This window comes from Streptomyces sp. NPDC104309 (assembly GCF_055584025.1).
In genome coordinates, this window is record NZ_JBVJMV010000028.1 from 1 (window position 1) to 57,671 (window position 57,671).

Sequence of the window (57,671 nt, forward strand, 5' to 3'; positions counted from 1 at the left end):
TCGCTATGACAAGCGCGGCTATGTCTACCTGGGCACTGTCACCGCAACCGCCCTCGTCATCTGGCTCCGGACGTGATCGACCGGACAAGTCCTAGTTGCCGCCCCCGCGTCGAAGCCGTGCCGACAGGTGGTGCTGCAGCGGCTGACCGACCGCCGCGAGGTCGTGGACGAAGTCGAGCGTGCCCTCGTCCGTCAGCGTGTAGCGGCGACGCGTGGCGTCGACCTCCTTCGCGGTGGGAGCGAGAGCCACCTGATGGGAGGCGAGGTCGACCGAGCCGTCGCCCGCATGGCCGACCAGGATTTCCGCGACGCCGGTGGGCTGGGTGATCAGTGCTTCCACGCGCGCCTCGGGCTGCAGCCGCCACCAGCCGCTCTCCCGCGCCGACGGCCGCAGCGGGGCGCCGTCCGCGTCGAGCAGCCAGGCTCGCGCTTCGTAGCGAAGGAAGGGTCGCCCGTCATGACTGAAGGTGACCTCCTGCGCGTACGCGAATTCCTCGGCGAGCGTCGGGTACTCGCCTCGGCCGCGGCCGACCCAGGTGCCGAGGAACCCGATCAGCGGCGTGAGCAGTGCGTGCGGCGCAGGTGCTTCGTCCGGTCGAAGGGCGTCGGGGTACGGATGCTTCTGGACGGGGCCGAACATGGGTGCGCTCCTGGGTCGAGGCCGGTACCAGGTGGAAGCCTAGGCGTTCCGTCCACAGCGATCACCGACGGAACACACGGAGCACCGCCGAGCGAACCGCCCCGGGCGCTCGCGGTCGAGGACGCTCCGGCCCCTGTCGCAACGCCTGCCGGCCCCCCCTCGCGCCGTGCGAGCCGCATCGACGGATTCCTGAATGACGTGCGACACGAGCCTGTCCGACCGGAGGCCGGACGTAACTCCGCCATGGCCAGCTTCAGTTGCCCCAACCCCCTTGCCCCGTCTTAATGAAAACGATTATCGTTGCGGCGTCAACGCGCATCCAGACATCCAAGCTCAAGGGGGGCTTCCTTTGCGTACCTTCACGCGCACTCTCACCGTCGCCGGATCCGTGGCCGCTGCCATCGCCGTCGGCGGGCTCGCCTCGGCCCACGCGGCGGGGACCACGCTGTCCAAGGGGCATGTCGACGTCCTCGACGTCGAGTACGACGGTGTCGCGCTGGACCTGCACGTCCACGACGAGTCGGTGACGCCGGACGTCGAATACGCGCCTGCCGACGTGGTCCTCCAGGCGCTTCCCGCGTCGGCGTACACCGTCCCGACCGGCAACTGCTACACCCACCTGGGCACCGCGGCCTCCACCGTCTACCGCCTGCCGCAGGTCCAGAACGCGAATCTGCTGTGGCCGGGGCTTTCCGGTGAGCACCTCACCAGCGGCGTGTTCCAGAACGACAAGGTGCAGGTCAAGCTGGTCTCGGTGTCGGGTCCGGGGAAGATCACCGTCTACAAGGACGGCCTGTGCCCCAAGAGCAACCGCTACTACGACAGCGGTGACGCGACTCTCGCCAATGCCAAGGACATCGCGGCGGGCGAGCACGACCACGCCAACTGGGTCTTCACCAAGGCCGGTACGTACACCGCGACCTTCCAGGTCAGCGGCACGCTCACGAACGGCACCAAGGTGGGCCCGGCCTCCGCGACGTACACCTTCAAGGCCGGTTCCTGACCCTGCGGCCACAACGGCCCTCCGACTCCGTGCCGGGGGGTGGGTCCGCCGGCAGCCGACCCGCTCCCCGGCGCGGCCGTGGTCCACTGATCCCACGCTCGAAGGAGACGCCCCGCATGCGGGCCTCACTGTCGCGAAATACGTCGAGAGCCGCCGCTCTCACCGCCGTACTGTCCTTGCTCGCCGCCGCACCCGTCGCGCTCGCCGCCGACGCTCCACCCCGCGAGGCACCTCCCGGAGAACGAGCCGTTCTGAACGGCGGCCATCTGGACATGGCCGCCCGGCTCACGGACGGTGGGCTCGAATACCGGATCAAGGACGGTACGGTCGCGGGCGAGCCCGTCTGGCGTGAACCCTCCGATGTCCTGCTGCACTTCGATCACCGGCACGAACTCTTCATCCCCCCGCGTGAGGAGGTGCCGCAGTTCGAGGGTTTCGGCGAACCCGGCGAACGTCTCTGGGTCGACAAGGACTTCGAGGTGAAGGAAGGGCTGTTGTGGCCCGGCTGGAACACCATGGAGATCCTGCCCTCGGACGTCTCGGGGCCGGTGAAGATCACCTTCCCGAGGATCGAGGGGCCGGGCCGGCTGGTCCTCGGCCGCTTCGAGGACGACCCGGAATGGGGCATCCGTATCGGTGTCACCGTCGACAGTGCCCGCGCCGACCCGGGCTCGGTCGAGTTGCCCGCGTACTCCCATTCCCATCCGCTGTGGATCTTCAATGCCTCGGGCATCTACCGGATCACGATGGAGATGAGCGCCACCCTGCGGTCCGGGGCGAAGGTCACCGACCGGGAGACCCTGGCCGTGGCCGTGGGCGACGTGGACCCGTCGACGGTCGTGCCGGGTGACGGCAGCACGGGGCCCACGCCGACGCCCACGTCCGCCTCGCCGTCCCCCTCTCCGACCGGCACTCCACCGGTCGGTCCGACGACAACGGCGCCGACGACCCCCTCGGCACCGCCGACGCACACCGCCGGCATTCCCCCGTCCGCGACCACGAGCGCCCCGCCGTCGGGTCCCGAGGTGCCGGACCCGACTCCTCCATCGGCCGTTCTCGGTGGTCCGGGCGTCGGCTCCGGCGCCCTCCCCTCCCCTGGCGGGACGGCCGGCGCGGCCGGCCGTCTGGCCGCTACGGGCGCCGGAGTGGGGCTCCCCGCCTCGATCGCCGTGGGTGCCATGACGGCGGGCGCAGCGATCGTCGTGTTCACTCGCCGTCAGCGAGCCGCACGATGAGCCGGGCACGACGCATACGTACGGCCGCCGCCGGTGTGGTCGTCGCCACGCTGTGGGGAACCGGGTGCGGCCCGGGGACGGACGGCGGGTCCGGGAAGGCCGAAGTGACGGTCTCGACGACCACCGCGATCCTCGCCGATCTGGTGCGCAACGTCGGTGGCGACCGGGTCGACGTGGCGTCCGTGGTGCCGCACCGCGGCGATCCGCACTCGTACGAGCCGAGCCCCGGTGACGCGGCGAGGGTCGCGAAGTCGGACATCGTCTTCAGCAACGGGCTGCTCCTGGAGGAGCCCGGGATCATGAAGATGATCCATACCAACGCACGCGGGAGCGCACCGAGGGTTCCCCTCAGCGAGAAGCTGGAGCAGTACGGTGGGACGGTCATCAAGCTGAAGGAGGACCTGGGCCTCGATGTGCTGTGGCTGGGCTGGGCCGTCGAGGGTGAAGTAGGGGGAGATGGCTCCCAAGTCCGCACCACCGCGACCGAGTTGGAAGGGCCAGGCGATCTGCATGTCTATCTGACCGATACGCTCGGCAATCCGCAGAGCTATATCGACTCCACGGACGGCCTCGACGCCGAGGACTCCTTCACTCTGCCGCCCGAGGCACACACCCATGTCAACTGGGTGTTCAGCAGGCCGGGCACCTACCAGCTCACCGTGCGGGGGCGGACGGAGACGCTGGACGGCGACACCGCACCGATCGGCAGCGGCACCATCACCTTCGTCGTCGGTGACGTCAAGGCGCCGACCGGTACGACCGTGCTCGACGCCGGTCACGCGGACATCGCGCTCAACGCGCGGACCAGGTCCGTGTACCTGCGCTCCGACGACCCGGCGACCGGCAGGCGCACGAACCATCCGGTGGACTCGGTCGTGGTGTCGGTACCCGATCGCACGAAGGAGTCCGCACCCGAGGAGGGCGCCTTCCGGTTCCTCGGCAGGCCGGGCGCGGACATCTGGGTGCTGCCGCAGGCGGTCGTCGGCAAGCATGTGCACGGCGAGATGGACCCGCACGCCTGGGAGGACGTGGGCAACGCCGAGGCATACGTCCGGCGGATCGAGGCCGAGCTGATCAAGGCGGACCCGCAGGGCAGGGCGGAGTACGAGCGCAATGCCCGACGGTATCTGAGGCGGCTGGCACAGCTGGACGACGAGGTGGCCGCCACGCTGGCCACCGTGCCCGAGGAGAACCGCAAACTCATCACCACGCACGACGCCTTCGGCTATCTCGCGAAGGCGTACGGCATGGACGTCACCGGCTTCGTGGTTCCCGTGCCGAGCCGGGAGCCGAGCGCCGCGGAGGTCAAGAAGCTCCGCGCCACCATCCGGGAGAAGAACGTCCCGGCCGTCTTCCTCGAACCGAATCTCGCCGCGCGCGCCGACGTCCTGCGCCGGGTCGCCGAGGACGAGGGCGTCGGTATCTGCACGATCTACGGCGACTCGTTCGACGAAACGGTCCACGACTACGTCTCGATGATGCGCCACAACGCGAAGGAACTGGCCCGTTGTCTGGGCCGGGAGGGGAGTTGAGTCCGATGAGGCTCGTACGGAACAGCAGAATCGCCCTCGCGGCGGCCGGCGTCCTGGCCCTCGGCGGAACGGCCGTCGCCGTGCCGCCGGTGGACGGGCCCCCGATGCCCGTCGTCGCGCAGGTCACCCTGGACGACGACGTACTGGGTCTCGGGACAGGCGGGGTGCTCGACATCGACGACACGCACCGCGTGGCCGGGCCCGACGGCACGGTCGGCTGGGAACTGACATCCGGCTGGGACACCACCGAACTGCCGGCCGGGGCGGTCCACGGCGACAGCGTGCTCTGGTCTCTGACCGGTGTCGAGGGGCCGGGCGCACTGAGCGTCCACGAGCCGGGCGGCGCGGATGAGAAGCCGGCCGTCCGGTTCGACAGCACCGACGGGCTGCCCGACGGCTACGACCTGCCGGCAGGAAGGCGCGGCAAGACACGCTGGACCTTCGACACGGCCGGTTCGTACCAGCTGACATTCACCGCGCAGGCGGAGACCGAGGCGGGGCCGATCAGCGCCGAGACCCGCTACACCGTGCGGGTGGGTGACGCGGTCGGGATCGCTCCGGTTCCGGTCGCTCCCCCGGTGGCGCCGTCCGCCGGCGCCACGCACCCCTCCCCTGCCGCCCCCGTCGCCGGCGCACCGGCGGACGCGGGCGAGGGCCGGCGCCCGGCAACCGCCTCCCCGGCGGGCGCCGGCCCGGCCCTCGCGGTCCGAAGGGCGGCCGCGGCGGACGAGCCGGTGGAGAGCTCGAAGAAGGTGCTCGACCAAGGGCACATCGACATCGCCGCACGCCTGGTCGACGGAAAGTTGCAGATCCACATCAAGGACGGAACGGTCCCGGGAAGGACGACGTGGCGCGAGCCGTCGTCGGTCGTCCTGCACGTCAAGCCGGAGGCCAGGAAGGTCATTCCGGCGGCCAAGGCCTTCTCGTTCCTGGGGAAGGCGGGCGATCCCGTGTGGCTGCTCGACCAGGTGCAGCAGCCGGGACTGTTGTGGCCGGGCTGGTCCACGGAGAACACGGCGGCCGGCGCGACGGCCGGGGACGTGGAGTTCGCACTGGTCAGGGCGGACGGACCGGGTAACTTCGCGCTCTACAACTACGACGGCCTGTCGGGCGCGACGATCCGCTTCAACAGTGCGGACGGCGTACCGGATACGTTCGGTGTACCGCAGAACACCCACGCGCACGGCGGCTGGGCCTTCAGCAAGGAGGGCGTGTACCGGCTGACGTTCACGATGGCGGGGAAACTGGCCAACGGTACGAAGGTGAGCGACACCGAGACGCTCACCTTCGCGGTCGGCGCGACCGATCCGCACGCGGTCCCGGTGGGGAGCTCGGCGGGCGGCGGCAGCACCAGTGGCGCCTCCACCGGCGGCGCCTCCACCAGCGGCGCGGAACCGGGCGCCACCGGCGGCTCCGGTACCACCGGCAAGAACGTGTCGGGCGGCACCGCGGACGGTACGTCCGGCGGCTCCGCCAACCGTGGCACCATGGCCTCCACGGGCGCCGGCTCCGCACTCCTGCTGGGCGGTACGGCCGCCACGCTCGCCGCCGTGGGCGCCGGATTCCTCTACGTCACCCGCAGGCGCACCGCGTGACCGCCGGAGAGACCCTGCTCCGGGTCGCATCCCTCTCCGTCGCACTCGGTGGCCGCAAGGCCGTCCAGGACGCGTCCCTGACGGTGTCCGACGGTGAACTGGTCGGCCTGCTCGGGCCGAACGGGGCGGGGAAGACCACGCTGCTGCGCGCCGTCCTCGGCCTCGCCGCGTCGGCCGCGGGCAGCGTCACCGCCGTCGGCCCGGTCGGCTATGTGCCCCAACGCCATGAATTCGCCTGGGACTTCCCCATCGATGTGGCGGGAGTCGTGCTCAGCGGCCGAACCGGATCCGTCGGCTGGCTCCGGCGGCCGAGGGCACACGATCGGGCGGCGGCCGACGAAGCGCTGGAGCTGGCGGGCCTGACCGAGCTGCGTCGGCGCCCCATCGGCGAACTCTCGGGAGGGCAACGCCAGCGCGTGCTGGTGGCGCGAGCACTGGCCGGCGAGCCCCGGCTGCTGCTTCTGGACGAGCCGTTCACCGGGGTCGACGTGCCCACCCAGGAACTGCTCAACGAACTCTTCGGCCGGCTGGCCGCGAACGGCAGAGGGCTGCTGATGACCACCCACGACCTGGCCGCCGCGGCACGCACCTGTACACGGGTCGTGCTGCTGAACCGCACAGTGGTCGCGGAGGGCGGACCCGAGCTGCTGGCAGATCCCGAGCAGATGGTGCGGGCGTTCGGGCTCGACCGGGCGATCCGCACAGAACCGGGCGCCGCCGCATGACCGACCTCCTGGCCTTTCTCACCGATCCGTGGCAACTCCCCTTCATGCGACGCGCCTTCACCGTCGCCGCGATCGTCGGCCTCGTCTGCGGAGTGGTGGGCGTGTACGTCGTGCTGCGCGGCATGGCATTCATCGGGGACGCGGTGGCGCACTCCGCCTTCCCCGGAGTGGCGCTCGCCTACGCCTTCGAGGGCAACCTGCTGCTCGGCGGAGCGGCGGCCGGCGTGACGACAGCCGTGCTGATCGCCCTCGTCTCCCAGAACCGGAGACTCAAGGAGGACACCGTCATCGGCGTCTTCTTCGCCTTCGCCTTCGGGCTCGGCATCGTCCTCGTCTCGACGCGCGACAGCTGGACTACGGATCTGTCCTCCTTCCTGTTCGGCCAGGTCCTCGCGGTCGACGCGTCGGACGTCCGGCGGGTCGCGGGCATCGGTGCCGTGCTCGTCGCGCTCGTCCTGGCCCTGCGCAAGGAACTGGTCGCGGTGAGCCTCGACCGCGAAACGGCCCGCGCGGCCGGACTGCCGGTTCTCGGTCTCGACCTCACGCTCTACATCGTGGTGACGGTCACGATCGTGATGTCTCTCGAAGCGGTGGGCAACATCCTCGTCCTGGCCCTGCTCATCACCCCGGCGGCCACGGCCCGGCTGCTGACCGAACGCCTGTGGGCGATGACGCTGCTGGCCTCGTCCTTCGGCTGTCTGGGCAGCCTGACCGGACTGTACGTCAGCTACGCGCTCGATCTGGCGGCCGGCGGATCCGTCGTGGTGGTCCTGACCGGGTTCTTCGCCCTGGCGTGGGTGCTGGCACCTCGACACGGGCTGGTCGCCCGCCTGCGGAGGTCCATGACGGGCGGTCGGGGACGGACCATCGGCTCCGCCCCGGCCGGATCAGCCGCGCCGGCCGACAGCATCTGAACGGGACCACCACCGCGCGCCACCGCGCCGAGGTCTGCGTGCCGGCCTGAGGTCTCCGGGCCGGGCAGTGGCAGAGTCCCGTCGCTGCCCGGCCCGACAGGCATCTCACCGCCCCGACGGTACACCCCGCCACATCGAGACGGGTGGGACGGTCACCGTGAGTCATGGGCCGCCCCCGAGCACCGCGAGCGGATCCGAGGGGACCGCTCGCCACGCTCACGGAATCCTGTCGCCGACCTGACCGAAATTGACCGTAACATGCCAAGAATCATGACGGCGCACCTTGTTGCCCCAAGGGGGCTGTGCCTCAATGGGGCAATCAGTTCACTGACGATGCGTCAGGAAGCTGACACGTTCCGACGCGGCCCGGTAAATACGCGCGTCGGCAGTCCCCCCACACGAAGGGCAACCACCATGAGGCATGGCACAAGGCGACTCGGCGTCTGTTCCGCCCTCGCCGCAGGCACACTCGCGCTGGCACCCACGGCCGACGCGGTCAGCCCCACCACCGCCACCATCACCTTCGACTGCGGCGCCTACGGCTCGGGCAGCGCGACCCTCACCGCCACGCAGAACGGGGCGGCCGCGACCATCAACGTCTCGACATCCGCCATCACCGCACCGATCAGCGTCGGGGCGAACTCGGTGAAATCAACGCTCGCCCTCACCAACAAGGGTGCGGGGACGGTGACGTTCACCGGCAACTCCAACCCGGCCATCCCCGCCGGCAGCCCCGTGTCCACGGGCCCGCTCAACGGAACGGTCGCCTCCGGAGACAGCCTGGAGGCCAAGTCCCTCAAGGTCGTGGTCCTGGGTATCACAGCGACCTGCAACGCGACGTCCGCCCAGTCGCCCGGACCGTTCGTGTTCTGACCCGGCCCCCCACGCACGGAACGGGTGCCAGGTCGCGCCGCCGGCGCGGTCGGCCGGTTTCCCCTCCATGGGGGAAACCGGCCGGCCGCTCGTCCGGGACTCGGCGCGCCTCGGCTCTCGCAGCGGAAGAAGGTCACGAAAGCTGGTCGTTCCACCGGTAGGCGTCTGCCTGGATATGAACGCTCTGGGATGTCTCGCGCGTGCCCCAGCCCATGTCCGACGACTCGATCACCCACGCCATGGCCTGGTAGGCGCGGGGACGGTCGGCGCGCTGCGCGCAGGCCGCGAGCGGCGTGATGGCGACCTGTCCGGCCGGCACGGTCAAGCGGACGCCGTTGCCCCATGGTCGCGGGCAGGGCCTGATCCCCCGGCTGCGCACCCAGGACAGACGGGCACGCACGGTCAGAGCACGAGGCCCCGGATTGTTGATCTGCAGCGCGAACCGGACGGTGTTGCCGTCGTCGAGGACTTGTGTGCAGGCGCTCCAGTTCGCCCAGGCGACAGCACGCACCACCCCGCATCGGTAGTCACCGGTCAGAGGTCCCGGAGACGCGGTGGCCGTGACCGCGGCCGGGCCGGCCGGACCTTCGAGCGGCGCCCCGTGGCCACGCAAGGAGGGCCTCGACGGGTCGGAGACCGCCCAGCCCGCCGCCAGCGCTGCGGCGGTGATCGCGGCGATGGCCGTCGCACCGTGGAGCCGGAGACCACGGCGCGGGACGGGGACGCCGGTCGCCGGTGGTGCGGCCGGCCCCGAAGGCGTGCTCGCGCCCGGAGCCGGGCCCACGGGAGCAGGCGGGCGTTCCACGGGGGCGGGAGCGGCCGGACCGGGGGTGACCTGCGTCGATTCGAGGGTGCTCGGCGCAGGTGAGGAGGTGCGGCGGCCCCTGGCAGCCCTGCGCCTGCGTTCCTCCGCCCGGGCCAGATCCAGTAACCGCGTCCACTCCTTCGTTTCCGCTTCGTCGACGTGGAAGATCTGGGCCAAGGCGATCAGGACGGTCGGGTCGGGCAGCGCCGTCGCTGTCGGATCCTTGTAGCGGTTGAAGCTGGAATCGCTCAGGCCGCGCTTCTTCTGGCCGTCGAAACGGCGCTTGAGCCGGGCCTCGATCCGCTCCTGCGCCAGGCAGCCCGACCGGGTCCATGCCGCACCGATCCTGCGGGCCAGCTCCGCGCGGGTCTGTTCCCGCTCCGGGGTCTCGCACATGTTCGTCGTCATCCCTCCGCCATCCCGACCTCTGACATGTGTGCAGGTCAAAGAGACGGGACGAGCGCGGGACCAGAGTGAAACCACGGCGGGCGGGCGAGCCCGGCCAGGGTCCTGGTGACGCGGCTGCGTCCTGCGGATGCTGGATGAGCCGAGCCCGTGCAGGGCGCGGCAATCCCTCTACCTGACACAGGAGAAGAACGAACATGACTCGCGCCAAGACACGCGCCGCCGGCCTCGTCGCAGCGGCGACCGTTCTCTCACTCGCCGCCCCCGCCACCGCCTCCACGGCCGTCACGCCGTCCGGAGTTCCCGCGCACAGCGGGACCGCGTCCGCAGCCGGTGCGGCGGTGTACCTGGTGTTCGACAAGAACCCGAAGCACCCCACGTACTCCAAGCTCACCGCCTACAAGGGCCCACGCGAGATCGGGCACTGGCGGGCGGGATCGGGCACCGACACCCGTGAGTGCCACGTCGGCAACAACGGGAGGACCGGTGGCTGGCTGCCCAACGGGGCATACGCGATCAAGGGCCGCACCAAGAGCCACAACGGTCGGCAGATCAAGGGATACGCCATCCGGCTGGGCGACAAGCGCTGCGACAACGGCAAGGGGGCCTTGCGCAACGAACTCTTCATCCACAGCAGGATGAGCGTCAAGGGGGCTTCGCTGTGGCGGGGTGACCGGGACTACCGGTCCGTCGGCTGCATCAAGCTGCGCCCCGACCACATCAAGGCTCTCTTCGCCGCGCTGGACCGCAACGGCGAGCCGACCACCCTGAAGGTCATTCCCTGACGGCACCCGCGTGCCGGGGCGGGCGAGGAGTGTTCGGCGCCCCGCGGCCCCGGCACCGGTGGGCGTGCGGGCCGTGCGGGGTCCACGCGGCGGCGGTCCCGCCCCGCGGCGTCCGGGTGGCCGGGACTCCGCAGAGAACGCGGCCCGACGCGCCACGTCCCGGCAGGTCGGAGGGCGCCTGAATGTCGTCCGCGGTTCACGTGGCGCTGATGGACTGATCAGCGTTGGCACCCTGCACCGACCTGTTCAAGGAGACCTTCATGCGCGGACCGCGCCTGACACGCAACCACCTGATGGCCGCCAGTGCGGTATTCGTCGCCACCGCCGCCGCCGTGGCAGCCACCACCACGGTCGGCGCGTACGACACGGCGGAGCACGCCAAGGGCGCCGTCAAGGGCGGGAAGGCGAAGAACGTCATCCTGCTCATCGGCGACGGCATGGGCGACTCGGAGATCACCCTGGCCCGTGACTACACCGTGGGCGCGAGTGGCCGTCTGAACATGGACAAGTTCCCGCTGACCGGTGCCTACACGACGTACGCGGTACACGCGGACGGCACCCCGGACTACGTCACCGACTCCGCGGCCAGCGGCACCGGCTGGGCGACGGGCCAGAAGACGGTCAACGGACGGATCTCCAAGACGCCGGGCACGGACAAGGCCGTGCGGACCATTCTGGAGCTGGCGCAGAAGGGCGGTTACGCGACCGGTTCGGTGACCACCGCCGAGCTCACCGATGCCACCCCGGCCGTCCTGGCCTCGCATGCCACCGACCGCTCCTGCCAGGGCCCGGCTGACATGGCCAAGTGCCCCACCGACACGATCGCCAAGGGCGGACCGGGCTCCATCGCGGAGCAGAGCGTCAATCACAAGGTCGATGTCCTCCTCGGCGGCGGCAAGCAGCGCTTCGACCAGAAGGTGACCGACGGCACGTACAAGGGCCTGACCGTCACCGAGCAGGCGCGGAAGCTCGGGTACCAGGTCGTCGAGGACAACGCCTCCCTGCAGGCGGTCAAGGGCGGCAAGCCGGTGCTGGGGCTCTTCGCACCCGGCAACGTGCCGACCGAGTGGACGGGCAAGCCCGCCGCGGTCGGCGGGACCGACCCGCAGCGCTGCGTCACCTCCAATCCGAACCGGCCTTCGGGCACCCCGAACCTCGCCGACCAGACGACCAAGGCCATCCAGCTCCTGGAGGCGAAGCAGAAGCACGCCAAGAACGGCTTCTTCCTCCAGGTCGAGGGCGCGTCGATCGACAAGCAGGACCACGCGGGCGACCCGTGCGGCCAGATCGGCGAGACCGCGGCGTTCGACCGCGCGGTCAAGGTGGCACGCGCCTACGCCGCCAAGCACCCCGACACCCTGGTCGTCACCACGGCCGACCACGGCCACACCAGCCAGATCGTGCCTCTGGAGGCCCAGCCGCCCGGTCTGTCCTCCACGCTGGTCACCGACGAGGGCCAGCAGCTGAAGGTCAACTACTCGACGAATGCGCCCGGTCAGTCTCAGGAGCACACCGGCACCGAGGTCCGGATCGCGGCTCAGGGGCCGCTGGCGTACCGGGTCCTGGGCGTCACCGACCAGACCGACCTGTTCACGACGATCCGCGAGGCGCTGCGTCTGCGCTGATCACTCCTAAGGGCTGTCCCGTAATCCGTGGTGGATCAGCGCGCGGCGTCGGATGCGGTGCATCGCAAGGCGGAGGGACGTCCGCATACTGGATGTATGCGGACGTTCCGACAACGCGGCGAGGTGCCGTAGCTGGCGTCGCGCGCCCGCCAGGGATTACGGGACAGCCCTTAAACCGCCCATCGGCCCCGTCGGCGCGAGCAGCGCGTCGACGGGGCCGAATGCGTGTTCTTCGCTGTCCGGCCGCGGCCTGTCCGTACCGCCGGCCCGGACAAGCACACCGCGTCGGCGACGGGGCCCGTGGTGGCCGCCCCTGATGTACCCACGACGACGACCGGTTCGTACCACCGGGCCGCGCACCGGTGTCGGCCGATGGGCAGGACGAAGCGGGTCACCGCGGAACGGATGCCGGTGTCCCGTCCTTGGACGTGGTGCCGCTCGATGGCGACGTTCTGCGGCTGAATCGGCCGTCGGGGCAACCAGCGCCCGACCATTTTCCGGATTACGGAAAGGTGGCGGGCGGGCTTCTCGCAGGCCGAGCATTGCATCGGCAGGGCGCTCCATGGGACGGAACGAACCTCCGCGCCCCTGTTCCTCGCAGCTCTCGCCTGTACGGGTGGTGCATACCTGGGCGCGGTCGTACTGTCGATTCAGGAACCGCCGCCGGCAGAAGTGCACGGCCACCGGCGACTTCCCTTGCCGCGCGGGCTCCGCGTGCGGAGCGGTCGCGGTGTGAACGGATGAGCCGCGTGAGCTCGAAAAAGGGCAGCTGGGGAGCCGACATGCAACGAGACACATTCAAGAGCGCGGTCATGCTGTGCGCCGCCGTGGCCCTCGCGGCCGCGGTTGTACCGACCTCCGCCTCCGCGACGTCACCCTCGCACGCTCGTACAGTGGCCGTCGACTGTTTCTCGAATTCACAGGTACGCCCAGGTGATTTCCTGATCGCCTGCGGCGATGGCAACAACCGCCTGATCGCACTGCATTGGAGCGATTGGGGACCGACGTCCGCCGTGGGGCGCGGACTCGACGCGGTGAATGACTGTCAACCCTATTGTGCTGCGGGCACATTCCACTCCTATCCGGTCACCGTGACGCTCGACCGTCCGGAGAGCTGGCAGAGGCATCCCGACGTACAGCAATTCACCCGACTGCAGCTCGTGTACACCGGCGCCAAGCCGGCACAGACGCAGCAGGTCGTGACATACAAGCTCTGGGACTGACGGTTTCCGAGAACCAGGCCTCAAGTCCCGCTTCCTCACCCCGCGAGACCGGGGCTGACCGTGAGGCCGAGGCTGCCGCTGAGGCCGGAACCGGTCACATCCGTGCGGGCGCTCGACCTCGTGCCGGGCGCCGGTTCCGTGGGCGTGCGCTCCTAAGGGCTGTCCCGTAATCCGTGGTGGATCAGCGCGCGGCGTCGGATGCGGTGCATCGCAAGGCGGAGGGACGTCCGCATACTGGATGTATGCGGACGTTCCGGCAACGCGGCGAGGTGCCGTAGCCGGCGTCGCGCGCCCGCCAGGGATTACGGGACAGCCCTTAGGGTGGCTTGCGTGATCGTTCGCGAGGGCGCAGAGAGTGCGGGCGTCGGCCTGCGACCGGGCTATCTGTCGGCGGCAGTGGTATTCGCCATCGGAATGGCCGGGACCACGCTGCCCACGCCCTTGTACGGGCTCTACCAGCACCGGATCGGGTTCTCCGAGTTGATGGTGACCGTCATCTTCGCCGTGTACGCCATCGCGGTCATCGGCGTGCTCCTGGTGGCGGGAAACTACTCCGACGAGGCGGGTCGCAGACCTGTCCTCCTCTGCGCCATGGTCCTGTCGGCCGGCAGTGCGGGCTGCTTCCTCCTCCAGAGCGGGCTGCCGCTGCTCTTCGCGGGACGCCTGCTGTCCGGCTGCGCGGCCGGCCTGCTGAGCGGCGCGGCGACAGCGGCCGTCATCGAACTCGCCGGTCCCGGGCAAAAAGCGCGGGCCGGGTTCGCGGCCACCGCCGCGAACATGGGTGGTCTGGGCTGTGGGCCACTGCTCTCCGGCGTGCTCGCGCAGTACACCCCGTGGTCGCTGACGTTGCCGTTCTGGGTCCACCTCGGACTGGTGGCGGCCGCCATCGGGATCACCTGGTTCCTGCCGGAAACCGTGGTGGAGCCGAAGAGATGGCCGCCTCTGACGCCGCAGGGGGTCAGGGTTCCTCCGGAGGTGAAGGGGGTGTTCACACCCGCGTCGCTGGCCGCGTTCGCCGGCTTCGCGCTCCTCGGGCTGTTCACCGCGGTCGCGCCGAGCTTCGTCTCGCAGACACTGGGGGTGCACAACCTGGCCGTCTCGGGCGCCGTCGTGTTCTCCGTATTCCTCGCTTCGACCGTCGGGCAGTCCTTGACGCAACGCATCGGCGCGCGTCCCGCGCTCCCCGTGGGGTGCGGCATCCTCGTCGTGGGCCTGCTGCTGGTGGCGTCGTCACTGATCGCCGCATCCTTGCCCCTGCTCGTCCTGGGCGCCCTGTGCGGCGGCGCCGGCCAGGGGCTGGCCTTCCGCGCCGCACTCACTCTGATCAGCGGCGCCGCTCCGGCGCAGCACCGCGGCGGCACGATTTCGGCGTTCTTCGTGGTCGCCTACGCCGGGATCTCGGTACCCGTCGTCGGTGTCGGTGCCCTGGCCACATGGCTCGGCCTGCGCCAGGCCGGACTGCTCTTCACGGGCTGCGTGATGCTGCTGGCTGCGGGCGCGGGCACGTACGCCGCGCGCAGGCCACCGGCGGGGTCCCGGGCCGAGGACGAGCGCCGCACGGCTCCGTCCGAGTAGTCCGGCCAAGCAGGGACACCCACGCCCACTGTTCGGCGTGCCTCGAACGTCGTGGTGGCCATGTGCTGAGGATCCCCCGGCCCCCTACATGCGAGCCGATGCCCGCGGGCTTCCGCCGGACAAAGCGGCGGCCCCCTGCTCGCAGGAGGCCGCCGCTCGCGGTGAATCCGATCTCCCTCTGAGAGGAGCCGTTTCCATGGCCCATGCTACGGCGGAATGCCGTGAGCGCCCACTCCAAGGAGCCCCGCCGCAGACGGTGCGTTGCCGTTCGATGCCGCTCGTCGGCGGCCTCGCGCCGCGTCCGTGCGGACACCGCCTCCCCGCGCCGTGGAACGCGGTCGGTGCGGAGCGGACATCGGCGCAGGCCGTTCGTTCGTCGGCCGGAGAAGTCACGCCTGGTCAGCGGCAAGGTGACCGGCTGGAAGACGGCCGCGGTCGTGGGTTCCGTAGGCCCGTCAGCATGCCGTTCAAGGCCCCGCCCAAGCCCCTCGGCGGACCTGACGCAGAGTGACTCACCGCACCGCCTGCCCCCATCGGAACGGGCGCACCCTCTTGACTCCATCCGGGCACGCACCCGCTTCTGACCGGGCGGGCGAGCCCGGCTGCGCGGTCGGCTGGACACGGTGTCGACGGGCGGGAGATCGAGCGGATTTCTCCATGGGGGTAGGCCCGCACGGCACTCTTGCCATGCGTTCCGTCCAACAGCTTGCTAGACGTCGCGTCTCACAAGCGAGGGCGGCGTCCGGCTGCCGCCGGTCTCATCGAGCGGGCGCGAGATGGGGCCACGGCCGGCGTCGTTCCGTCGATTCAAGGAACCGCAGCATGGCAGCACCGTCCGGCCGGAGAACCAGGACCGGCTCCACGAGCACGACGTCTCCCGTCGCCTGCTCGACTCGTCCGCGAAGTGGTCCTACGACCCGGTCACGGAGGTGGGACTGGGGCACACCTCTCCTGCTGCAGCGACGCCACCTGTGTCGCCGTGTGCCCCGTCAACTGCATTCACCCGACACCGCAGGAGCGGGGCTTCGGCAGCACGGAGATGCTGTACGCCGACCGCTGGGTCGACTGCGGTACCTGCGCCGACGCCTGCCCGGTCGACGCGGTCATCTACGCCGTGGGCGCGTCCACCGGTCGCCGACTCGACATCTCCGGAAAAGAGTTAACGGGATGCATCTCGGCGACCGCGTTCGTGTCCTGGTACAACGCCCATCCCGAGGTCGCACCGGACGCCATCGGCCTGTCCGCCGAGCGCGTGGTCGTGGCCGGCAACGGCAATGTCGCTCTCGACGTCACCCGTGTCCTCGTCACGGATCCCTCGGAACTGGCCGGTACGGACATCGCCGACCACGCCCTCGCGGCCCTGCGCAGCTCAAAGGTGCGTGAGGTGGTCCTGCTCGGGCGGCGCGGCCCCGAGCACGCGGCGTACAACGCCTCCGAGTTGCTCGCCCTCACACACCTGCCCGGTGTGGAGCTGGTCGTCGATGACCACGATCCGCGGATCGGCGCGGCGATCGACGGCGCGCGGCCTCGTTACCCCCTCGGTCCTCCGGCCCCGGCCGAGAAGGTTGCCGACCGCCCACCGTGCCCGCTCGCGCTACCGTGTGCTACCAGCGTTGTTGCGACTTCTGCCCCGAGATACGACTCTCTCGGTTCAGGTCGCGTCAGCGCCTGCCCATGTCCATTGCCGAGCCCGCTGCACATCCCTCTCATCTCCGCACCGTGCGTGCGGACCGCGCGACCCATGGAGAACATGTTGAGGACGAAGTTCCGTTCTCGTATAACCGCCCGGCTTGGGCGCACCTATCTGTCCAGGATCCAGAAGTACGGAATTGGTTCCTCCACGATCCGGCTGCTGCCCGAAGACCTGCTGATGATGCTGCGCAGGGATGGGCTGGACCCGGTGGACAAGCTGGCCGGACTCCGGGCGGATGCGCCGATATCCAAGGTCTCGCTGCCGTTCGGCATGGACGTCTGGGTGGTCACCGGATACGAGGAGTCGAAGGCCGTGCTCGGGTCGGCCGACGGGTTCAGTACCGACTTCGCCCACCTCGCCACGAACGCCGGAGTGGCAGCGGAGCAGAGCCCGGGAGGGCTCGGGTTCAGCGACCCTCCCGTGCACACGCGGCTGCGCCGCATCCTCACCCCGGAGTTCACGATGCGCCGGCTGCGGCGCCTGGCTCCCCGGATCGACGCCATCGTCGAGGAGCGCCTCGACATGATGGAGGCCGAGCAGGGGCCGGTCGACCTGGTGAAGGAGTTCGCGCTGCCGATCCCTTCCCTCACCATCTGTGAGCTGCTCGGCGTGCCCTATGAGGACCGCGACGACTTCCAGCAGCTGGCCATGGACCGCTTCGACCTGTTCGGCGGAACGACCGCGCCCTTCGGGGCCATGTCGGCGTCGCTGGCGTACTTCAGGAATGTGGTCGAGGCGCAGCGGGAGAAACCGGGTGACGGTCTGCTCGGCATGATCGTGAAGGAGCACGGCGACAGCGTCGACGACGAGGAACTCGCGGGTCTCGCCGACGGCGTGCTGACCGGAGGATTCGAGACGACCGCCAGCACGATCGCCCTCGGCTCGCTCGTGTTGCTGCAGAACAAGGACGTCTTCGAGCGAATACGGACCGACGACGCGACGGCCGCGCCCTTCGTCGAGGAGGTGCTGCGCTACCTCTCCGCGGTGCAGATCGCCTTCCCTCGGTTCGCACGTGAGGACATCGAGATAGCGGGGGTGGTCATTCCGCAGGGCGACATGGTGCTCTGCTCGCTGAGCAGCGCCAACCGCGACGCGTCGTACGCCAAGGACGACGGGCGCTTCGACCCGCGCCGTCAGGCCTCGGGGCATCTCGCCTTCGGCTACGGAATACACCGGTGCATAGGCGCCGAACTCGCGCGCATGGAACTGCGCTCCGCCTACCCGGCCCTGGCCCGGCGCTTTCCCCGGATGCGCCTCGCCGTTCCGCCCCAGGAGCTGGCCTTCCGCAAACTGTCCATCGTGTACGGCGTCGAATCGCTGCCGGTGCACTTGCGCTGAGCGGGTGCTCACCCCCGGCGTATCCGCTGCTCTCCACCGGGGACGTCGTCGCTCCGGTCGCCGTGTGCGGGTCCCGCATCGCCCCTCCGGGGGTCCGTCGGTCCCGTCGGGTCCGGGGCTCCGCGGCCGGTTCGTTCGCGGTCGGACGCGGTGTGCTCCGGTCCCTCCCACGGACCGTGTGTCGTCCTCCTACCAGGTGACGGTGATCCGCTGAGGACTGCGGGAGGTGGTGCCGCGTCGCCACTCGATTTCTTCGGCGGGGCGTGCCAGCCGGAGGCCGGGGAAGCGGGCGGCGAGCCGGTGCAGGGACAGCTGGAGTTCGAGCCGCGCCAGCCAGGCGCCCAGGCAGTAGTGCGGACCGGCGCCGAAAGACAAGGTGGGGGCCTCCAAGGGGGCGAACAGGTCGTCGAGCTGCCGGGGCGGGAACACATCGGGATCGCGGTTGGCCATGCCGCAGTCGGCCAGGACCACCGATCCGGCGGGGATGGTCACGCCGCCGACCTCCGTATCGGCGGCGGCGTGACGCGCGGTCCCCCGGTCGTCGCCGAGCGGGACCAGGTGCAGCAACCGCTCGGCCAGCAGCTCGGCGGCCCGTTCGTCCTCCCCGAGACGGGTCCAGCTCTCCGGCCGTTCGCCGAGCAGATAGAGCAGGGCGTTGCCCAGCATCGTCATGGTGCTGTCGTGCCCGCCCACCACCAGTCCGCACACGAGGTCGACCAGCTGTCCCTCCGGGATGCCTCCCTCCTCGTCGGCCGCCCGTACCAGCACGCTGGTCAGATCGTCCCCCGGCGCATTCCTCCGCTCGGCCAGCAGCGCGGCTCCGAAGGCGGCGAACTCCGCCAGCGCCGCATCCATTTCCTCCTTGGGGTGGGAGCCGTCCGAAAAGGCGTACTGCGTCCAGTGGCGCAGCCGTTGCCTCGCCGGGGCGTCGAGACCCATGAGCCGGCTGATCACCTCGACCGGGAGCGGCAGGGTGAAGGCGGCCACCAGGTCCACCGGAGGGGCTTCGGCGGCGAGTTCGTCGAGGCGCTGTTCCACGATCGTGGCGATCCAGGGCCGCCATCGGGCGACGGCCCTCGGTGTGAACGCGCGCCGCAGGGTGCGGCGCAGGCGCAGATGGTCCTCGCCGTCCTGGTTGAACATCAGATCCAGGCTGCCGACGAGACCGGCGTCTGCCGTCAGGGGCGGGGCGTCCGCTGTGTGGAGCCCCGCGCGTCCGAACCGGGTGTCGGTCAGGACCCTGCGCACGTCCTCGTACCGGCTCACCAGCCATGCCCGCGTCCCGTCGGGCAGGTCGACCGGCCTGGGTGGTCCGGGTGAGTCGAAGCCCAGACGGTGCAGCGGGAGGGTCGGCAGGCCGGTCGTCGCGTCGGTGTCGTCGGAGCGGGGCATCGGACCTCCAGGCGTGCACGGTTACGGCGGGCTGCTGGGCAGGGGCATGCGGGCGGGAAGAAGGCGTCGGAGCAACGGGGTCAGAGCTCGACCAGCACCTTGCCCCGACTGGCTCCGGTGTCCTGGTAGAGGCTCCGGTAGGCGTCCGGGATGTTCTCGAAACCCTGGTGGAGGGTGTGCCCGCAGCGGATCTCGCCCCGCCGGACCCTGCCGCCGAGCTCGTCGTGGAGCGCGCGCCAGTTCTGTTCGGTGAACCACTCCAGCGAGAAGATGCCGCGCACCGAGGTACGGGGAAACATGATGTACGGCAGCAGCCTCGGCCCGAAGGCCTCCCGGCCCACCTGGGTGGCCCACTGCCAGCACACGGCCACCTGGCTGCCGACGTTGAGCATGGAGAACACGGCGTCGGTGACCGTGCCGCCCAGGTTGTCGAAGTACTTGTCCACCCCGTCCGGTGCGACCCAGGAGAGGGCTTCCCGCACCGCGTCGCTGCTGTCCTTGTGGCGATAGACGACGACCGCGTCGAATCCCAGCTCGTCGAGGTACTCCGCCTTGTCCGCCGTCGAGGTGGTACCCACGACCCGCGCCCCGGCGAGCTTGGCCAGCTGGCCGACCAGCGAACCGACGGAGCCGGAGGCGCCACTGATCACGACGGTGTCCCCCGGGCGGACGGACATGAACTTGGTCAGGGTGCCCCAGGCCGTCATCCCGGGACCGCCCATGACGCTCAACGCGGTGGGCAGCGGCAGCGCGTCGTCGTACCAGTTCGGATCCAGGCGGCGGAAGGCCGGGAAGACCATCGGGAACGTACCGGTCTGCCAGGGGGTCGCCGCGCCGTCGCTGATGAGATGGGTCCGCCAGCCGCCGAATCCCTGCACCAGATCGCCGGGGCGGTGGGCCGCCCGCGGACCCGCATCCAGCACCTCCATGATCGAGTCGGCCCCCATGTGGGCGCCGAGAGGGGTGTCCAGCGCGATGCCCTGGAGGTAGGGGTCCACCGATACGTAGCGCGTTCTCAACAGCATCTCGTCCGGGGCGAGGTCGACGTCGAGTTCCTCCTCGACCACCCCGTAGACCCGCTCGATGTCGGGGACGCCCTCGATGTGCTCACGTACCACCCATTTCCTGGTCCTCATCCTGTTCCCTTCCTGTCGACGAGGGACAACCGGTCGTCCGCCACAAACCGCGCCTCCGGTCGGGGGCCCACCGGAACGACGAGATGGGTCGGGGGCGGCCCGCTCTCGTCGACGGACGCGGTGAACGTCCTGCCGTCGTCCCGGCAGATGAACTGCATGACATGCCGGCCCGCCGCCGCCGCGCGGATCAGGCCGCCCGTCGTCGCCCACACGCCGGACTGGTAGAAGTTCCGCAGTCCCGGCAGGCCGGGGCCGTGTTTCTTGATGAGCGTCTCCAGCGTCTCCCCGCTCTCCACGAACGGCTGCCAGCCGAGCACCGTGCCGTCGTAGTTGCCCGTGTAGCGGACCTGTGTGAGCGGGCTGGACACATCGCGCACGGCGATCGCGTCGGTGATGCCGGGGTGGCGCCGTTCCAGGAACGCGACGAGTACGTCGCGGGCCCGCTTCTTGGCCGCGTAGTACCCGCGGCCGTGGCGTACCGGCAGCGTGTGGAGTCTCCGGCCGCCGCGCGTCCGGGTCGCCTGCTCCGGTCCTTCGTCCAGGGTCCGCCAGGGAGCGATGTCGCAGAAGTAGGTGACGTACGCGATGCTCGTCCCGCGCGGGGAGAGTTCCGGGTAGTGCCTGCTGCGGAACTGGACGTTGATGCTGGGGTGGCGGATTCCGGTCAGACCGGCGGCCTCCGCCTCGTCGAGCAGATAGGTCGTGCAGGGGTCGGCGTCCGGGAAGTCGCGGCGCAGGCCGAGAAAGAGGGTGAAGTACCCGGGGAACACCATGCCGGGCTGGTGGATGGTCCTGGTGTAGAGCCGGCGGTAGGCGTCGTTGAGGTAGCGGCCGCCGAGCAGGTCCATCATCGTGGTGCGGCCGTCGCAGGCCGAGACGACGATGTCGGCGCGCAGTTCGCTGCCGTCGCTCAGCCGTACGCCGACGGCACGGTCGTCCTCGACGAGCACCTCCTCGACCTTGGCGTTGTAGGTCACTTCGCCGCCGAGTCCGCGATAGCGCCGCTCGATGGACTCGGCCAGTCCGAGCGATCCGCCTTCGGGGACGCCGGCGGAGAGGTTCGCGTGCGAGGCGAGCTGGAAGTGGAAGGGCAGCACGGGGAACGCCGGATGCTTCTCGTACAGGATGAAGTTGAACGCCTCGCGCAGCAGGGGGTCCCGGAACCTGGCCGAGTAGTCGGCCATCAGGACGCTGATGGTTTTGCGTACGACGTTGAAGTACGGCACGAACGACGCCAGCATGCGCCAGCGCTCCGGCGTCGACATCAGTCCGACCGGCTTGAGGAACGGATAGACGGCGAGGCACTTGCGGAATGTGCGCAGTTGCTTGCAGAAGTCACGGATCAGAGCGGAGTCGGCGGGCGAGATGTCCGTCAGATGCGCTTGAAGCCGGTCGGGGTCGGAGTAGAAGTACACGGCCCGCCCGCACCGGCCGCGCACGACGTTGAACACATCGAAGTGCCGTACCTCCTTGCCCTGCAACGCGCCCAGCTCCAGCCAGATCTGGTGCATCTCGTTGCCGGGTCCACTGCCGAGGAGCCAGCTGACGCAGGGATCCAGCGTGAAATCGCCGCGGTCCCAGGCCGTGCAGCAGCCGCCCGGCAGCTCGTGCATCTCCAGGACGTGGGTGCGGTAGCCGTTCATCCGGGCGTAGCAGCCGGTGGACAGGCCGCCGAGCCCTGCGCCGATGATGATCATCGACTCGCGCCGGGAGCGCGACAGGAGCCTGCTCTTCCGTGTGTTCATGTGCGGGTGCCCCCGCTCGCGGACCATGGGTCGAGCTGGGGCAGGCGCCCCAGCTTCCCGGGGTGCCAGGGTTCCTCCCCACGGCTCTCGGACGCCGTGAATCCGCGTCCCAGCTCGTCGCAGAGGTACTGGACGACGAAGCGGCCGGTCGACGCGGCACGGATCAGGCCGCCCATGCCGACCCACTGTCCGGCCATGGAGAAGCCGCGCAGGCCCGGCAGGCGCATGCGGTCCTTGCCGACGAGCCCGGCCGCGATGTCGTCGGCCTCGGAGAAGGCCTTCCAGGCCAGGATGGAGCCGTCGTGGTTGCCGGTGTAGCGCCGGGTCGTCACCGGGGAGGCGACGTCGACCAGTTCGATGCGCTCGGCCGTGCCCGGCAGGCGGCGTTCCAGGAATCCTGCGACGAAGTCGGCCACTTGGCGCTTCTGTGCCCGGTACTCCCTGCGGTCGGCGCTGCGCAGCGCCCTCCAGTGAGCGAAGTCGCTGAAGTAGGTGCAGTGGACCACCGACCTTCCGGGCGGGGCGAATCCGTCCGAGTAGCGGGAGCGCAACTGGACCACCAGACTGCTCTGGAGAGCACCGGGCAGCCGCGCGGCGTCCTCGGGGGAGAGCAGATACGTGGTGCTGTGCGCCCGGTCGGGGCCCAGATCGCCCCGGATCCCGACGAAGGCCGAGACCACAGCGGGGAAGAGGGTGCCGGGGCGGTGCAGCAGGTCGTTGTACAGCTTGTCGATCCGCGGCCCGGTGAACCGGCCCTGCAGAAGACCGTGGATGGTGGTGTGGCCGTCGCAGGCGGAGACGACGTGGTCGGCGTAGTACCGTCTGCCGTTGCGCAGTTCGATGCCGATGGCACGTCCGTCCTCGACCAGGATCCGTTCGACCCGCGCGCGGTAGCTGATCTCGCCGCCCAGCGCCGTGTACCGCTCCTCGATCGACCGGGCCAGGCCCAGTGAACCTCCTTGCGGGAAACCGGCGTTGTGGTGATACGCGCTGGCCATGTTGAACAGGTACGGGAGCAGCGGGAACCCTTCCGGGTCCTGGAAGAAGATGTTGCGGAACGCCCGGCGCAGCAGCGGGTCCTGGAACCGGTCGGCGAACTCGTGCATGGGCGTCGACGCCGTACGCCAGAACAGGCGGAACGCGGGCAGGACGGTGCGCAGCGTCTCCACCCGCTCGCGTACGGTGCGCAGGGCCGGGGCGGTGAGGAAGGGGTACAGCTCGATGTCGATGAACCGCCGCAGATCGCGGCAGAACGACCGGATCGTCCGGGCGTCGCCGGGCGAGACGTCGAGCAGGTGGCGCTCCAGCCGGTCCGGGTCGTTGTAGAAGACCACTGACCGGCCGGTCTCGTCGACGACCCGGTTGAACATCTCGAAGTTGGTGATGGTCTTGCCGTCGAGCGCTCCCAGTTCGCGCCACACCTGGTGGGCGTCGTTGCCGGCGGCCGTGCCGATGAGCCACTCGATGCAGTAGTCGAAGATGTAGCCGTCGCGCGACCAGGCCGTGCAGCAACCCCCCGGCAGCACATGCTTCTCGAAGATGCGGGACCGCATTCCGTTCATCTGCGCGTAGCAACCGGTGGACAGGCCGGCGACGCCGGCGCCGATCACGATGACCCGGGGGCTGCCGTCCGCCTCCCGCTCACCGGAGCTCCACGCGTCGTCCCTGTCACCGGCCATCGGCGCCGCCCTCCTGGAGGATGCCGCGCACCAGCTCGGCGTTGCGCGCCACGTGCTTGGGGTCGAGCATGTCGGCGTGGATTCCGGAGCCGCGCAGTACGGCCGTGGCCGTGGTGGAGCTGCCGTGCCAGGTGCCACGTGCGCCTGCGGCGTAGAGGGCGGTCTTCTCCTCGTCCGTGACCACGCTGACGGTGGCGCGAACCGCGCCGAGGTTCGGCGTGCGGCCGCAGAACGCCAGGTACTCCGCGGCGTGTTCGAGGGTTTCGCGAGCGACGATCTCCGACCCGGTGTGCTTGCGCAGGTGTTCGGCCAGTTCCGCCTCGAAGATCTCGAAGTGCTCGCGGCCCGGTGCATAGGGCTCCAGGATGCGGTGCGAGTCGAGGACGATCACGTGGGCGACGTCACGTCCCCGGCACTCGAGTTCCTTGGCCACCTCGAACGCGAGGTTGCCACCGAGGGAGTAGCCGAGCAGCAGGCAGCTGCCCTCGGACCGCAGGGATTCGACGAGGTCGGCGTAGTGGCCCACCTTGTTCTCGCCAGGGACGTAATTGAAGGCGATCAGACGGTAATCGGGCAGTTGGGCGGCGAACGCCCGGTAGACGAGGCCGTGGCCGCCGGCTGGCGGGAAGCAGAACACCGTCCGCTCCCGGTCGCCGTTGAAGCTCAGGCAGGGCAGGTCGTCCGAGATCCCGCCGGTGGCGAGACGCTCCACCGTGGCGGCCATCCCGTGCAGAGTCGTGACCTGGTACAGCAGACTCACGGGAATGGCCACGCCGAATTCCTGCCGGAGTCGGTGGATGAGCTCGATCAGCTTGATGGAGCTGCCACCGGCCTCGAAGAACTCGTGCGTCGGGTTGACCCGTTCCAGTCCGAGCAGTTCCTTCCAGTGCCTGGCCATGCTCGCCTCGAAGGGTGTGGTGAGCTTCTCCTCGGGCTCCTCCCGCGCGTCGAACCGGGGCGTGGGGAGACCGGCGATGTCGACCTTCCCGTTGGCGGTCAAGGGAAGTTCCGGCAGGGTGACGAAGTGGGAGGGGACCATGTACGCGGGCAGCAGCCCCGCGAGGCGCCGACGGAGCGCGCGCCGGTCGAGCGCTGCTCCTTCCACCGGAACGCAGTAGGCACAGAGCACGTCCTCGCCCCTGGCGTCGGGGCGCACCGCGACGACCGTCCGGGCCAGCTGGGGCCACCGGGCGAGGTGGGCCTCGATCTCACCGATCTCGATCCGGTGGCCGCGGAGCTTGACCTGGTCGTCGACGCGCCCCAGCAGATGGACCGAGCCGTTCACGTCCCAGCGTGCCGCGTCGCCGCTCCGGTAGAGACGTTCGGGTTCGGCGCCGGGCTCCCGGCTCAGGGTCCGGGTCACGAAGCGCTGGGCCGTCTGCGCGGGGTCGCCCGCGTAGCCGAGCGCGACGCCGTCTCCGCCGATCCACAGTTCGCCCGGCACGCCGGGCGGCACGGGTTCGCCGTGCTGATCGAGCACATGGAGCGTGCTGTTGCTCAGGGGGCGTCCGATCGGCACCGTCCGGCCGGGTTCCAGGTCGTCGACGGGTCCTTCGAAGCAGGCGCTGTCGATGGTGGCCTCGGTGACCCCGTAGGAGTTGATCAGGCGGGTGCGCGGTCCGCACAGCTCGCGCAGACGTCGGTACTCCCCCACCTTCCAGGCGTCGGAACCTACGACGAGCAGACGCATGAAGTCCAGCCGGTGGCCCTCTCGTTCGCAGTGGTCCATGAGTCCGCGTACGACGGCGGGGACGAACTCCGCGCAGTCGACGTGTTCCTCTCGCATGGTCCGGTGGAGACGTTCGGTGTCGAAGAGCAGGTCCCGGTCGACCAGGACCAGGTTTCCGCCCGAGCACAGGGCGCGTACCAGGTCCCCGGTGAAGACGTCGAACGAGGGGGCCGCCATCTGGAGGTGCACCCGCACGTCACGGTCCAGCCGGTACTCCTTCAGCCACGCTCCGTACGCCGAGGCGAGGTTCCGGTGACTGACCTGCACGGCCTTGGGGTGCCCGGTCGAACCGGAGGTGTGGACGACGTACGCGGGCGAGTCGAGGCCGGAAGTCTCCTCGGCGCCGGGCGCGGGCGGCCGCCGGTCGTCCGGGGCGGGCTCGGACTCGTACAGCTCCCGCAGGGTCAGCGTCTCGGCAGGCAACCCCGGCATCCGGTCGCGGCAGACATCGTCCTCGACGAGCACGAGGGTGGCGGACGCGGTCCGCACGGTGTGGGCGACCCGGTCGGCCGGATGGTCGGTCGGGACCGGGAGGTAGGCGCCTCCGGCCTTGAGTACCGCCAGCAGTACGACGACGAGGTCGGACGTCTTCTCCAGGCACAGCGCCACCACCGACCCGGCACCGGCTCCCCGTCCCCGCAGCCGCCGGGCCAGTTCTCCGGAGCGGCGGTCCAGTTCCGCGTACGTCAGCCGAAGAGCCGTCCCGTGACGGGCCGGGACCGTAACGGCGACGGCGTCCGGGCACCGGGCCGCGACCTCTGCGATCAGCTGGTGCACGGGGCGGAACCGGCTCTTCTCCCACTCCCCCGCACCGGCTGGCGGAGCAAGGTGCCCGGCGCCGCTCCACTCGCGGACCAGCCGTTCACGCTCCTGGGCGCCGAGCATCTCCAGCCGGGTGATGGGCCGTTCGGCCGGTGCCCGGGTCATGCTGTCGAGCAGTGTGGTGTAGTGCGTTGCCATCCGCCGCATGGTCTGAGGAAGGAACAGGTCGGTGTTGTACTTGAGGACGCAGTGGAACCGACGCTCCGCCTCGTCCTCGTAGACGGAGAGCGTGACATCGAACTGCCCTTCTTCTTCCGGGAGTTCGATGTACTCCAGCCGATAGCCGTACTTCTCGGTGGCGACCTTGTGGGTCAGCAGGATGAACATCGCCTGGAACACGGCGGAACGGCTGGGATCGTGCTGGAGCCCCAGCTCGTCGACGAGCAGGACGAACGGGTACTCCTGGTTGTCGAGGCCGCCCAGCACGGTCGTGCGGACCCGCTGCAGCAGGTCGGCGACCGATGGTTCGCCGGACAGGTCCGCGTGCAACGGGAGCGGGTTGACGAAGTAGCCGTAGACGGAGGCGAACTCCTGGTCGGTCCGGCCGGTCACGGGACTGCCCACGATGACGTCGTCCTGGCCCGAATAGCGCTGGAGCAGTACGTAGTAGGCACTGAGCAGCACCATGAACGGGGTCACGTCGTGCTCGCGGGCCAGAGCGTGCACCCGGGCCGTGAGAGCCGTGTCCAGCACGAAGAACTCCGAGGCGCCGTTGTGTGTCTGCACGGCCGGGCGGGGCTTGTCGGCGGGCAACTCCAGGACCGGCACCTCGGCAGGCAGGTGCGAGCGCCAGTAGTCGAGCATGCGGTGCGCCGCCGACCCGGCCAGGAAGCGGTTCTGTGCGTTGAGGAAGTCCAGATACCGGGCCGTGACGGGCGGCAGCGAGGGCGCACGGCCGTGCCGCAGCCCCTCGTACACCGCGAGGAGTTCCTCGATGAAGGTGAACGTCGAGATCGCGTCGGAGACGATGTGGTGGACCGCCTTCATGATCACCCAGCGGTCGGGGCCACGCTTGAAGAGGCGGAAGCGGAACAGCGGGTCGTGTTCGAGGTCGTACGGCCTGCGGTACTGGGCCACGATCGTGCGGTGGATGTCCTCCCACTCCTGGTCCTGTACATCGAACAGCGCGACGTCCGGGCTCCGGTCCGTGGACACCTGCTGCACCGGCACGCCGTCCACGGTGAGGAAGTTCGTCCGCAACGCGGGGTGACGCTGCACCAGGCGGCGGACGGCCTCGAACATCAGGTCGGGTTCGAGAGCGACACGGACCTCGACCGCGCCGCCGATGTTGTACGCGTAGCCGTCGGGATCCAGCTGCCTGAGGAACCACAGGGCCTTCTGATTCTGCGTCAGCGGATGGCGCAGCTCGTCGTCGAACACCTCCACCGCGGCCTTGTCGTCACCATCGGTTTCGAGCGCCACCGCTTCGGTGAGCCCGTCGTGGAGCTGTCCGATCAGCTCGTCGACCGGAGTGCCGCTCAGCAGGGCCACCACGGGCGGAGCGACGCCGAGTTCGGAGACGAGCCGGGCGCGCAGCTCCATTGCCAGGAGTGAGTCGAGTCCCAACGCGTTGAGGCCTGCCCGCGGGTCGATGCGGTCGGGCCCCGTCCGCAGCACCGAGGAGGCCACTTCGGTGAACCGCCGGGTCACCAGCGTCAGGCGCTCGGTCGCGTCCGCGTCGCGGAAGGTGTCGAGGATGCCCTCACCCGCGGCGTCGCCGGTGCCGGTGCCGGCCGTCGCCGCGAGGTCGGCCACCAGCGCGGGCGGCGAGGCGTACCAGGCCAGGAACACCGGCCAGTCGACGACTGTGGCGACGAGCAACTGGGCCCGGTCCTGGCCGATGACACGCTCCAGGACCGCCATGCCGGCATCCGGTGAGAGCGAGCTCATCCCGCGGCTGCGGAGGTAGTGGTCGACGAGCCCGAGCTCTTCGATCATGCCGGTGGCCCACGGTCCCCAGTCCACGCTCAGCCCCGGCAGACCGAGTGCCCGCCGGTGCTGGGCCAGCGCGTCCAGGAACGCGTTCCCCGCGGCGTAGTTGGTCTGGCCCGCCGTGGTCAGCAGGGAAGCGATCGAGGCGAACAGGACGAAGTGGTCGAGCGGTTCGTCGCCGAGGTGCCGGTGGAGCAGATACGCGCCGATGGCCTTGGGATCGTGGGCCTCGGCGAAGGTTCGCCGGTCCATGTCCGTGACGAGTGTGTCGCGTACCCGGCCGGCCAGGTGGAACACCCCTCGTACGGGCAGCGGGGAGGTGCGCCGACGCGCGTCGAGCCAGGCCGTGAAAGCGGTCTCGTCGGTGATGTCGAGGGGGGCCAGGACGACGCGTGCCCCGAGCGCCTCCAGTTCCTTGACGAAGGTCACGGCACGGCCCTCGGCGGTGTCGGGGTCGAGACCGCGCCAGGCGGAGCGCTCCGGGAGGGCGGTGCGTCCGATCAGGATCAGACCGCGCGCCCCACGTCGTACGAGTGTCCTGCAGAGCAGTCTGCCGAGCGCTCCGAAGGCGCCGGTGACCAGGTAGTCGGCGTCGGCGCGCAATCGCAGCGGAAGGGGACGCGTCAGCCCTTCGGCCCGCCGCACCCTGCTGGTGAGGCGGTGGTCGCCGCGCAGCGCGATCTCTTCCTCGTCGTCCGTGAGGACCTCGCGCAGCAGCGCTTGGGCATCGGCCCGGCATCCCTCGTCTCCGCGTCGGCCGGGATCCAGGTCGATCAGTTTGCCGCGGTGGGAGGTCAGCTCCTGATGCCTGAGCACCCGGCCGATCCCCCATGCCGGTGCCCCCAGGGGTTCGACGGTCTCGCCGGGCTCCACGTGCTGCGCGCCACGCGTCACGATGTGCAGCCTGCCTTCGGCCCCGTGGCCCAGCAGTGTCCGGGCGAGCGTGATCAGTGAGTAGGCGCCCGTGCCGCTGTGCCGTACGAGGTCCTGCCGTGAAGTCCCGGCGAGCTGCGGCAGGTCGAGGTTCCACAGATGCACGATGGTCCCGAAGGAAGCCGCACCGGTCCTGCCGTTCGCTCCTTCCTGGTCGTTGCCCCGGTCCTGGCCGCCCTCCCCCAGGTCGGCGAAGAGCCGTTCCAGATCCGCGGCGGATCCCGGCACGACCGTGGACTCCCGTCCGTCGTCGCTCGTGTGGTACGCATCGCCGGGACGCACGAGACAGCAGCGCTCGCCGCGCTCGGCGAGCAGGGCGCTCAGAGCATCGCCGACGCCCTGCCGATCGGCGAACACCAGCCAGTCGGCGCCGCCCTGTGAGGCGGCTCCGGCCCCGACCTGGGCCTCGCCCTCGTACGGGCCGTTGCCCTCGGCGGGATAGAAGGGCCTGTCGATCCACGTGGTCTCGGCGAGCCAGGAATCGATCGTGCCGAGACCGACCGTCGTGGACGCCTTCTCCACATCGGCTGCGCGAAAGCCACCGATGCCGCCCAGGGGTTCGCCGCCGTCCGCGTAGAGGGCCATGTCCCCGACGAGCTCATCCGCGTCGCCGCGGGTCACCGTGGCGTGCACCCAGATCGGCCGGTTCCCGACCGGGGCGAGGCACACCTCGTCGATGGACAGGGGCAGACGGATACCGGAGGTCTGCCGGTCCGCGCCGCCGTCGAGGAGTTGCGTCGCGAGCAGGGACTGGAAGCAGCCGTCGAGCAGTACGGGGTGGATGTGGTGCCGGGCCGCGTCGTCTCCGATCACCGCGGGCGGGCGGAGCCGGGCGAGGACTTCGCCGGATCCGATCCACACCTCTTCGATGGTCCGGAACGCGGGGCCGTAGTGGTACCCCAGAGCGGCCAGCTCCGTGTAGCAGTCCGCGCCGTCCAGCCGGCGTCGGCAGCGTGCCGCGAGAGCCGCTGTGTCCACGGGCGGGCCGGCCGGACGCGGCTGCCCGGAGCGCACGACACCGCTCGCGTGCACCGCCCGCTCGCCCTCGCCCTCCTGTGCCGAGGCGATGGTGAACGCCGCGTTCTGCGGCGAGAGCGTCAGGCGTACGGCCCGGTCCTCGCCCTCGGGCAGGAAGAGCGCTCTGAGGAGTTCGATGTCCGTGAGTACGACGTGGGTGCCGCCGGTCAGGGAGCGGACCGCCTGCACGGCCATCTCCAGGTACCCCGCCGCCGGGAAGACCACGGTCGACTGGATGCGGTGGTCGTCGAGGTAGGGCAGCCGCTCGGTGTCGAGCGTCGTGTGCCACGTCGGTTCCGTGTGCGTCGTGCGGCGGCCCAGCAGGGGATGCTCGGTCCGGCCGAGGCGGACGTGCGCGACGGGGCCGGGCTCGGTCCAGTAGCGGTCGCGCTTCCATGGATAGCGGGGCAGGGCCACCGGATTGCCCACCGGGTGCAGGGCGTCCCAGGCGACGGGGACGCCGACGTTGTGCAGCTCCGCCAACGACGTCGCGAAGCGCTCCGGCTCGTTCTCCCGGCGGCGGATCGACGGAAGGGTACGCACGGCCGCCCCCCTGCCGTCGAGGCACTCACGGATGGAGTGGCCGAGCACCGGATGCGGACCGATCTCCAGGAACAGCCCGAACCCGTCGTCGGCGAGCCGGTCGACGGCCGAGCGGAAAAGGACCGGGTGGCGGACGTTCCTCCACCAGTACTCCGCGTCCAGCTCGCTGCCGTGCGCCGTGCCCTCCTGAGCGGTCGGATACAACGGAACCATCGCCGCCCTGGGTTCGAGCCCGGCCAGGGATGTCAGCAGCTCGTCCTTGATCGCCTCCATGCCCGCGCTGTGGTACGGGACCTGTACCGTCAGGAGCTTGGCGAAGATCTCCTCGGACCGCAGCACGTCCGCCAGTTCGGCCAGTGCGTCGCGGTCCCCGGCCAGCGTCACCGCCGAGGGACTGTTGACCGCGGCCACGGACATCCGGTCCCCGTACGCCGCCGCCCGGTGCCGCGCCTCCGCCTCGGGCAGGCTCACGGCGAGCATGGTGCCGGTCCCGGTCAGCCGCTGCTGGAGCCGGCTGCGGTGCACCACGATCCTCGCCGCGTCCTCCAGGGTGTAGACGCCCGCTTCGTAGAAGGCGGCGATCTCGCCGGTGCTGTGGCCGACCACGGCGTCCGGCCGCACACCGTACTGGCGCCACATGGCCGCGAGCCCTACCTGGACGGCGAAGTTGGCCGGTTGAGCGAGCCATGTCTCACCCATGCGCGAATCGGCTTCGTCTGCCGTCATTTCCTCGATCAGGGACCAGTCCGCGAACGTGCGGATGGCCTGATCGCAGCGGGTGACCGCCTCCCGGAACACCTCGTCGCCCTCGAACAGCTGGCGGCCCATCCCCCACCACTGCGGCCCCATGCCGGTGAACACCCAGACCAAACCGCGCCGTTCGGCGTCGAGCTGCCTGCCTTCGACGGCCCGGGGGTGGGGTTCGCCCCGATGGAAGGCGGCTAGCCCCTCGTCCAGTTCGGCGCGTGAGGAGTACACGACGGAGAGCCGCGATTCGAGGTGCTGGCGGCGACGGGCGAGCGTGTAAACGAGGTCGGGCAGCGACACCTCGGGACCGTGGGCCCCGGCCAGTTCGCGACGGATGCCCGCCGCCACCTCGGGCAGGACGTCCGGGGTCCGGGCGGTCAACGGAAGGATGTTCCAGGCCCGTTCGCGGGGAACGGCCGGCCGCGCCTCTTGCCCGGGCGCCTCCTCCAGTACGACATGGGCGTTCGTGCCGCCGAAGCCGAACGAGTTCACTCCCGCCCGTGCGGGGCCCTCGTGCTCGGGCCAGTCGGTCGGCTCGGTCGGAATCCGGTACGGGGAGGCCTCCCGGTCGATGGCGGTGTTGATCCGCTCCAGGTTGATGTGGGGCGGGATACGGCGGTGCTTCAGGCAGAGAACGGTCTTGATCAGCCCGGCGATGCCCGCTGCCGCTTCGGTGTGCCCGATGTTCGTCTTGACGGACCCGACGTAGCAGGGGGCACCGGGTCTGCGTCCCACGGCGAGCGCCCGGCTCAGCGCGTTCGCCTCGATCGGGTCGCCGACCGGGGTCGAGGTGCCGTGCGCCTCCACGTACTGCAGGGCGCCGGGGGTGATGCCGGCTGTGGCGCAGACGCGTTGGATGAGGTCGGACTGGGCGTCCGCGCTGGGCACGGTGATGCCATTGGTGCGGCCGTCCTGGTTGACCCCCGTACCGATGATCACCGCGTGGATGGGATCGCCGTCACGGACGGCGTCGTCCAACCGCTTGAGCGCGACCATGCCGACACCTTCGGCCCGTACGTAGCCGTTGGCGGCGGCGTCGAACGTACGGGAGCGGCCGTCGGGCGACAGGAATCCGCCCTTCGTCTCGGCAATGGTGTACTGGGGCGCCATGTGCAGCAGGACGCCACCGGCCAGTGCGAGATCGGTCTCCCGGTTGTTCAGGCTCTGGCAGGCGAGGTGCACCGCCACCAGGGAGGAACTGCAGGCGGTGTCGATCGACAGGCTGGGGCCCCGGAAGTCGAAGCAGTGCGAGAGGCGGTTCGAGACCATCGTCATCATGGTGCCGGTGGCGGTGTGCGCGGCCAGTGAGGAGAAGCCCAGGTCGGAGAACTGGAGGATCTTGTAGTCCAGTGTGAACGCGCCGACGAACACGGCGGTGTTGCTGCCCGCGAGTTCCGAGGGCCGCTGGCCGCCGTCCTCCAATGCCTCCCACGCCACTTCCAGCAGTTTGCGCTGCTGCGGGTCCATATGGTCGGCCTCGCGCGGGCTGATACCGAAGAAGCCGGGGTCGAATTCGTCGAAACCCTCGATGTATCCGCCTCGGCCACCGATCAGACGTCCGGGTTTCTCCTTGAACCGGCTGGCGAGCGTCGAGACGTCGTAGCGGTCCGCCGGTGTGGGGGTGACGCAGTCCTTGCCCTCCATGAGGTTCTGCCAGTAGGCGCGGTGGTCCGATGCACCGCCGGGCAGCCGGCAGCCCATGCCGATGATCGCTACTTTGTCGCTCACAGAGGCACTGTTCACGTCGGGCAAGGTTGTACTCCTCAAGTCGTGGCGCCGCGACACGGCATGGATGCGAGAGGGGGTGCGGTAACCCGGAAAGGAGAGGCAGCTCAGGCGGAACCGGGCCCGGCTCTCTTCGGGCGGCGCCAGGGGTGGAGAAGGCTGGTGGCGATGTCAGCGGTCGGGGGGAAGGACGCGGGGTCACCGATCCCGACCGCGATCGGCTCCCGGCCGGGCCGCCAGGTGTAGCTGCCGAAGAGGTGGTCCCAGATCGACAGGTCCGATCCGTAGTGGCCCGCCTCGGACAGGTCGACGCTGTGGTGCAGGCGGTGTTGTTCGGGGCTGGCGAGCACATGGTTGAACCGGCCGATGTGCACGTCGATGTTGGCGTGGACGAAGTAGCCCTGCGCGGCCACGAAAAGACCCACGACGAATACGGATTCCCGGGAGAATCCGATCGTGGCCAGAGCCAGCTGCACAGCCCCCTGTGCGAGCATGATGTCGAGGACATGATTGACCCCGTTATTGGCGACATTCACTTTCTGCGGCACATGATGCACGCCGTGCAGTCGCCACAGCATCGGGCTGGAGTGCCCCAGTCTGTGTACGAGATAGCTCGCCAGCGAACCGGTCAGCAGAGCCGCTGGAATTTCCTGCCAGAGATGGACCGCGGGTTCGTCGGGTGCCACCACTGAAACAGCGGCGATGACCATATATTGCGCCAGGGCACTGGCCGCCATCGTCAGCAGGAAGTAAACGCCGTACCAACGCCACTCGTCGGCGTTCGGGTGCCAGGTACGCCGGTGCGGAATGAGACGTTCGAGAGCTGTGAGGTAGGAAATGGCGCCGAGCAGGAAGAGCGGGCTCACCCGGCCGGGATCCCAGTCCAGCCGGAGAGCGGCTGCGGCCACGGAAAACGTGGCCGCCAACAGGAAGGGGTATGCCGATACACGGAGGACGGCGCGTGCTGAAAGCACGGCCGTATTCTCATTCCGCGCCGGGCCGGAATCCGCGCCCGGACCACCACCGGGTGGCGGTTCGCCATTTTCCATCCGCAGCACCTTTACAAAGGACCAGTACAGAGAATTACGCAGACCGCAGCGAAGCAGACCGCGCTGGAAGAACTGATGACTTCCTGCGGGCGCACGGAACCGGAGTGACGGACGCCGCTGGTCACGCACGAAGGAATTTATACCTGGGACTGATGTGAACCGTGTTACGGGCCTTGCGAACTTGAGCAGGACCGCCGGCCGGTCCCGCTCTGTTTCCATTTCCCGTCCCGACGCCCTCAACCGTCGGATTCCAGCCTCATCACGACACTCCGGAAACCCTCGGTCGTTTTCGCGACCTCGTTTGATTTGGCATGAGGAGGGCGGACCAGCCGGGCGGAATGCGAATAATTCGACCAGCCACGAAGCGAGTCACTAATAATATTGATAATCTATTGGGACTTTATAATTCGACCCGTCGGGCGAGGGTTCTTCGCATGTCCGGGACGTCCTGAGGAGATCTGGGAATGGCCGGCATACCGCGACGGCGTTCCGCTGAGGGCCGGGATCCCGCCCGTCTCGGCCAGGAGGTCGGCGAGGCCCCGGTCCGGTCCCGGCGACACGGCGGTGGCGATGGCGCCCCGCACGCCCCGGCATCGGGCGGATGGGCGCGCGGGAGGCAGTCGGGTCCGCCATGGCTCATAAGTGCCGGATGCAGAACGCCAATGGTGTGTCGGCCGCTGCCGCGTTCCGGCCACCAGCCGTCGCGCGACGCGCGAGAAGTCCTCGTGGGTGGGCCCGGCGGCCACGCGCGACGTGATGTCGGCGCTTCCACGCGCCCCGACCACCCGCCCGCCTCCGGTACCCCGTCCGGACGGCTGGCGGCGTCGTCCTCCCGTCGTCTCGTCGTCTCGTCGCCTCGTCCGGGAGTGGCCTACCGCCTCCGCAGAGCAGCGGTGACGGCTTCGAGTACCTCGACGGGACGCAGCAGATCCGCGTAGCCGATCGGCGGCCTGCCCGTACGGGCCATCTCCAGGAACGCTTCCAGCCCCGGCACACAGTAGTTCGCGTCGAGGGCGAGAGTCTGCTGGACCACGCTGTCCTGAGTGAGCGTCATCCCGTGGAACGGGATCTGGTGCGTTTCGGTCGGTTCGACGAAGTTCACGACGACCCGGGTGCCGCCGGCGGTGAACGACGCGGTGACCGTGGTGTCGGTGGTGTCCGTGCGAACGTCGCGGATCTCACCGGGAGCGAGCCGGAGAGCGAGATCCACCGGGTGGATGCCGTAGAAGAAGATCCCGCCGTACTCGCCGTCGGGATCGGCCGGCCCCGACGTCACCACCACGTGCGGCGGCCCGCCCCGGGCGGACCGGGCCGCCAGCGCGTCCGCGTCGGGAATCCAGCGGAGCGCCGAGAACGACGTGAGCGGCGCGTCATGGGCGAGCGCGGTGTCGATGATTGCTCGGGCGTCCTCGACGGAGCAGGCCAGCGGCTTGTCGACGAATACCGGAAGTCCCTCGGCCAGGAAAGGGATCGCCTGGTCCCGGTGGTGCGCCCCGTGCCGGTCGGCGACAACGACGGCGTCCACCAGCCCGAGCAGGTCGGTGGGCTCGTCGACGACCTTCGCTATCCCTCCGGTGGACGCCAGCGCGTCGTTGCGCCGGCCGCGCCCGCCGCTGAGGGCCACGACGCGGGCGTCACCGCCCGCGTCGTGGACGTTGAGATGGCTGACGATGTGGTCGACATGGCTGTTCTCGGTGCCAACGATCCCGATGCGCATCGGGAGAGGTTACCTTCACGGTGACGTGCCTGGTCAGCGCGCTCCCCCGCTCATCGGGAGGAGACCCCTGGCACTGTGTACGCCTCCGCCGCCGCTCAGCCGGTTCCTCGGGTCGCCCATCGCGGTTTCAGGCGAGGGCCTCCGCCAGGATGGCGGCCGTCGCGGAGATCACCAGGTCGTCCGCCGCGGCGTCGGCGTCGCGCTTGGTGGACAGGACTGCCAGCACGATCGGCCCCTGGCCCGGTTGCCACGCGATGCCCACGTCGTTCGCTGTCCCGTAGCTGCCGGTGCCGGTCTTTTCGCCGACGGTCCAGTCGCCCGGAAGGCCCGCGCGCAGGCGTTTGTGACCTGTCGTGTTGGCCAGCAGCCACCCGGTCAATCGCTTCCGGTCCCCCGTCTCCAGGGCACGCCCGAGGACGAGCCGCGCATAGGTCTCGCCGATCGCGCGGGGAGTGGTGGTGTCGGTCACGCGGCCCGGCTCCGCCGAGTTCAGTTCCGGCTCCCAGCGGTCCAGCCGGGTCACCGCGTCTCCGACGGACCGGCAGAAGCGAGTGACGGACCTCGGTCCGCCGAGTTCCTCCAGCAGGAGGTTCGCCGCGGTGTTGTCGCTGAACGAGATGGCGGCCCCGCACAGGGCCTCCACCGTCATCCCGTGCGCGAGATTCTCCGGCTTGCCCGTCACCGGCGCGCCCTTCGCCCGCTCGATGTCCTGTTCCGTGTAGTGAATGACCTTCGACAGGAACGTCCCGTCATGGTCCAGGTCCCTCAGGACGGCCCCGACGGCCAGCGTCTTGAACGCCGAACACATGGGGAAGCGCTCATCGCCCCGATGCACGACACTCCTGCCCGTCACCGTGTTCCACCCGAACGCCCCCAGCCGAACGGCGTGTTCCCGCTCCAGCGCCTGCAGCTTCCGCTCCGTCGCGCTCCCCGGGCCGACGGCGTGCGCGGCCGACGTCATGGGACCGGCGGCCAGCACCGCCCCCAGGCCCCCGGCGAGCACTGCACGGCGTGACGCATTCCTCTTCGGCTTCAAGATCTCCGGCCCTCCTTCTCGTTCACATGCACTTCCTGCAACGACGTGTCCGGCGAGCCCGCCGGTTGCGTTCCCCGGCAACCAGGCCCCGTCCAGGCCGGGTTCGCGAGGTGGTGGTGCCGGTGTTGTCGCTCCGACCCATCGTGCAAGCGACGCGCCCCGGTGTGCGTCCGGTCGTTCTCCTTGTCCACGGCTCGCGCGTCGCCCGGCGCACCTTCACCACACTGCGGCTTCGAAGCGGTCGACGGCCCGGGGGCCGGTACCCGACGTTCGGGCAGGGCCCGCTCCGGCCCGGCCGAAATGCCGCATGGACATGGCCAAGTGCCCTGGATACCCTCGAACTTGGTCTAGACCTAGTGAAGCAGAGTGTGCCCGCTCTGCTCGTCTCGCGCGCCCCCACACCTCCCTCAGGAGCGAAGCATGCGCAGAAGGATCACCTCGTTACTGCTCGGGCTCGGCATCGCCGCAGCCTCCGTCCTCGTCACCGGCGGCAGTGCACAGAGCCATGGCTACACCGACGCCCCCATCAGCCGTCAGCAGCTCTGCGGCAACGGGACCGTGCGCAATTGCGGCCAGATCCAGTGGGAGCCGCCGAGCGTCGAGGGTCCGAAGGGCTTCCCCGCCCGAGGCCCTGTCGACGGCACGATCTGCGCCGGCGGTATCGGTCGGTTCTCCGAGCTCGACGACCCGCGCGGCGGTGCCTGGCCCGCGACCGAGGTCACCGGCGGGCAGAGCTACACCTTCCGCTGGCAGATCGAGGCACGGCACGCCACGACTGACTTCCGCTACTACATCACCAAGGACGGCTACGACCCCACCAAGCCCCTCACCCGGGCCGACCTGGATCCGCAGCCGTTTCTGACCGTGCCCTTCGGCGGCCGTCTGCCCGGTTCCACGGTGAGCCACTCCGGCGTCCTGCCACAGAAGTCGGGAAAGCACCTGATCCTCGGCGTCTGGACGATCGCCGACACCGGCAACGCCTTCTACGCCTGCTCGGACGTGACGTTCTGAGCGGGTGCCCGCAGGCCACACCCGTGCCGGCACCGGCACGGTGAGCGTGCGGTCCTCACGGGTGAGGACCGCACGCCCCGGCCACCGCACCGATGGCGAGATCCGGTGCGGCACACGGCCGACAGCGGAGGTCTCCTCGTGCCGGGCGCATGCGGGACATCCGGCAGCACGGCGTGGTGCCGTGGCTCTCGCCGTGCGCCGCCGCAGCCGATGAGGAAAGCCCTCAGCCGATGAGGGCCTCGGTGATCTGACGGGTGGTCTGCGCGGCGACCCGGGAGTCGACGGCGGCGTAGGAGGTGTATGCGTTCAGGCCGGTGGTCAGGGCCCAGCCGCGGCCCCGGGTCCAGGTGGCGTCGTCCACCCCCAGCTCGGCACGGAACGCGGCCCGGCTCCGGTCCGACAGCAGAGTGAAGGCGATGGTCAGATCGCAGGACGGATCGCCGATGCCGAGCTCGCCGAAGTCGATGACCGCGCTGAGCTCGCCGTCGGTGGTCAACAGGTTGCCCGTGTGGAAGTCACCGTGACACCAGACCGAAGGGCGGTCCCACTCGGGGGCGTTCAACGCCGCTTCCCACAACTCGGTCATGGCCCCGGCGTCGAACGCTCCGTCGGCCTCGGCGATCGCGGCCCGGGTGGCACGGTCCCGGTCGGCCAGCGACCGTACCGTCAGATCACCGCGGGCGTCCTCTCCCGGTGCGATCCGCTGAAGAGCCGTCAGGAACCTGGCCAGTGCGACAGCGGTGTCCGCCGAGTCGGCCAGTGCCTCGACGGTCGCCACCTCGCCGTCCAGCCAACGGGAAACCGCCCACGGCCACGGATAGCCGAAGTCCGGCCGGCCCACCCCCACCGGTACCGGAATGGCGAGCGGCAGGTGCGGGGCGAGCCGGGGCAGCCATGCGGACTCCTTGACGGCCTGATCACCGGCCCCGTCGTGGCGGGGCAGCCGGACGGAGAGCTCATCGCCCAGCCGGTGGATCACATGGTCCGAGCCCGCCGGGTCGAGCAGCCGCAAGGGCAGCCCGGCCCACTGCGGAAACTGTGTGTCGACCAGGCTCCTGACCAGTACGGCATCGATCACGGGGCGAGTGTCCGCGACTTCCTCGGTCGTCAAGATGCCTCCGTCGTCCGGCCCGCTCCGTGCGGCGAGCACTCGAAGTCATCACAGTGCGTGGCGGGCCGTCTGTCGACTGGATTTCGGCCACGCACCTCCGGCTCTCCAGCCGGGCGGACCCGGCGTCCCTGACGGACGCGGCAGGGTCGGCGTACCCGGCAGGACGAGGCGGACTCCGGTCGGCTGCTTGACGGAGCGTCGGGCGCGTCGGCGGTGGCCTGAACGCGGCGGTCCCGGACGACGAGGCCGGTCCGAATGCCACCGGGCCGGGTCTGTTCGCACGGACCAAGACCGTGGCGGAACGGAACCGTGTGGGATACCGAGGGCGGTTTCCCCGTCACTCGGCCGTGGCGAGCCGGTCCTGCGGATGGACGGTGACGAGAGCGATCCCCCCGCAGCACACCGCGAGCAGGAGCAGTTCGGTGGCCGACGGCGCGGGCGCGGTGTTCAGCGCCCAGTCGCCGAGGCGCACGGTGAACGGGACGGCCAGCTGCACAGCGGCCGTGAAGACCGGTCCGCGCAGCAGGATGAGCCGGTGTTGTACGAGGTAGGCGGGCGCGTAGAGAGCCGCGCCCAGCACGACGACACCGCCGGTCACGGCGGGTGTCGGCGGGTGGGCGATCAGCACGGGCAGCGCCATCGGGAGCAGCAGGCAGGTGGCGGCGGCGAGCAGCACGGGGAGTACGGCGAGGGGCGGCAGCCCGGCCAGCCGTTCCCGGTACAGGAACCCGTACACCGCGAACGCCGCGGTCGCGGCCACCACCATCAGCAGTCCCTCCCCGTCCAGGTCTCCCGCGCCCGCGCCGAGCGCCGCATACCCGGCGGCAGCCGCACAGGCCAGGATCGCCCCCGCCGCCTTGCGCGGGCCGGACCGTTCTCCGAAGAACACCGCGCCCACCGCCACCGAGGCGCATGGCATCAGTGCGACGACGAGGTTGGTCAGCGACGTTCCGATGCGCGGGATCGCGAGGAGGGTGCCGGCCGCGTAACCGGCGAAACCGAGCAGGCTCAGCAGCCACATGGTGGCGGGGCGGGCGGCGGCACGGCGCAGATCGGCCCGGCCGGCCGCGCTGGAGGCGGCGACGGCGGTGAGCACCGCACAGCACACCGCGGTGCGGCCCACGGCGACGATCAACGGGTCCGTCCCGGAGACCAGGGCGCCGGAGAGCAGCCACGTCCCGGCGAGCAGCAGGACGAGAGCACCCGGCACGGCATGGCCTTTCCTCAGGCGGTCGAGGGACGGACGGCCGGGCTCGGGCCGACAGGTTGCCCGGTCCCCCGTGGCCGCCACCCGCCGGTTGGCTGTCACGGCTCTCGTCCACCCCGAGGAGCCCCGGCTCGGACCACCATCATGGTGTGCCCGGAGACAGCCGTCCACCGGCTCGTGTCCCCTGCCGCGACGTCACTCCGGCCAGGGGGAATCCAGGATGGTGTCCACGAAGTCGCCCCGCTCGAATCCGGGTGTGTAACGCGCCAGGACATCGGCCTTCACATTGCCGAAGGTGGTGTCCGGCTTGGGTTCGATGCCTTCGGTGAAGGCCCGGAGAATGCGCTGTTTGAAGTCGGGGCGGGGATGCAGGGCAACGATCGAGGCGCGGTCCGCGTCGCTGATGTCCCCGTACCCGATGCCGAGCACGTCGTACTCCACCCCCGCGGTCACCAGGGCGACCTCGGGTTCCATGTACTGGGGGATTCCCGGTGTCGTGTGGAGCGCGATCGACGTCCAGACACGACGGATGCTGTCCTCGGGCACGCCGTGGCTCTGCAGGAAGCTCCGTGCCTCGTCGGCGCTGTCCACCTCGAACCGGCGCCCGCTGCCCCGGAACTCCTCGTTGAGGCCCAGGTCGTGGAACATGGCCCCGATGTAGAGCAGTTCCGGGTCGAAGCTCAGTCCCTTGTTGCGGCCCTGCAGACTGCCGAAGAAGTAGACGCGGCGGGAGTGGTGGTAGATCAGGTCGTCGGTCGCGTCACGCACCAGTTCGGTGGCCGCGGCGGCCAGTCGGGTGTCGGGCACCGTCACTCCGGTGACGGACGCGAGGTCGGCACTGCTGGTCATGTGGACTCCTTCTTCGTACGGATGTCGGGGCCTCTCCTGCGGATGTCGGGGCTTCTCGTCCGATTCTCCAGCCGGTGGCCCTTCTCCGCCCGGTTCAGCCGTCGGCGGCGTCCGCCCTGTCCGCCAGGGAGAGATGGAGGTGGGCCAGGTCGTGCGGGACGGGCCCGTCGTGACGGAAGAGGGGCGGGCTCTCCCCGTCGGCGGCCGTCGCCGGGGCGTCCGTGAGGCCCAGACGCGTGCGCAGTCGCCCGTAGAAATCGTGCGGACCGAGCCTGATGACGCGCAGACGACGCGGTGCCGCGTACACCCCCAGCCAGTCTCCGGCGTGCAGTACGCCGCGCAGCTGACCATCGATCGTGACCGCGCCCTGCCCCGAATGCGACAGGACCCGCACCGCGACCGGTTCGTCCGGGGCGACGACGACGGTGCGGTTGAAGGTCATATGGGGTGCGACGGGCGTGAAGAGGACGGCGTCCATGCGGGGTGAGACCACCGGGCCGCCCGCGGCGAAGCTGTAGGCGGTCGACCCGGTGGGCGTGGCCATGATCACGGCATCGGCCGAGTACGAGGCGAGGAGCCGACCGCCGATGTAGACGCCGAGACTCACCTGCCGGTCGCGCGCGAGTTTCTCGACGACGATGTCGTTGAGGGCTATGACGTCCAGCGCCACCCCCCAGCCCTCCGCCGCGGCCTCCGCCTCCCGGTCCACCTGGGGAGGCGGCAGCATCGGGCGCCGTCCGTAGCCCATCAGGGCGTCGATGTCCTTGGGCACTTCGAGCACGCGGGAGGCCCGCATCGTCAGCGTCATGCGTTCCTCGACATCGGCCTGCCCGTGGTGGACGGCATCGAGAGCCCGGACGACGTCCTCGGCCGGCACCTCGGTCAGGAAGCCGACCCGGCCCAGGTCGATCCCGAGGACGGCTGCGTTGTTCTTGGCCGCGATCCGGGCACCGCGCAGAAATGTTCCGTCGCCGCCGAGCGTCACGATGAGATCGGGGTTGCCCGCGACATCCGCCTCCTCACGGCCGCCGCGCCGCCGTGCGTCGTCACGCCACACGTCGATCTCCATGCACGGAATGCCCTCGCCCGCGCACCAGCCGCGCACGACGTGCTCCGTGGCGACGGCCTCGGGACGGCCCCGGTGGACAACCACTCCCACCCGCTCGACACTCATCTCGCTCCGACTCCCCGTCTTCCGACGATGTGGCGACGTCCTGGTCCCACCTTGACCGTCCTGGGGTGTACCGGCTCGGTCGCCGGGCCGACGGACGTTCCTCGGTCAGGCGATCGGGCCCCGGAGCGACCTGCCCGCCGCGCGGGCAGACTGGTGAGGAAGGGTCTGTCCGCTCTTCATGTACGGGACCCGTCCGAGTCCACCCGGTGGTCCCTGGGGCTGCGGCGCCCCGCACCCCGTGCGCTCGTCGTTTCTGTCCGGAGGACTGTCATGACCGCGGTCCGGACGTCCAGGCGCAGTCGACGTCGCCTCACCGCGTCGGCCGGGGCCGTGGCTCTCGCCGCCGCCTCGATCGGCCTGTGGGCCACCACCGGCTCCCCGGCACGTACCGCCGTCCTCCCGACCCCCGATCATGTGGTGGTCGTGGTGATGGAGAACCACGCCTACAGCCAGGTGATCGGCAGTTCCAGCGCCCCGTACATCAACCACACGCTGAAGGCGGGCGGCGCGAACCTCACCCGGTCCTTCGGGCTCACCCATCCCAGCGAGCCGAACTACTACATGCTGTTCTCGGGCTCCGACCAGGGCCGCACCGACGACAGTTGCGTGGGCGTCGGTTCCCTGTCCGCACCCGATCTCGCCTCGGAGCTGATCGCCGCGGGAAAGACCTGGGCCAGCTACAACGAGACGCTGCCCAGCCAGGGTTCGACCGTCTGCAGCAGCGGCGACTACGCCCAGACGCACAATCCCTGGTTCGGATTCTCCAATGTGCCGACCAGTACCGCGAAGACCATGACGCAGTTCCCGGCCGACTTCACGAACCTGCCGAAGGTGTCGTTCGTCGTGCCGAACGTTTGCGACGACATGCACGACTGCTCGGTGGCCACCGGCGACACCTGGATCAAGAACGAGCTGGGTGCGTACGCCGCCTGGGCCAAGACCCACAACAGCCTTCTGGTCGTCACGTTCGACGAGGACGACAAGGCGTCGGACAACCACATCCCCACTCTGCTCTACGGAGAGCACGTCACCCCCGGCAGCTCCAGCGGTGCCGCCTACAACCACTACGACGTCCTGCGCACCCTGGAGGACCTGGCCGGGCTGACGACACACGCCGGCAACGCGGCCTCGGCGTCCGACATCACCGGTATCTGGGACTGACAGCGGTGTGTCTCGCGGACTCCCCCCGCACCGAAGCCGCCGCCCCGGACGCGCGTCCGGGGGCGGACGGCCGCGGTGTCCGCCGGTTCGCCTGCTCGCCGGCGTTCGGCTTCGCGTGGAGCGTGTGGGGAGGGCGGACGAGTCTCGCCGCCACCGCACCGGCCGTCAGCACGGTGGCGGCCGCGATCGTCCCGCACGGCGCGGAGTGCGGCCCGCCGGCTGATGACGTCCGCCGTCGCCCCGGCCCATCCGGGGTGACGGCCCGGAGGGCCGGAACGGGGACACGGTCCCCGCCCCGGCCCATCCGGTGTGGTCAGGACTGCACGTCCTCCGGAATGCTGACCAGCCATCGGGTCTCCCCGCGGGGTCGCAGGTACAGCACCCAGTAGAGCGTGGCGACCGCCGTGATCCCTCCGGTCCACAGCAGGTACTCGGTTTCCTGCTGGGTCAGGATGTACGCGAGCACGGCGACGAGCAGCAAGGGGATCGCGGGCCACAGCGGCATGCGCCAGGCCGGCGTCTCACGGTGCGCGCCGCGGCGGCAGAGCAGGGCGGCGACCGCCACCAGCAGATACATGCCGGTGACGGAGACACCGGTGACGCCGTACAGGGTGTCGAGGTTGACGAAGCAGAGCGCCGCTCCGGGGACGCCGACGACCAGGGTCGCCACCCACGGGGAGCCGAACCGGCCGAGGCGGGACAGCGCGGCGTTGACCGGCTCGGGCCAGGCCTTGTCGCGGGCGGAGGCGAACAGGACCCGTGAGTTCTGGATGACCATGACGATGCCCGCGTTGATGATCGCGAGAGCGACGCAGAGGCTGACGAACGTGCCGACGGCCGAGTTGGACCAGGCGGCGACCATGGTGTTCAGGTCCCCGGAGGTCAGGGCCGCGAGGTCCGGGGCGCCGAGCGTGATGGCGATGACCGGGACGAGGATGACCGCCGTGGAGATGGCGAGGGTGGCGAGCACGGTACGGGCGACGTTGCGCCGCGGGTTCTCCAGTTCCTCCGAGAGGTAGACCGCCGTGGAGAAGCCCTGGGTGATGAACAGCGCGATCGCGAGCCCGGAGACCACCATCATCGCGGTGACCGTGGAACTCGTTCCGCCCGACGAGGCGACCGACCCGTGCACCAGCGCGGAGGCCCCCCGCTCGGAGTGCGCGAATCCGAGAACCGCGACGACGCCCGCCGCGATCACTTCCAGGACGAGGAAGATCCCGGTGATCCACGCGTTGGCGCGCAGGTCCAGGAGGCCGGCGAGGGTGGCGAGCACCATGACGCCCGCGCCCGCGGCGGGGGCCGGAATGTGCACGACGGGGGCGAGGTAGTCGGCCGTTCCCATGGCGATGACCGGGGGAACGATCATCACGACCAGCAGGGAGAGCACGAAGACGAGCCACCCGGCGAGTCGTCCCGCCATGGTCGACACCATGGCGTACTCGCCGCCCGCACTCGGAATGAGGGTGCCGAGCTCCGAGTAGCAGAAGGCGACCGCGATACAGAGCAGTGAGCCGATGGCGATGGTGAGGGCGGTGTACGTGCCTAGGCTGGAGAACAGGTCCGGAACGACCACGAAGAGGGTCGAGGCGGGCGTCACACAGGAGAGCGTGAGCAGTGTTCCGCCCACGACGCCGATGGAACGCTTGAGCTTCTGTGGGGTGGGGCCGGTCGCCGGCGCGAGCGCCTGGGGAGCGCTGAGCGTTTCGGTCATCGTGCGATTCCGATCAACAGGTGCGGTGTCTGAGCACGGGAGCGGTATCGCCTCCAGACGAGGACGTGGTGAGTGGTTTCATCGCTCCCAGCGCGACATGCAATCCTGACGAGTTCCGCAGGTCAAGAGCCGTTCACCTTCGGAATTCGTTGTTTCGGAAGCAGAATGCGACCGTTTGGCGTTAAGAAGGCGTCAATCTGTTGGGGATCGGCGGGTACGGGAACCGCAGCCGGATTCCGTGGAAAGTTTTGCCCGTTCCGGATTCCGGAAGGGTGCGGCGCCCCGGGGCGCCGCGAAGCCAAGGTGCCGCGGGTCGCGCATCCACCGTCTTGGTGCCAGCCTGGACACATGGCTTGGGCGTCATGGACGACTCGCGGTGTGTTCTCCGGGCACGGTGGCGTGCTGACGGAAGAGGTTGGCGTCCTGTCCGGGGACCTGACCGTGCACACGACCTGGGCCGATGACACGGCCCAGGTGACTGTGCAGTACACAGGGGCGATCGACTGGTTCACCATGTCCGGCAGTCCGGTGCCGTGCTGCTCGGAGGATGACAGCCGGCGGCTGCACGACGCGGTGGTGCGATCCGTTCGGGAGGGAGAGGCGGCCACGGTCCCCAGACCGCCGCCGCAGAACTCGGAGCGGCCCGCGGAGAGCGCCCAGGAGTGACGGTCACATCGCGCGGCGCACGGTGGGGCGCGACGCCCCGCACGGGCACGTCGGACTCGTGTGGGCACAGCGGCGGCACGCACGTCGCGGGTCGCCACGGGACAGCCCTTAGGATCCTTTGCGTGAGCGGAGCGTTCAGCGGCTGGACAGAGCAGGCATTCGAGCTCCTTCTGCGGTTGGAGGGCGCGCCTTCGCAAGAGGCACGCGAGAAACTCCGGAAGGACCGGGAACGCCTCGTCCGGCAACCCATGATCGCGTTGCTGAACGATGTGGCGGACGCGGACCGGGCGTACGAGGACTTCTCCGTCTGGGGGTTCCGCAAGGATCCGTGGTGGTGGCAGCATCAGGCGGCGGTGATCCGGATCGCGCGCAATGTCCAGATCAGCCTGCGCTTCGACCTCGACGGGCTCCGGATCTCTGGTGGCTGGAGCTATCCGGATCCGGGGCAGATCCCGTTGTTCCGTACGGCAGTTGCCGCGCGAGGGAGCGGACCGGAGCTGGTGCGCGCCGTCGGGTCCCTGGAGGCGCGAGGGTACGAGATCACCGGTGATGTCATGCAGCGCATGCCGCGTGGTCACGACGCCGGTCATCCGCGCGCCGCCTTCCTTCGGTACCGCTCGGTGTCCGCCGCCCGCCCCCTCGGCGGGGACTGCGCCGAGCACACGGCGGCGCTGGTCGACTCCGTGCTCGTGGCGGCGGAGGAATTGGCGCCCCTGCTGTCCTGGCTCGCCCGCCATGTGGCTGTTACGGGCTGCCGTCGGCCTGGCACGTGACGTCGCCGCCGCATGCGGCCCTTGCCGACGAGCTGCCGAAAGGCGGTCCCTGACCGGGTGGGTGGTCCGTTGCCGGGAGAAGTGTCCGGCCTCTCGCCACCCGTCGGTCCTGAACCGCCTTTCGGTGCCGCTGTGCGTCAGTACGCCCCGAAGACGTTGTCGATCGAACCGTACTTGTGGGCGGCGTAGTTGCACGATGCGGTGATGTTGGCGACCGGGTCGTAGCTGTCCATCGCCGTTCCGGGCACGTGGTAGGCACGGAATGTCGGGTCGATGATCTGCAGGAGACCCTTGGACGGGGTGCCCGCGGCGGCGTTCGAGTCCCAGTTGTTGATGGCCAGCGGGTTGCCGGAGGACTCGCGCATGATGTTGCGGTGGATGCTGTCGTAGCTGCCGGGGATGCCGTGCTGGGCCATGACGGCCAGCGCCTCCCTGATCCAGCCGTCCAGATTGTTCGCGTACGTCACGGGCTTCACCGCCGAGGTGGTCGCGGCCGATACAGCGACGGTCTTCACGGTGGAGGCGGCGGCGTTGTTCGCGGCGGGTGCGGCTGCCCCGATTGTCAGCGTCATGCCCGGGACAATCAGTTCAGGGTTGTCGCCGACGACCTTTCGATTGTCCGCGTACAGCTTCTTCCAGCCGCCGCTGAGGGAATGCGCATTCGCGATCTTGGAAAGGGTGTCACCGGCGATCACGGAATACGTCGCGGGCGCAGCCTTCTGTACGGAAACTTCCTTTGCGGTGGCGGTCTTCGGCGCCACGGCCGCCTTGGGGGCGGTGGCGGCCTGCGCCGGCGCGGCGGAGGCGAAGCCGGCACCCACCAGCGGAAGTACGAGGGCGACTCCGCCGGTGGCCGCGGCGATGAAACCGCGGGTCAGCGAAGTGGACGTGCGGCGACCGTGCTTAACCGTTGCGGACATGCTGAATTCCTCTCCGTCGCCTGCGAGGTGAGCTGTCGGGTTCGGACTGGAGATGTCCGGCCGCAAGTGAATGCGGCTTCACCCCGAGCCGTTCCGGATACCGGACCGGCGGCTTACCTGGGTCCCCCGCTCCTGCCGAACATGAGTGGGTCGGATTCTCGGACGGCGGCAGGATTTGGCGTTCCGTCCGGATTGACGGTGACCGTAGGCGAGAAACACCAAAAGGAACAAGCCCCTGCTTTTGGATCACATTTCATTTGCAAGATCGAGTAACGGAATTCGCAGTAATCCACCTCACACCGCGCGGCCAAATTTCCGCGCACAGAAGGGAAGTGCGCCGACCTGCCGAGTCCGCCGGAACCCCGAACGTGACTCACGCCACGAAGTCACAAAAGGGGCATTTCCTTCATCGCCCAAATGGTGCAGTCAATAGACAAAGGCTCATTATCGACGAAATTATTAATCATGAGCAAAACGCCCACACATGGACATATGGGCATCGACTCGAAGACTCTCCACTCCGGCATGCCACTCATCGGACCGACCGCGTCCGACAGGGCTCCGTCACCCCGGGGCTTTGCCTTTCGTCCCGCGGCTCGTTATCGTTCCTAACGGCCCTGTTGTCTCCGATAGAGGTGGACGTTGCGCATCTGAGGTTCGCGAACATCGCGCCGTACGGCCCCTGCCGTACGCCCGTCACGCAGTAGCAGTGTTTTCTCCTGCCCGTGACCCCGCGTGGATGCGACCTCGGTGCCTCAGCCGTCCTTCGACCTTCCGGACTGCCGCACCCTCCTTCTCGGCACGGTCGCTGCGTGGTGCTCGCATACGAAGCCCCCCTTCACCACGCTTGCGACTGCGAGGATCACCATGGCGACACCCACTGCCCCCAGCGCTTCGCTCACCTGCTCCGCTCTGTCCTTCCAGTGGCCGGACGGCACGACCGTCTTCGACGGCCTCTCGCTCAGCATCGGCCGGGGCCGCACCGGTCTCGTCGGTACCAATGGCGCGGGCAAGTCCACCCTGCTGCGACTACTGGCCGGCCGACTGCGCCCCTCCCTGGGCTCGGTGGCGGTCTGCGGCAGCCTCGCCTACCTGCCGCAGAACATCACCCTCGACACGATGCTGCGTGTGGACGAGGCCCTCGGCATCGCCGAGCGGCGCGCCGCGCTGCGCGCCATCGAAACCGGGGATGTGGACGAGAGGCACTTCGAGACGATCGGCGACGACTGGGACGTCGAGGAACGGGCCGTGGCGACCCTGGGCTCCCTGGGACTCGGCAGCATCGAACTGGACCGCACCGTGGCCCAGTTGTCCGGAGGCGAGACCGTCCTTCTACGTCTGGCCGCACTGCTGCTGGAGCGTCCCGATGTCCTTCTGCTGGACGAGCCGACCAACAACCTCGATGTGCTCGCCCGGCGCAGGCTCTACGAGGCCGTCGACAACTGGCGCTCCGGCGTGCTGGTCGTGGTCAGCCACGACCTCGAACTGCTGGAGCGCGTCGACCGCATCGCCGAACTCCGGTCCGGTTCCGTGAACTGGTACGGCGGCGGCTGGTCGGCCTACCAGGAAGCGCTGAGCATCGAGCAGGAGGCCGCCGGAAGGATGTTGCGCGCCGCAGAGGCGGATGTGCGCCGGCAGAAGCGCGAACTGGAGGAGACCCAGGTGAAGCTGGCCCGGCGCCAGCGTCAGGGGAGGAAGGCGGAGGCCGACGGCGGACTCCCGAAGATCCTCGCCGGCCGCCGGAAGCGGTCCGCGCAGGAGTCCGCGGGAAAGCTTCGCGGCCTCCAGGAGGACCGGCTCAGCGAGGCGCGCGACCGTCGCGAGGAGGCCGCGGACGCGATCCGTGACGATGCCGAGATCCGCGTGAGCCTCCCCCGCACCGCCGTTCCCGCCGGCCGCACCGTGCTGAGCCTGCACGAACTGCGCCCCCGGTTCGGCCGGCTGCACCAGGGCGACCTCCATGTGCACGGGCCCCAGCGGATCGCGCTCGTCGGGCGCAACGGCGCCGGCAAGACGACACTGATGCGCACCCTCACCGGCGAGCTGGCTCCGCTGTCCGGCGAGGCCAGGACGTACGTACCCTTGCGATTCCTTCCGCAGCGGCTGGACGTGCTGGACGACGAGCTCAGCGTCGCGGCGAACGTGGCCCGGATGGCTCCCGGGGTCACCGACAACCACATCCGTTCCCAGCTGGCACGCTTCCTGTTCCAGGGCAAGCGCGCGGAACAGCCGGCGGGCACCCTCTCCGGCGGAGAGCGCTTCCGTGCCGCGCTCGCCGCGGCGATGCTCGCCGCACCGGCCCCGCAGTTGCTGATGCTGGACGAGCCGACCAACAACCTCGACATCGCCAGCGTGCGGCAGCTGACCAGCGCACTCGAGTCCTACGAGGGAGCGTTGTTGATCGCGAGCCACGACCTGCCGTTCCTCGAATCGGTCGGCATCACCCGCTGGCTGGTCCTCGGGGAGGAACTCCAGGACACCACCGCGGAGGAGGTGGGCGACCTGCTCGCGGCGTCGGAAGCGGGCTGATCAGCCGCGTAACTCCGAGGAACACGTACGGAAGGGGGTGCGGGCCATGAGGCCGGGGCCCGCACCCCCGCCAGGGGTCAGAGCCTGGCGATGATCTTGTTCATCTTCTCGATCTCGGCCGTCTGGGCCGTGATGACGGCGTCGGCGAGCTTCTTCGCGTCGGCGTTGCCGCCCTTGTTCAGCTCGGTCTCGGCCATGGTGACCGCGCCCTCGTGATGGCCGATCATGAGCTGGGCGAACTTCTTGTCGAAGTCCTTGCCCTTGGCTGCCTCAAGGCCGCTCATGTCCTTGTCGGACATCATCCCGGGCATTGCGGAGCCGTTCGAGCCATGGTCCATGCCAGGCATGTCACCCATCGAGGACGAGGCCGCGGGCAGCGGCTTGCCCCAGGACTTCAGCCAGCCCTTCATGGTGCTGATCTCGGGGTCCTGGGCCTTCTCGATCGCGGCGGCCAGCGCCTTGATCTCGGGGTCGGCGGCGCGGCCGTCGGCCAGCTTCGCCATCTCGACGGCCTGCTGGTGATGCGGGATCATCTGCTGCGCGAACTCCACGTCCGCGGCGTTGAACGCACCGCCGGGAGTGGCCGACGCGGCGGCACTGCCGGAGCCGTGGTCCATGCCGGGCATGGACGCGCTGTCGGACTTGGAGCTTTCGGAGGAGCCACAGGCCGCCAGCGTCAGAGCGAGCGCGGCAACAGTGCCGACGGCCGCGAGCGTGCGGCGACGGGTGGCGGAGGACGGAGAAACGGACATCACACGTTCTTTCCAGGTGGATTGCGCCACATCGGTGGCGCGCGAAAGGGACAGGAGCATCCGGCCGTCCGGCCGTCCGGCCGGACGGCCGGGAACGGCGGACACCTGTCACGTCCGCGCGATGCACACCTGGAGCAGTAGATCCCTGCCGGCGAACGGCGGCCCCCGCCGTGCCGGTCCGCGCACCTCCGTACGCCGTCTCCCGAGCACCCATAGGGCCAGGACCACCAGGCCCAGCGCCATGAGCAGCGGCAGCAGCCGGTCACGCGCGTGGGTGAATACGCACGACTCACCGCTCGTCCCGGGCATGACGGCGGCGGCGTGCGCCGGGCCGTGCCCGTCCGGCATGGCCGTGTGGGTCGCACCCGTCGTCATCGACATGTGCAGGTCCAAGGCCGCCGCCGGGGCGCCGTGACAGCCCTCGGCGGCGCTCGCCGGAGCCCCGTGCATGAGGAACAGACCGCACAGGGCGGCACACAGCACGAGCAGCCGGGACACTCCCGGTGTGCGCGCGCGTCTGCGGTCCACGGCTGCCTCACATGCTCGGTCGTACGGGTCCTGCGGTACGGGCCCGACGATACCCCCAGAGGGTTTCCCCGTCCTGTCGTACCCCGTCCCGTCGCATCCCTGATCGGGCGAGCGCGCGGATGGGAAAGTCCCTGATGTGCAACAGGGTGTCCGTGACAGGCTGTACCAGAATCGAACCAAGGCCTCTCCGTCGACATCGTCGGTGCCGGATCGCGAACGCGCGCACGGTGCCGCAGCGCTCGCCCCGCACCTCGACGAGCCGGCCTACGGCGTAGGGCGGGTCCTCGGCCGCGCGCGGACGCAGGACGGCTCACTCGACGCTTCGGGCGCGCGCCCATGCGGCGTCGCGGAGCAGGCGCAGACCGTTGAGGCCGACGATGACGGTGGAGCCCTCGTGACCGGCGACGCCGAGTGGCAGGGGCAGCGTACCGACCAGGTCCCAGAGGACGAGGCCGGTGATGAAGACGGCGGCGATCACCAGGTTCTGCACCACGAGGCGGCGGCAGCGGCGCGAGAGCGCCACGACGGTGGGGATGGTGGCCAGTTCGTCGCGGACGACGACGGCGTCGGCGGTCTCCAGCGCGAGGTCGGAGCCGGCCCTGCCCATGGCGATGCCGGTGTGGGCGGCGGCGAGTGCGGGGGCGTCGTTGACGCCGTCCCCGACCACGAGGACCTTCCGCCCGCCACTCTCCATCTCCCTGACGGCACGCACCTTGTCCCGGGGCAGCAACCCGGCCCGGACGTCGTCGATCCCGACATCGGCGCCCAGGCGCGCGGCGGCACGCGGGTTGTCTCCGGTCACCAGCACCGGCGTGCTGCCGGTGAGGGCGGTGAGACGGGTGACGGTGTCGTGGGCGTCGGTGCGCAGTCGATCGGCGATGCCCAGAACTCCGACGGGGGTGCCGTCGAGGACGACCAGCGCGGCGGTACGGCCCTCTTCCTCCAGCCGTGCGGCGAGCTCGGCGGCCGCGAGGCCGGTGCGACCGTTCAGCAGGCGGGCGGGGCTGCCGACGGCGACCGTGCGACCCTCCACGGTGGCGGTGACGCCCGCGCCGGGGGCAGAGGTGAAGTCCGCCGCGGAGGGCAGGGCGAGACCTCGTGTGCGGGCGGCATCGACGACGGCCCGCGCCAGAGGGTGTTCACTGGGGTGCTCGGCCGCCGCCGCGACGGTGAGCAGGGTGTCCGCGGTCAGGCCGGAGGCGGCCAGGGGCCGGATGTCGGTGAGGCGCGGGGTGCCCTCGGTCAGGGTGCCTGTCTTGTCGAGGGCCACGGCGTCGATCTGCCCGAGCCGCTCCATGACGACGGCGGACTTGATCAGCACACCGTGTCGTCCGGCGTTGGCGATCGCGGACAGCAGCGGCGGCATGGTGGCCAGGACCACGGCGCACGGCGACGCCACGATCATGAAGGTCATCGCACGCAGCAGTGTCGGCTGCAGCGCCGCGCCGAAGGCCAGGGGCAGGGTGAACAGGGCGAGGGTGGCCGCCACCATGCCGATCGAGTACCGCTGTTCGACCTTCTCGATGAACAGCTGGGTGGGGGCCTTCGTCCCGGAGGCTTCCTCCACCATGGTGACGATCCGGGCGATCACGGAATCGGACGGGTCGCGCTCCACCGTGACCCGCAGCGCCCCGGTGCCGTTCAGCGTCCCGGCGAAGACCTCGTCGCCCCGCTCCTTGGCCACCGGCAGCGGTTCGCCGGTGATGGTTGCCTGGTCCACCTCGCCCGCCCCGTCGAGGACCCGGCCGTCGGCGCCCACGCGTTCGCCGGGACGTACCAGGAGCACGTCCCCGATCCGCAACTGCTCCGTGGGCACCGTTTCTTCGGCGCCGCCGTCGCCGAGGCGGGTCGCCGTGGCGGGTGCGAGGTCGAGGAGACCGCGCACCGAGTCGGCGGTCCGTGCGGTGGCGAACGCCTCCAGAGCGCCCGAGGTGGCGAAGATGACGATCAGCAGAGCGCCGTCCAGTACCTGCCCGATCGCCGCGGCCCCGAGGGCGGCGACCACCATGAGCAGGTCCACGTCCAACGTCTTGTCCCTGAGGGCCTTCAGCCCCTCCCAGCCGGGCTCCCAGCCGCCCGCGGCATACGTGAGCGCGTACAGCGGGCCCCACGTCCACCACGGGGCACCGAACAGGTGCAAGGGCAGCGCCGACAGGAACAGCACCAGGGCAGCCGCGGCCCAGCGCGCTTCGGGCAGGGCCAGGATCCGGGTGTGCCGTCCGGCCGCGACCGCGTCCCGGACCGGGTCGGCGGGCGCGGCCGGGCGGGTGAGAGTGGAAGACATGGTCGGTGAATCCTTCGGGCGAGAAGGCGGAGTGTTTCGACCCCCGCACCATACAGGATTACATGAACACGCATTCATGTGTACATCTCCGTAGGATGTAGGCCATGGGCCACGGAGTTGACACGAGTACTGCTGCCACCGCGCGCGAGCGCCTCGACGCCGTGGGAGCCGCTGATGTGGCGACCACCTTGCAGGCCCTTGCCACCCCGTCCCGCCTCCGCATCCTCGCCCGGCTCCAGGAGGGCCCCTGCCCGGCGACCGAGCTCGCCGACGCGGTCGGGATGGAGCAGTCCGCCTGCTCGCACCAGTTGCGGCTGCTGCGCAATCTCGGACTGGTCACCGGGGAGCGGCGCGGCCGCTCGGTGATCTACGCGCTGTACGACGACCACGTCGCGGAACTCCTCGACCAGGCCCTCTTCCACGTCGAGCATCTGCGTCTCGGCCTGCACGACGTCCCGGCCCAGGAGGCCGGAGGCAAGGTGACCGCCGCCCTCTGAACCCAGAGAGGCCATCGGCCGGGACGACTGCGCACCCGCCGCCCCGCTCCGCGTCGCACGCATGCAGTGCCGATCCGGCACAGGTCGGCCTTCATCCGTACAGGGCACCCGCGGTGACTTCCCGGACAGCCGCCCCTGGGCCGGTCCCGCCATCGCGGCCGCACGGCGGGGTGGCGATGCCCTGAAACAGGCCCTGCGCCCGCCGGCAGCTCCCGGTCGGCGGCCCCGCGGCACCCCGGAGTGGTCGTACGGGCCGGCCTCGCCGCTCACCCCTCACCGGCCGCGGACGTCCCACCCGGCGAAGCCCGCCGGGCGGGACGTCAGGGTCGCCCGCCGTCACTCCCCCGAGCGATGACGGACTCCAGGAATGCGCCGAGGATCTCGTCGAAGACCTCCGGCCGTTCCATGTTGGGGTAGTGCGCGGTGCCCTCCACGGTCGCCGCACGCCCGTCGGCGACTGTCCGTACGAGGCGCTGGGCCATGCCGATCTGGTCGTCCGAATCGATGCCGCCCTTGATGGCCAGTGAGCGGGCGGCTCACCACGCGGGTGGCCGCGACGGGAATCCGGCGTCGCGACGTACGCGAAGTACAGAGGCAGCAGATCGGTGCGAACAGGCGGCCACGCCGTTGTCGTACCGGAAGCCTTTCGGTCCGCCGGCCGACGTCCGATTCCGGTCGTCGGCGGCGGCTTGGGCGCGATCACGGTCCACCAGGCGGGTCCCACGGGTGAGCCGGGAGGACCACGGTCCGGCGCCCCGGCCCACGGCGTACGCACACGCGCGTCAGGTGCCGGTCCACCGACGGGCTTCCGTCACCGAGTGCGGAACCAATTCTCCGCGTCTACGCTCATACCTGGATCTATGCCGCCAACAGCCGTGGCGCGACAGGAAGCGAGATCCCATGGAGCGGCTCAAGACATCGGGACTCGCTGGGGAACTCTCGGCGGAGTTCCTCGGCACGATGGTTCTGATCCTCTTCGGCTGTGGTGTCGTGGCCCAGGTCGTCGCGGGCGGTGCGCTCACCGAACCGCCGGGAGGCCTCGGGAATCACGACAGCATCGCCTGGGCATGGGGCCTCGGAGTCACTCTGGGCGTCTATGTGGCCGGCAGACTGAGCGGGGCGCACCTCAACCCCGCTGTGACTCTTTCGCTCGCCGCTTTCAAGGACTTCCCCTGGAAGAAGGTGGCTCCCTACACGCTCGCCCAGCTGGTGGGGGCCTTCATCGGGGCGCTGCTGGTGCGTTGGAATTACACCGAGGCTCTGGCCAAGGCGGACCCGGGGCACACGATCAAGACGCAATTCGTCTTCTCGACGCTGCCCGCCAACGGGAACACCGCGCTGCCGGTTCATGAATGGGGAGCGCTGCGGGACCAGGTCATCGGCACCGCCATTCTCATACTGCTGATCTTCGCGGTCACGGATCTGCTCAACACGCCGCCGGGCGCCAACATCAGCCCGTTCATCGTGGGCCTCATCATCGTGGCCATCGGCATGGCGTGGGGCACCAATGCCGGATACGCGATCAATCCGGCGCGTGACCTCGGACCCCGGCTCGCGAGCTTCCTCACCGGCTACGGAGGGGCGTGGCGGGACCAGTACGGGAACCTCTACTTCTGGGTGCCGATCGTGGGCCCGCTCGTGGGCGGCTTGATCGGCGCGTTCGTCTACAAGACCCTCATCGGCCGTTTCCTGCCGAGCGCGGAACCGGAGCCGGAGGGCAGCATCCCCACGCCGCCGGAGAAGTGACGTCCGGTTCCTTCATCGGGCGCGACTCAGGAGAGGCAGCATGCCATGGCGGACTTCATCGGCGCGGTGGATCAAGGCACCACCAGCAGCCGCTTCATGATCTTCGATCACGGCGGAAACGAAGTGGCCAAGCACCAGTTGGAGCACGAGCAGATCCTGCCCCGGCCCGGCTGGGTGGAGCACGACCCGGTGGAGATCTGGGAGCGCACCAACTCGGTGATGCAGAACGCGCTGCGCACCGGAGGTCTCGGTGCCACCGATCTCGACGCCATCGGGATCACCAACCAGCGGGAGACCACCGTCGTGTGGGATCCCCGCACCGGCCGTCCGTACTGCAACGCCATCGTGTGGCAGGACACCCGGACCGACTCGATCGCCAAGGCCCTGGAGAACGAGGGGCATGGCGAGGTCATCCGGCGCAAGTCGGGGCTGCCTCCGGCCACGTACTTCTCCGGCGGGAAGATCAAGTGGATCCTCGATCACGTCGACGGGGTGCGTGAGGCCGCGGAGCGGGGCCGCGCGGTGTTCGGGAACACGGACAGCTGGGTGCTGTGGAATCTCACCGGCGGTCCCGACGGCGGCATCCACGCGACGGACGTCACCAATGCCAGCCGTACGATGCTGATGGATCTGGAGACGCTCGACTGGGACGACGAACTGCTGGGCATCTTCGGCATCCCCAGAGCGATGCTGCCGGTGATCAACCCGTCCTCCGACGCCGAGGCGTACGGCCGCACGCGCACCTCCCGGCCCTTGCGGGCGGCGATCCCGGTCACCGGGGTGCTCGGCGACCAGCAGGCGGCCACCGTGGGTCAGGTGTGCTTCGAGCCGGGCGAGGCGAAGAACACGTACGGCACCGGCAACTTCCTCGTGCTCAACACCGGCACGACGCCGATCCGGTCGCAGCACGGGCTGCTCACCACCGTCGCCTACCGGTTCGGGCAGAATCCGGCCGCCTACGCCCTGGAGGGCTCCATCGCCGTCACGGGGTCCGCCGTGCAGTGGCTGCGGGACCAGATGAAGATCATCACCGAGGCAGCGGAGAGTGAATGGCTCGCCCGGACGGTCGAGGACAACGGCGGGATGTACTTCGTACCCGCGTTCTCGGGCCTCTTCGCTCCGTACTGGCGCTCGGACGCCCGCGGCGCCATCGTCGGCCTCGCCCGCTACAACACCAACGCCCATCTGGCACGGGCCACCCTGGAGGCCATCTGCTATCAGAGCCGCGACGTGGTGGAGGCCATGGAGCAGGACTCCGGTGTCCATCTCGACGTGCTCAAGGTCGACGGCGGGGTCACCGCCAACGACCTGTGCATGCAGATCCAGGCGGACGTACTCGGGGTGCCGGTCAGTCGCCCGGTCGTCGCCGAGACAACCGCGCTGGGAGCCGCGTACGCGGCGGGCCTCGCCACCGGTTTCTGGCGCGACGAGGGCGAGTTGCGCGAGCACTGGCAGGAGTCGAAGCGCTGGGAGCCGCAGTGGAACGACGAGCAGCGCGCCGAAGGGTACGCCGACTGGAAGAGGGCGGTCGAGCGCACCCTCGACTGGGTCACCGTGGGCTGACGTCAGGGGTCCGACGACCGT

General features: G+C 69.9%; 40 protein-coding genes and 1 riboswitch. Of the genes, 20 read left to right on the forward strand and 20 right to left on the reverse strand.

Going from position 1 to position 57,671, the window contains the following annotated elements:
• Window positions 1-91: 91 nt before the first annotated feature.
• Window positions 92-640 carry a heme-binding beta-barrel domain-containing protein gene (locus tag ACZ68L_RS31595; protein ID WP_469583645.1) on the reverse strand — a complete coding sequence of 183 codons (549 nt, stop codon included), beginning with the start codon at window positions 638-640 and terminating at the stop codon, window positions 92-94.
• 349 nt (window positions 641-989) lie between these two features.
• Here ACZ68L_RS31595 and ACZ68L_RS31600 point away from each other — a divergent pair, with 349 nt between their 5' ends.
• From ACZ68L_RS31600 to ACZ68L_RS31630, 7 genes are all read left to right on the forward strand, one after another.
• Complete coding sequence (locus ACZ68L_RS31600; protein ID WP_469583647.1) at window positions 990-1,643, forward strand: choice-of-anchor M domain-containing protein; 654 nt, start codon at window positions 990-992, stop codon at window positions 1,641-1,643.
• Between the two features lie 116 nt (window positions 1,644-1,759).
• Window positions 1,760-2,878: a choice-of-anchor M domain-containing protein gene (locus ACZ68L_RS31605; RefSeq protein ID WP_469583650.1), complete on the forward strand. Its 1,119-nt coding sequence runs from the start codon at window positions 1,760-1,762 to the stop codon at window positions 2,876-2,878.
• Window positions 2,875-4,410, forward strand: a complete 1,536-nt coding sequence (locus ACZ68L_RS31610; protein ID WP_469583656.1) for an anchored repeat ABC transporter, substrate-binding protein — start codon at window positions 2,875-2,877, stop codon at window positions 4,408-4,410. The genes ACZ68L_RS31605 and ACZ68L_RS31610 overlap by 4 nt, the downstream gene beginning before the upstream one ends.
• Window positions 4,411-4,415: 5 nt before the next feature.
• A complete protein-coding gene (locus ACZ68L_RS31615; protein WP_469583661.1) occupies window positions 4,416-6,005 on the forward strand; it encodes a TIGR03773 family transporter-associated surface protein in 1,590 nt (529 codons plus the stop codon).
• Window positions 6,002-6,730 (forward strand): anchored repeat-type ABC transporter ATP-binding subunit, encoded by a 729-nt coding sequence (locus ACZ68L_RS31620; RefSeq protein ID WP_469583664.1) that lies wholly within the window; start codon window positions 6,002-6,004, stop codon window positions 6,728-6,730. Before ACZ68L_RS31615 ends, ACZ68L_RS31620 begins: the two co-directional genes overlap by 4 nt.
• Complete coding sequence (locus ACZ68L_RS31625) at window positions 6,727-7,644, forward strand: anchored repeat-type ABC transporter permease subunit (protein WP_469583667.1); 918 nt, start codon at window positions 6,727-6,729, stop codon at window positions 7,642-7,644. The genes ACZ68L_RS31620 and ACZ68L_RS31625 overlap by 4 nt, the downstream gene beginning before the upstream one ends.
• A 414-nt stretch (window positions 7,645-8,058) precedes the next feature.
• On the forward strand, window positions 8,059-8,517 hold the full coding sequence (locus ACZ68L_RS31630) for a hypothetical protein (protein ID WP_469583672.1): 459 nt from the start codon (window positions 8,059-8,061) through the stop codon (window positions 8,515-8,517).
• A 133-nt stretch (window positions 8,518-8,650) separates the two neighbouring features.
• Here the strand turns inward: ACZ68L_RS31630 and ACZ68L_RS31635 are convergent, their stop codons facing one another.
• A complete protein-coding gene (locus ACZ68L_RS31635) occupies window positions 8,651-9,730 on the reverse strand; it encodes a hypothetical protein (RefSeq protein ID WP_469583678.1) in 1,080 nt (359 codons plus the stop codon).
• Window positions 9,731-9,924: 194 nt separating this feature from the next.
• On the opposite strand from ACZ68L_RS31635, the gene ACZ68L_RS31640 reads away from it, so the two are divergent.
• The 5 genes from ACZ68L_RS31640 to ACZ68L_RS31660 all read left to right on the forward strand — a co-directional run bounded on the left by ACZ68L_RS31640 (window position 9,925) and on the right by ACZ68L_RS31660 (window position 17,966).
• Entirely contained in the window at window positions 9,925-10,512 is a 588-nt protein-coding gene (locus ACZ68L_RS31640) for a L,D-transpeptidase family protein (protein WP_469583681.1), read from the forward strand.
• A 260-nt stretch (window positions 10,513-10,772) separates the two neighbouring features.
• Window positions 10,773-12,137 carry an alkaline phosphatase gene (locus ACZ68L_RS31645; protein WP_469583684.1) on the forward strand — a complete coding sequence of 455 codons (1,365 nt, stop codon included), beginning with the start codon at window positions 10,773-10,775 and terminating at the stop codon, window positions 12,135-12,137.
• 749 nt (window positions 12,138-12,886) lie between these two features.
• Window positions 12,887-13,360, forward strand: a complete 474-nt coding sequence (locus ACZ68L_RS31650; protein ID WP_469583687.1) for a hypothetical protein — start codon at window positions 12,887-12,889, stop codon at window positions 13,358-13,360.
• Between the two features lie 330 nt (window positions 13,361-13,690).
• Window positions 13,691-14,935: an MFS transporter gene (locus ACZ68L_RS31655; RefSeq protein ID WP_469583689.1), complete on the forward strand. Its 1,245-nt coding sequence runs from the start codon at window positions 13,691-13,693 to the stop codon at window positions 14,933-14,935.
• A 1,750-nt stretch (window positions 14,936-16,685) separates the two neighbouring features.
• Window positions 16,686-17,966, forward strand: a complete 1,281-nt coding sequence (locus tag ACZ68L_RS31660; protein ID WP_469583870.1) for a cytochrome P450 — start codon at window positions 16,686-16,688, stop codon at window positions 17,964-17,966.
• Between the two features lie 189 nt (window positions 17,967-18,155).
• Here ACZ68L_RS31660 and ACZ68L_RS31665 read toward each other — a convergent pair whose 3' ends face one another.
• The 8 genes from ACZ68L_RS31665 to bla form a co-directional block, all read right to left on the reverse strand.
• On the reverse strand, window positions 18,156-19,358 hold the full coding sequence (locus ACZ68L_RS31665; RefSeq protein ID WP_469583694.1) for a cytochrome P450: 1,203 nt from the start codon (window positions 19,356-19,358) through the stop codon (window positions 18,156-18,158).
• Window positions 19,359-19,438: 80 nt separating this feature from the next.
• Window positions 19,439-20,494 (reverse strand): MDR family NADP-dependent oxidoreductase, encoded by a 1,056-nt coding sequence (locus tag ACZ68L_RS31670; RefSeq protein WP_469583696.1) that lies wholly within the window; start codon window positions 20,492-20,494, stop codon window positions 19,439-19,441.
• Window positions 20,491-22,239, reverse strand: coding sequence for a phytoene desaturase family protein (locus ACZ68L_RS31675; protein WP_469583699.1), 1,749 nt, complete (start codon window positions 22,237-22,239; stop codon window positions 20,491-20,493). Before ACZ68L_RS31675 ends, ACZ68L_RS31670 begins: the two co-directional genes overlap by 4 nt.
• A complete protein-coding gene (locus ACZ68L_RS31680) occupies window positions 22,236-23,918 on the reverse strand; it encodes a phytoene desaturase family protein (protein ID WP_469583701.1) in 1,683 nt (560 codons plus the stop codon). The genes ACZ68L_RS31675 and ACZ68L_RS31680 overlap by 4 nt, the downstream gene beginning before the upstream one ends.
• Window positions 23,908-33,393: a non-ribosomal peptide synthetase/type I polyketide synthase gene (locus ACZ68L_RS31685; RefSeq protein ID WP_469583704.1), complete on the reverse strand. Its 9,486-nt coding sequence runs from the start codon at window positions 33,391-33,393 to the stop codon at window positions 23,908-23,910. The genes ACZ68L_RS31680 and ACZ68L_RS31685 overlap by 11 nt, the downstream gene beginning before the upstream one ends.
• A gap of 80 nt (window positions 33,394-33,473) precedes the next feature.
• On the reverse strand, window positions 33,474-34,415 hold the full coding sequence (locus ACZ68L_RS31690) for a sterol desaturase family protein (RefSeq protein ID WP_469583873.1): 942 nt from the start codon (window positions 34,413-34,415) through the stop codon (window positions 33,474-33,476).
• A gap of 871 nt (window positions 34,416-35,286) precedes the next feature.
• Window positions 35,287-36,132 (reverse strand): Gfo/Idh/MocA family protein, encoded by an 846-nt coding sequence (locus tag ACZ68L_RS31695; protein WP_469583708.1) that lies wholly within the window; start codon window positions 36,130-36,132, stop codon window positions 35,287-35,289.
• A 127-nt stretch (window positions 36,133-36,259) separates the two neighbouring features.
• Complete coding sequence (gene bla, locus ACZ68L_RS31700) at window positions 36,260-37,093, reverse strand: class A beta-lactamase (protein ID WP_469583876.1); 834 nt, start codon at window positions 37,091-37,093, stop codon at window positions 36,260-36,262.
• A 495-nt stretch (window positions 37,094-37,588) separates the two neighbouring features.
• Here bla and ACZ68L_RS31705 point away from each other — a divergent pair, with 495 nt between their 5' ends.
• Entirely contained in the window at window positions 37,589-38,179 is a 591-nt protein-coding gene (locus tag ACZ68L_RS31705; RefSeq protein WP_469583711.1) for a lytic polysaccharide monooxygenase auxiliary activity family 9 protein, read from the forward strand.
• A 223-nt stretch (window positions 38,180-38,402) separates the two neighbouring features.
• Here ACZ68L_RS31705 and ACZ68L_RS31710 read toward each other — a convergent pair whose 3' ends face one another.
• From ACZ68L_RS31710 to ACZ68L_RS31725, 4 genes are all read right to left on the reverse strand, one after another.
• Entirely contained in the window at window positions 38,403-39,290 is an 888-nt protein-coding gene (locus ACZ68L_RS31710; RefSeq protein ID WP_469583713.1) for an aminoglycoside phosphotransferase family protein, read from the reverse strand.
• Window positions 39,291-39,627: 337 nt separating this feature from the next.
• Window positions 39,628-40,500 carry a hypothetical protein gene (locus ACZ68L_RS31715; protein ID WP_469583715.1) on the reverse strand — a complete coding sequence of 291 codons (873 nt, stop codon included), beginning with the start codon at window positions 40,498-40,500 and terminating at the stop codon, window positions 39,628-39,630.
• Between the two features lie 192 nt (window positions 40,501-40,692).
• Window positions 40,693-41,346 carry an HD domain-containing protein gene (locus ACZ68L_RS31720; RefSeq protein ID WP_469583718.1) on the reverse strand — a complete coding sequence of 218 codons (654 nt, stop codon included), beginning with the start codon at window positions 41,344-41,346 and terminating at the stop codon, window positions 40,693-40,695.
• 94 nt (window positions 41,347-41,440) lie between these two features.
• The gene (locus ACZ68L_RS31725) at window positions 41,441-42,520 is read right to left on the reverse strand and encodes an NAD(+)/NADH kinase (RefSeq protein ID WP_469583723.1); all 1,080 of its coding nucleotides are present in this window, start codon (window positions 42,518-42,520) and stop codon (window positions 41,441-41,443) included.
• 270 nt (window positions 42,521-42,790) lie between these two features.
• Between ACZ68L_RS31725 and ACZ68L_RS31730 the strand changes: the two genes are divergently transcribed.
• Window positions 42,791-43,681 carry an alkaline phosphatase family protein gene (locus ACZ68L_RS31730; protein ID WP_469583725.1) on the forward strand — a complete coding sequence of 297 codons (891 nt, stop codon included), beginning with the start codon at window positions 42,791-42,793 and terminating at the stop codon, window positions 43,679-43,681.
• A 313-nt stretch (window positions 43,682-43,994) separates the two neighbouring features.
• Here ACZ68L_RS31730 and ACZ68L_RS31735 read toward each other — a convergent pair whose 3' ends face one another.
• Window positions 43,995-45,392: an APC family permease gene (locus ACZ68L_RS31735; protein WP_469583728.1), complete on the reverse strand. Its 1,398-nt coding sequence runs from the start codon at window positions 45,390-45,392 to the stop codon at window positions 43,995-43,997.
• Window positions 45,393-45,740: 348 nt separating this feature from the next.
• Between ACZ68L_RS31735 and ACZ68L_RS31740 the strand changes: the two genes are divergently transcribed.
• Both ACZ68L_RS31740 and ACZ68L_RS31745 read left to right on the forward strand, forming a co-directional pair.
• Entirely contained in the window at window positions 45,741-46,058 is a 318-nt protein-coding gene (locus tag ACZ68L_RS31740; RefSeq protein ID WP_469583730.1) for a hypothetical protein, read from the forward strand.
• 122 nt (window positions 46,059-46,180) lie between these two features.
• Window positions 46,181-46,831, forward strand: a complete 651-nt coding sequence (locus ACZ68L_RS31745) for a DUF2461 family protein (RefSeq protein ID WP_469583732.1) — start codon at window positions 46,181-46,183, stop codon at window positions 46,829-46,831.
• Window positions 46,832-46,968: 137 nt separating this feature from the next.
• Here ACZ68L_RS31745 and ACZ68L_RS31750 read toward each other — a convergent pair whose 3' ends face one another.
• Window positions 46,969-47,751, reverse strand: a complete 783-nt coding sequence (locus tag ACZ68L_RS31750; RefSeq protein ID WP_469583735.1) for a transglycosylase SLT domain-containing protein — start codon at window positions 47,749-47,751, stop codon at window positions 46,969-46,971.
• 2 nt (window positions 47,752-47,753) lie between these two features.
• A riboswitch (cyclic di-AMP (ydaO/yuaA leader) is annotated at window positions 47,754-47,914 on the reverse strand.
• Window positions 47,915-48,618: 704 nt separating this feature from the next.
• On the opposite strand from ACZ68L_RS31750, the gene ACZ68L_RS31755 reads away from it, so the two are divergent.
• On the forward strand, window positions 48,619-50,280 hold the full coding sequence (locus tag ACZ68L_RS31755) for an ATP-binding cassette domain-containing protein (RefSeq protein ID WP_469583739.1): 1,662 nt from the start codon (window positions 48,619-48,621) through the stop codon (window positions 50,278-50,280).
• Between the two features lie 77 nt (window positions 50,281-50,357).
• On the opposite strand, the gene ACZ68L_RS31760 is transcribed toward ACZ68L_RS31755, so the two are convergent.
• The 3 genes from ACZ68L_RS31760 to ACZ68L_RS31770 form a co-directional block, all read right to left on the reverse strand.
• On the reverse strand, window positions 50,358-51,032 hold the full coding sequence (locus tag ACZ68L_RS31760; RefSeq protein ID WP_469583741.1) for a DUF305 domain-containing protein: 675 nt from the start codon (window positions 51,030-51,032) through the stop codon (window positions 50,358-50,360).
• Window positions 51,033-51,140: 108 nt separating this feature from the next.
• A complete protein-coding gene (locus ACZ68L_RS31765; protein ID WP_469583744.1) occupies window positions 51,141-51,560 on the reverse strand; it encodes a hypothetical protein in 420 nt (139 codons plus the stop codon).
• Between the two features lie 310 nt (window positions 51,561-51,870).
• Complete coding sequence (locus ACZ68L_RS31770) at window positions 51,871-53,844, reverse strand: heavy metal translocating P-type ATPase (RefSeq protein WP_469583749.1); 1,974 nt, start codon at window positions 53,842-53,844, stop codon at window positions 51,871-51,873.
• Between the two features lie 104 nt (window positions 53,845-53,948).
• Here ACZ68L_RS31770 and ACZ68L_RS31775 point away from each other — a divergent pair, with 104 nt between their 5' ends.
• A complete protein-coding gene (locus tag ACZ68L_RS31775) occupies window positions 53,949-54,341 on the forward strand; it encodes an ArsR/SmtB family transcription factor (protein WP_469583752.1) in 393 nt (130 codons plus the stop codon).
• Window positions 54,342-54,661: 320 nt separating this feature from the next.
• Here ACZ68L_RS31775 and ACZ68L_RS31780 read toward each other — a convergent pair whose 3' ends face one another.
• Complete coding sequence (locus ACZ68L_RS31780; RefSeq protein WP_469583755.1) at window positions 54,662-54,823, reverse strand: alpha/beta fold hydrolase; 162 nt, start codon at window positions 54,821-54,823, stop codon at window positions 54,662-54,664.
• A gap of 418 nt (window positions 54,824-55,241) precedes the next feature.
• Between ACZ68L_RS31780 and ACZ68L_RS31785 the strand changes: the two genes are divergently transcribed.
• On the forward strand, window positions 55,242-56,087 hold the full coding sequence (locus ACZ68L_RS31785; protein ID WP_469583759.1) for an MIP/aquaporin family protein: 846 nt from the start codon (window positions 55,242-55,244) through the stop codon (window positions 56,085-56,087).
• Between the two features lie 45 nt (window positions 56,088-56,132).
• Entirely contained in the window at window positions 56,133-57,650 is a 1,518-nt protein-coding gene (gene glpK / locus ACZ68L_RS31790) for a glycerol kinase GlpK (protein WP_469583761.1), read from the forward strand.
• The last annotated feature ends 21 nt before the right edge of the window (window positions 57,651-57,671 follow it).

Coding starts and splice junctions, on each gene's coding strand:
- ACZ68L_RS31645 (WP_469583684.1), top strand. CDS start 10,773: ATGCGCGGACCGCGCCTGACACGCAACCACCTGATGGCCGCCAGTGCG.
- ACZ68L_RS31595 (WP_469583645.1), bottom strand. CDS start 640: ATGTTCGGCCCCGTCCAGAAGCATCCGTACCCCGACGCCCTTCGACCG.
- ACZ68L_RS31730 (WP_469583725.1), top strand. CDS start 42,791: ATGACCGCGGTCCGGACGTCCAGGCGCAGTCGACGTCGCCTCACCGCG.
- ACZ68L_RS31755 (WP_469583739.1), top strand. CDS start 48,619: ATGGCGACACCCACTGCCCCCAGCGCTTCGCTCACCTGCTCCGCTCTG.
- ACZ68L_RS31625 (WP_469583667.1), top strand. CDS start 6,727: ATGACCGACCTCCTGGCCTTTCTCACCGATCCGTGGCAACTCCCCTTC.
- ACZ68L_RS31740 (WP_469583730.1), top strand. CDS start 45,741: ATGGCTTGGGCGTCATGGACGACTCGCGGTGTGTTCTCCGGGCACGGT.
- bla (WP_469583876.1), bottom strand. CDS start 37,093: ATGACGTCGGCCGCGCACGCCGTCGGCCCGGGGAGCGCGACGGAGCGG.
- ACZ68L_RS31735 (WP_469583728.1), bottom strand. CDS start 45,392: ATGACCGAAACGCTCAGCGCTCCCCAGGCGCTCGCGCCGGCGACCGGC.
- ACZ68L_RS31615 (WP_469583661.1), top strand. CDS start 4,416: ATGAGGCTCGTACGGAACAGCAGAATCGCCCTCGCGGCGGCCGGCGTC.
- ACZ68L_RS31690 (WP_469583873.1), bottom strand. CDS start 34,415: ATGGAAAATGGCGAACCGCCACCCGGTGGTGGTCCGGGCGCGGATTCC.
- ACZ68L_RS31660 (WP_469583870.1), top strand. CDS start 16,686: ATGTTGAGGACGAAGTTCCGTTCTCGTATAACCGCCCGGCTTGGGCGC.
- ACZ68L_RS31705 (WP_469583711.1), top strand. CDS start 37,589: ATGCGCAGAAGGATCACCTCGTTACTGCTCGGGCTCGGCATCGCCGCA.
- ACZ68L_RS31630 (WP_469583672.1), top strand. CDS start 8,059: ATGAGGCATGGCACAAGGCGACTCGGCGTCTGTTCCGCCCTCGCCGCA.
- ACZ68L_RS31680 (WP_469583701.1), bottom strand. CDS start 23,918: ATGGCCGGTGACAGGGACGACGCGTGGAGCTCCGGTGAGCGGGAGGCG.
- ACZ68L_RS31605 (WP_469583650.1), top strand. CDS start 1,760: ATGCGGGCCTCACTGTCGCGAAATACGTCGAGAGCCGCCGCTCTCACC.
- ACZ68L_RS31675 (WP_469583699.1), bottom strand. CDS start 22,239: ATGAACACACGGAAGAGCAGGCTCCTGTCGCGCTCCCGGCGCGAGTCG.
- glpK (WP_469583761.1), top strand. CDS start 56,133: ATGGCGGACTTCATCGGCGCGGTGGATCAAGGCACCACCAGCAGCCGC.
- ACZ68L_RS31750 (WP_469583735.1), bottom strand. CDS start 47,751: ATGTCCGCAACGGTTAAGCACGGTCGCCGCACGTCCACTTCGCTGACC.
- ACZ68L_RS31770 (WP_469583749.1), bottom strand. CDS start 53,844: ATGTCTTCCACTCTCACCCGCCCGGCCGCGCCCGCCGACCCGGTCCGG.
- ACZ68L_RS31785 (WP_469583759.1), top strand. CDS start 55,242: ATGGAGCGGCTCAAGACATCGGGACTCGCTGGGGAACTCTCGGCGGAG.
- ACZ68L_RS31610 (WP_469583656.1), top strand. CDS start 2,875: ATGAGCCGGGCACGACGCATACGTACGGCCGCCGCCGGTGTGGTCGTC.
- ACZ68L_RS31695 (WP_469583708.1), bottom strand. CDS start 36,132: ATGCGCATCGGGATCGTTGGCACCGAGAACAGCCATGTCGACCACATC.
- ACZ68L_RS31670 (WP_469583696.1), bottom strand. CDS start 20,494: ATGAGGACCAGGAAATGGGTGGTACGTGAGCACATCGAGGGCGTCCCC.
- ACZ68L_RS31720 (WP_469583718.1), bottom strand. CDS start 41,346: ATGACCAGCAGTGCCGACCTCGCGTCCGTCACCGGAGTGACGGTGCCC.
- ACZ68L_RS31635 (WP_469583678.1), bottom strand. CDS start 9,730: ATGACGACGAACATGTGCGAGACCCCGGAGCGGGAACAGACCCGCGCG.
- ACZ68L_RS31725 (WP_469583723.1), bottom strand. CDS start 42,520: ATGAGTGTCGAGCGGGTGGGAGTGGTTGTCCACCGGGGCCGTCCCGAG.
- ACZ68L_RS31640 (WP_469583681.1), top strand. CDS start 9,925: ATGACTCGCGCCAAGACACGCGCCGCCGGCCTCGTCGCAGCGGCGACC.
- ACZ68L_RS31760 (WP_469583741.1), bottom strand. CDS start 51,032: ATGTCCGTTTCTCCGTCCTCCGCCACCCGTCGCCGCACGCTCGCGGCC.
- ACZ68L_RS31775 (WP_469583752.1), top strand. CDS start 53,949: ATGGGCCACGGAGTTGACACGAGTACTGCTGCCACCGCGCGCGAGCGC.
- ACZ68L_RS31665 (WP_469583694.1), bottom strand. CDS start 19,358: ATGCCCCGCTCCGACGACACCGACGCGACGACCGGCCTGCCGACCCTC.
- ACZ68L_RS31780 (WP_469583755.1), bottom strand. CDS start 54,823: ATGGCCCAGCGCCTCGTACGGACAGTCGCCGACGGGCGTGCGGCGACC.